Source organism: Erwinia tracheiphila (genome assembly GCF_021365465.1).
Classification (GTDB): Bacteria; Pseudomonadota; Gammaproteobacteria; order Enterobacterales; family Enterobacteriaceae; genus Erwinia; species Erwinia tracheiphila.
In genome coordinates this window covers 3,224,289-3,281,959 of record NZ_CP089932.1, presented here as the reverse complement: position 1 = coordinate 3,281,959, position 57,671 = coordinate 3,224,289, and the positions used below count along the sequence as shown (strand labels likewise).

Here is a 57,671-nt window from a genome sequence, read left to right as displayed (position 1 = left end):
AAACAGCTTTACCCGAGTGGGTTTTGCCGGCCTTAAGTTTGGCGATGGTGGATCTTTCGACTACGGACGTAATTACGGCGTGGTCTATGACATCGGCTCATGGACCGACGTTTTACCTGAATTTGGTGGTGATACGTATGGTGCCGATCAGTTTATGTTCCAACGTTCAAATGGTCTGGCGACTTACCGCAATAACAACTTCTTTGGCCTGGTTGATGGCTGGAACTTTGCTTTGCAGTATCAGGGCAAAAATAGCAGTGCCACTGAATCACCCAATGGCCGGGATGTTCTTGGTCAGAATGGAGACGGCTGGGGTCTTTCAACCACTTACGATCTTGGCGCGGGTTTTGGCATCGGTGCGGCGATGTTTAATTCCGACCGCACAACTGAGCAAAACGGTGGCACAGCGGCTACATCTACCATTCTTGGACGTGGCGATAAGGCAACAGCCTATACGGGAGGGCTGAAATACTATGCCAATAATATTTATCTGGCGGCCATGTATACCCGTTCTTATAACGCAACGCGTTTTGGTTCCAGCGATGCTGCCGCTTATGGTTACGCTGATAAGGCCGATAACTGGGAGCTGGTTGCGCAGTATCAGTTTGACTTTGGATTACATCCGTCTCTGGCTTTTGTCAGCTCACGCGGCAGCGAGATTCAGGGATTTGGTTCGCAGAACTTGAAAAAATATGTTGATGTAGGTGTCATTTACTACTTCAATAAAAACATGTCTACCTATGTTGATTATCAGATTAACCTGCTGAATGAAAACAGCTTCACTAACAGTGCGGGTATTAATACCGATGATGTTGTTGCCCTTGGGTTAGTGTATCAATTCTGATTATGTTAGGGAGCGCTTTCGACAGGCGCTCCAACTTTTCCTTTCATTCATTCTCGCTTCATTCTCTGTGCCTGCCTGATATTATTTTCCGTTCATCCGGCGCCAGGATGGACGAGAGAGCTGTTTGTTGTTTGCATGCTTGTAATGTTTATAACCGGAAAAAATAATCAGTGCGATGAAAATCACTAAAAGAATGGTGTAAATCATCATATTGTTCTCCTTTTTTAAGGATTTTTAAGTTATCGATTTTTGTCTGATAAGTTATTCTGGTTAGCATTTTCAGTAAGGTCAAGGGGGTTTAATTCTCATAAAACCATATTTTTCACTGTGTTAGCACCAAAAATAAATAAAGGCTTTATTTTTTTATGAAGATGAAATGGCTGTATTTAACTGTTTTTATAGTATTAATTATGATTTCGGGGTGCGACGATCATAACCAGAGTTCGAATGCTCAGGCTTTGATACTTGAGGGGCGTACTATGGGAACATTCTGGAGAGTTAGTCTTGCTGGTGTAGCGCCTGAACGCAAAGCGCCACTACAAAAATTAATCCAACAGCAGTTAGACAATGACGATAGTGAACTGTCGACATGGAAGCCGGACTCGGTGCTCTCCCGTTTTAATGGCTACCGAGGTAGTCAGCCGCAACCCATAAGCGATAATATGGTTGATATTATCACCCTGGCGCTCCGAATCGGACAAAAAACCCACGGGGCTATGGATATAACCGCGGGTCCATTGGTTAATTTGTGGGGCTTCGGACCAGACAAGCAACCAATAAAAACACCCACGCAGGATCAGATCGATTCAGCACGTTCCCAAATCGGGCTGCAACATTTACAGGTCATTCAGAGGGCAGAAGGCGCTTATTTACAAAAGAGTCTGCCTGGACTTTATGTGGATCTTTCAACGGTTGGTGAGGGCTTCGCGACTGACCATCTTGCACGTTTAATGGAAAAAGAGAGCATTAATCGCTATCTGGTTTCTGTCGGCGGTGCCGTGCTCAGTCGTGGTACAAATCCTCAGGGCGGGCCGTGGAAAGTGGCGATTCAAAAACCAACAGACAAGGAGAATGCCGTTCAGGCACTGGTCGATTTACAGGGGCACGGCATTAGCACCTCCGGTAGCTACCGTAATTACTATGAACTTGACGGCAAAATAATCTCCCATGTGATCGATCCCGTTACCGGTAGACCAATACAGCATAACCTGGTGTCAGCGACGGTTATAGCCACTACCGCACTTGAAGCAGACGGTTGGGACACTGGATTGATGGTGTTGGGAGAAGAGCAGGCTAAAGCGCTGGCGCTACGTGAAAAACTGGCCGTTTATCTGATAATTAAGCAGGAGAACGGATTTCGTGCCTGGATGTCACCACAATTTTCTGCATTTATAGTGCAACAATAAAGGAATTGGGGGGCGCATAATATGCTGGATTTATTTAATGATGAAGTTCCCTGGTCTGAACCACTCGTGAAGGAGCCGTGATCCTTCAGCGACGCGCCCTGGAGGAGGCCGGGGAACTAAAGTTGCTGCTTGACGCCGTAGCAGCGAAGAACCCTTTTCATCACCGGATTACACCTGACGGCCATCGAATGTCGGTAGCAATGACCAACTGCGGAGACTTTGGCTGGTCAACGGATTCGCGAGGCTATCAGTACAGCGAAGGTGATAACCTGACCGGACATCGCTGGCCTGCAATGCCTGAACAGTTCAGCAAGCTGGCAAAAGCCTGTGCTGCTGAGGCCGGTTTTAAGGATTTCACGCCCTATGCTTGTCTGATAAATCGCTACGAGGAAGGCGCGAAGCTTACCTTGCATCAGGACAAAGATGAGCAAGACCTGACACAACTGATCGTTTCCGTTTCTCTCGGTCTGCCAGCTGTATTTCAGTTTGGCGGCTTCTTACGCAGTGATGCGACCAGGCGAGTCCTGCTCGAACATGGTGATATTGTTGTGTGGAGTGGCTCTTCACGATTACGTTTTCATGGCATTTTGCCGTTAAAACATGGAGTTCATCCACTTACCGGACCTTTTCGTTATAATCTGACTTTTCGTCACGCCTTTCGCTGAAGCTGCCATCTCAGTACAGGGTACTTACTGATGTGGTTCAGCTGGTAATGAAACGGCTTGCTTCTCAGATGGTGGCTCAGATCTGCTTCAGGCCATTGGTGGTCAATATTGCTGGCCGTACCACAGTTATATTGCTTAACTTTCTGAAGGCTGTTCCCCTGCGTGTTTTGCCGGAATTGCTCTCCTTGCTGCTGGAATTGCTCTCCTTGCTGCTAATGATAATGTTTACTGCTCCGCCGATTAACATTAAGTCATAGTGGCAGCACAATAATTAATAAACTTTAGTGGGAATAATAAGCAAAACAAGCTGGAGGATGTCTGAGTGGTATTTCAGAAAGCGGTGAGGAGTAAGCATGTTCAAACAAAAGAATCATCTAAGCGAAGCAATAAGCCAGGTCAGCACCCGTCCGTCCTGGATGTTAAAGTAGCCGGTAAAATTCCGCCCGGTGGGAAATCTGGCAGACAGAGGTCGCGTAAGCTGCAAACTGATAAGATTTGTATCCCTGCTGCATGCCGTGATTTCTGCTGTTTTAAAATCCATAAATTGACGTGTGTGCGGAAAGAGCGCTTTGTAGAGGCTCTCTTTAATTGAAAAAGCCACTGTCAGTGCCACTCCGCCATACAGCCCACCTTGTTGCAGTATATGATTCTCATCAGCAGTAATAATCGTTTCCCGTAATGCATCTACTCTTTCTTGCTGAATAATGTGTTCACAATCGATGCCGTGTAATTTACCGCAGGATGAATTACCCACTAACAGACTTATGAATCCATCCGTATGTGAAAGTGCTCCCACCATTCCTTCCGGCCATACAGGTACCCGATCTTGATCATTTTGTAAGATAAAATTCTTAACGCCAAGCAGACCCAATGCATAACGAGTACATACGCGACTTGCGAGGTATTCAGCACAGCGCTTTTTTACGGCCTGCCTGAGATGAGCCGGGAAGGGAACAGAAAGATCACTGAAAAGTTTCTCTGAATAAGTGAGTAAATTATAACTTGCTAACATCATTAAAACATCAGGTTGTCCTGAGGGTGCAAGCATGGCAATATTGTCAATTAAGTTAAAAGAAGCATTACCTGCCAGTGGCGATGTGACAATGTCAATGGATAGCAAACTTTTTGAAGTTATTAGGTTATGCACAGTTCTGAGTCTGTTTAACTTGGCAGGTGAAAATTTAAGCAGGTTTATTCGGCAATAGCAAAAGCAAAATGCAGGTTTTGTTTACTATAATTGATTAAAGAATAAGGCTATTAACTATAGTTAGTGTAAAATCTCATTTATTGAGCGGTGGTACTAAATGGTGTTTATTACGAGGTGTTTTGAGAAAAATGATCTTAGTGTCAATTCCATAACTTCATTGATACGCTGGCTTAGACGTTTAACCGTTTCGAGTCTTCCGGTAGCGTGTGTTGGCTCTAACGCTCCGATGAACTGTTGAGCCGTGATGTTAGCAATGGGCATAGAGCCAATATGTGGGAACACATATTTACTCACAGAATGCCAGATATCGTTTAACGTATGAGTTGACAGCCCCGCTGATTCTTTGGTTTTAAACCAGTCTCCTGCAACCTTTTCAAAGGTGCTTTCAGTGGCACTTTTTTGCCTCAACTGTTCGATTTTTTTATGCTCCTGCGGATCAATATATTTGCTCAATAGAAGACGGGCATCTTCACGGAGTTGACGAGTTTCAGAGAGAGATACAGCAGGGTAAGCACCAAAGCTAATCATGGCGCGTTTACGAGTGAAAGGTTTGTAATAGCGGAATCGCCAGAGTTTTGAGCCACCGGGCTTAACCAGTTGCTCTAAGCCGTCCCCGTCATACAGGGTAGTGTCACGTTCGGGCGCTTTGGCATTTTTGACTTCGGTGTTGTTAAGGGGCTTTGTCTGACGTGCCATATCATTCTCCAATCACTGGTTAGGCATATGGCTCAGACGACACGATGGATTGTATACCTAAAAATGTTGGATTTCACTGTATCAGCGTGGACTTTACTAGACAACAGGAAAACAGCAGGTCTGCACAACCTACTGTTAATTATGTTTTTTATAGTCTTGTCTGGACTTCAACAGACAAAACGTTGGGGGTAATTTTGTCGGCACGAGAACACTGGAGCCAGTTTCTATAACTCAATGATTAGTATCAGGGGAAGGGTTCGCAGTCTTTAAGAAGACCCGGAGCGTTTCTAAGTGCAAAGGCTTCCTGCGCTTTACCTAACAGGCTGATATGAAAAAATATATCTACATAACAGTAGCCATCATGGTTGCTGTTCTTTTATGGTCAACCCACTACTTTCAACAGAAAGCGTCGCAACTTGGTGAGAGTCTTATAGCGGCCAACAAAGCAGCTAATGAAAGTAATGCCATGATTGTTGCTCTCCGTAACCGAAGCACTGAGCTTTCTGTTATCGACTGGCGACATACCAACGAACTGAGAAAGAAGAATGAAGAAATTGATGCTATGCGTGGCAGGCTGGCTGCTGGTCACAGGATGTACGCCAAAGGTAAGTGTCCAGCCACAGCAACCACCCATGCGTGATAATCCTCCGGCAGCGTGGGCAATGATGCCGTCATCGAACTCTCTGACTCTGTTGCAGGAAACGTTTCGACCCTGTACATGATTCTGTGTAAATGCCTTTTCTCAGTAGTGGCCGTCCGGGCGGTCACCGAACCCGATAATAAAACGGCTCATCGCCATACGCCAGTCCCTCAGTGGCATCCTCCATTTCTGTGATGCGGCCTGGATTGCCAGTCACACCTCCTTTTTCACTGCATCGTCAGTCGGGAACACCTTCCGTTTCTTGATGGCATCCCGGATCACGCTGTTCAGCGACTCGATGGCGCTGGTCGTGTCGAGCGTCTTGCGGATGTCTGCCGGGTAAGCGAAGAACGTCGACAGGCTGGCCCGGTTTGCCTGCCAGCTCCGGCTTATCTGCGGGTAGCGGCTGTCCCGGGTGCCGGCGAACGCTTCCCGCGCCTGCTTCTTCCGTGGTGGCCTGACAGATGGCTTTCAGGCCGCGGGTGACGGCTTTGTAGTCCTCCCAGGAGACGAACCGCAGACTGTTGCGCACCATATGCACGACGCACAGCTGGACGCGGGCCTGCGGATACACTGCGTTGATAGCGTCCGGGAAGCCCTTCAGACCATCAACACAGGCGATGAGGATATCGTTCAGGCCGCGATTTTTTAATTCGGTCAGCACATGGAGCCAGAACTTCGCGCCCTCGTTTTCGGCCAGCCACATACCCGGCAGTTCTTTCTGGCCTTCGATGTTGATACCCGGGGCAAGGAACACGGATTTATTGATGACGCGACTGTCCTGCCGGACCTTCAGGACGATACAGTCAGGGTAAACGATGGGACAAACGGCATCCAGTGGCCGGTTTTGCCATCCGGTGATCTGCTCCATGACGGCATCAGCTACCTTTGAGACCCGCGCTGGCGAGACATCGGCGTCATACAGCTCTTTGAATGCGGCCGCTATCTCGCCGGTGGTCATCCCTTTGGCGTACAACGATAAGATCGGGTTATCCATCCCGGTGCTCCGGGTCTGGTTTTTCTTCACCCGTTGCGGTTCGAAAGAGCCATCACGATCGCGCGGAGTACGCAGCTCCGGCTGGCCATCGCCGGTGATAACCGTCTTTTGGGTGTGGCCGTTGCCTGATTTTTTTCAGCAGGCGCTCAAACTGACTGATATCGTCAGGGGTTTTGAGATTTTTGGCCAGTTCGTTAGCCAGGGCCTGCGACTGTTTTTCGTCCATAAATTAACCTGCTTTTGATGCTGGATTGAACATATCAAAATCAGGCAATTACACAAATCTATGTACTGGCTCCAGTATCGATGTTACTGGTAAACCTAGCACGACCACTCCGGGAACGTGTCATGCATCACTCTTTTTCCGAAAACATATCAGTTACAGATTCCAAAAGCGGATTTTGCCCACACTTACTCAGAAATCTTTCTCTTTGAAAGGCATAAAAATTATGTGGGTTAATAACCTTGGTGCTTTTGTAGGCAGAGCTGTTCCGATTTTAGGTTGGGCTATACTGGCGCATGATGTAACAATGATCGGCTTCCGGACTATGAACACCTATAATTCGATGGTTCGACCTGAGGGTCGTGACGCAGATTTATTGATAATGATGAAGAGTAAGATACCAACCGATGATCTTATCATGCATTTCCTCTGACTTCGAAAAGCAAATTGTTCTGCGGGTCAGTCGTTTGATATGTGTGCGAAGATTAAGATTATGTCGTTCTGTCCGTTGGGTATATTTCTTGCTCACCACGTGGCTTGTTGCACTTAACAGAACTTTATAAACCGGCCACGCATCTGTCATATAAAAGGCAATGTTAAATTTGCTTAACAGGGCCAGCAATCGTCGCAGGGTCGGGGCATTTCTCGGGCCGAAGACGTGGGCCAGAGCACGTTTGCGGATACGGTCATAAGCATAGAACAACCACCGGGGATTGCTTCTACACCGCACGTAAGACCATTGTTCACTGGCTTCACAGCAGATAACAACCTCCGTTTCGGGGGCGATATTCTCAGCTACCTGCTTTGGCGAAATTTTTTTACGTGCCGCAGAACCGTATTGAGGCTGATACCGAGAACCCGTGCGGTATCGCGACATCCGTAACCATTCATGGCCATATTAACAATGGTCTGGTGTGTGTCTGGTTTGGCACCGGAGTAGCTAAAATTGAGCTGAAAGGTCTTTGAACAATGCTTGCAGATGTAACGTTGGGCACCGGATGCTGAATGTCCGTTACATCGTACAGCATGAGTTTCATTGCACTGAGGGCAGACGACATCAACTTTAGCCATATGTTACATCCAAAGCGCAAAGCATACGTGATCAGCAAGTCTGCGTCACGACCCGACCTGAGGATAAAATTTGGTGAGCTATGTAACTGATGCTGCTATCAGGGATTTTGTTAAAAGTGAATTACCGCTGGTGACAACGCTCCTTCTTAAGAAAATTAATATTGAAGATCGATCTACCTTACAGGAGGTACAGGAGGTATATGAAGCTGACGATATAGCAGATATGGCAGAAAAATACTTTTCACAGTTTGATGTGAAACGGTCAGGTTTTACTCTCATAAATTATTTTCCATGGAGAATGAAATCTCTATTTTCTAGGAAGCAGATTAATCAGGATAAAAAACCTTTAACCATTAAAATGTTTATAGGGTCAGCGAAAGCAGGACGCTGGCTTTATGACTGAGCAGCAGAATAAATAATTTTGTAAATTATTCGTACCCATGTTTACCCGTGCTTATCCCTGTCTCTGACGGGGGGGTTCTTTAATTTTTTCGTGTATATCTTCCGCAGTGGCACTCAGACGTGAGCCGCCACTGGCCGTCAGGTTTTGCCCTTCAGACAGGCTCCTTACTGACGGTCTCCCCATTCCCAGACTGGTTTCACGTCTCAACATTTAACGTTACGAGAAACCACGATATGAAAAAATTGCCTGAACTCCGCCAGGAGAAAAACGCCCTCAAAACTCAGATACGTTCCATCATGGATAAAGCCACTGAGGAAAAACACGATCTGAACGCCGACGAGGGTAAACAGTTTGACGAACTCCGCGCCAAAGCAGAATCCCTTGATACTGATATTTCCCGCCTTGAAGCGTTAGCCGATGAAGAACGCAATCAGCCGGGTAAGCCAGTGGACGGCAAGAAAGTCTCTAACGACGAGCGGCGTCACTATCGACGAGGCGATCGTCATTGAGTAACAGGTTAAGGATGCGATTACGAATTTCAGCAAGCTGTTGTACATGAGATTGAGCGACAGACATAAAAATTCCCCTGCGCCTGCAAAAGTCGGGGGCGCTGTAGTAAAAATTTAAATCGGCTATAAAGCGGAAAGTTGCATTTTCAGGCAACCCGGCAGAGAGGGCAGGATATCCAGTCTCACGCTCTGGTCGAGGTTACCGGCGTGGCGACATCCTGTTTTTTCTGCTGCTGCTGATCGATCGCGCCTGTAATAACATAAACAAGTCGCCCTATTAAAATGATAAAGCTGACCAGCAAAATAATGCGGGCCATCCGACCGGTTTTTTTATGTTTTCTGAATGGCATAATTTCCAGTATTGTTCCTGAAAGTAGCCCGTGGGTATCGATGCCACTCAGTCACCGCAGGTCTGACGTAACCGTGTCGACCGCCAGCCTGACGACACCGCGAAAGACCATATTCACTAAGGCAGATAATGGTTAAACGATTTGCATTAAAAGCGGACATGTTTGATGCTCATCAAATTAAAAAGCTCCTGTCCGGCTGTCGTATGCGTTACCAATGGGTGACAGATGCCCGAATCGTAGATGTTGTCACCGCATCGGGCAAGCTGACGTTATTAAAACGGGTCATTGAGTCAGTTGGTAATCTTATTGAGCGGCAGCGGGCTGGGCCAGCGCTACTGTTTAACCTGTTCTTTCTGCGCCAGCAGCGTGGCAAAACGCAGTGAGATGCGTTTGCCGTGCTCATTCGTGCGGTGAAGCTGGCCAATATGCTCGTTATATTTCAGGATATGCCAGTGGCGGTAGTATTCGCTCAGTTCGCCTGAACGGAAGGTAAATGGAAAATCCACCTGACAAGGATAGTCGGGTGTATCCATTGCCGCCACAATCAAGTTGTAGCCACCCCTTGTCGTACTGGCCTGCATATCGGCAATCAGCTGAGGAATGGTTGCCGGTTGCAGGAACATCATCACCACGGTGGAAAGCACCAGGTCATAGGCACCGTTAAAGCGAAAATGATTCAGGTCCGTTTCCGCAGTGGCTATCCCGTTCAGTCTTTCATCATGAATGATCTGATTAAGGCGCGCCAGACTGGTCTTATTAGAATCCCATGCGGTGACATCAAACCCTTTCAGGTTGAGATAAAGAGCGTTGCGGCCATTGCCGCAACCTAAATCCAGGGCACATCCGGGAGATAAACGTGCGACCGCCTCAACAACTTCAGAATGTGTGGCGGTAAGCTGATATTTTTCCGTGTAATAACGGTCGTTTTTTACGGTCATTCGCCCGGCTCTTCCTGAATCATCAGCTTCCAACCGGTTGCGTCTTTCCAGTAACTCTGCTCGCGCTCCAGATCGAGCTGTACCAGGTTATTCTGACTAAAGTAATCATGCGGGAAAGTAAGCGTCCAGTGACCATCGTCGGTTTCCAGCTTCAGTGAAGAAGGGGTAGTGGTGGCTTGGCGCTGATTATTGAGCAGGGCACCCAGACGCAGTAAAAATATCAGCGGTAGAAACTGTTTCTTCTTAAACAGGGTCAGGCGCGGCATTTCATCCACCTTCACTGCTTTGCGGTGGAAGCGAACCAGCGTGGCCAGTAGCGTCTGCTGATCCTGGTTAAAGCCCGGCAAATTGGTGTTCTGCAGGATATAGGAAGAATGGCGCTGTAGTCCGCTGTGATTAATAGTCAGTCCCACTTCATGCAGCATCGCCGCCCATTTTAACAGCGCCGAGAGCTGGGGATTCGCCTGCCTGGGGTTCTGATCGCGCCACTGCACATACAATTGTTTGGTTGTTTCCAGCACGCGTCCTGCCTGATCGCTGTCGATAGCATAATGGTTAGCCAGGCTTTGTGCCGTGCGGCTGCGAATGTCCTGGTGGCGAAAGCGGCCTTCCATTTCGTACAGCACACCTTCGCGCAGTGCGCCATTGGAAAGGCGTAGTTCACGGATTGCCAGCGCATCAAACACGCCGCAGAGAATGGCTAAACCGGGAACAAACACCGCCTTACGTTCATCGGACAACCCTGGCAGGCTGAGTGAGCCGAAAGATTTATAGCGAATGGTTTCATCGTATAGCTTATCCAGGCGCTCCGGGGTAATTAACTTTTCTTTCTCGCCCATTGCCTGTAGCACTTCGCAAGCGGCTTTGATGGTCCCGGACGCGCCCAGCGCGTACTGCCACCCCATCAGACGATACTGCCAGGCAAGGGTTTCTAGTTTTTGTCTGGTTGCCAGCCGCGCCCGACGAAAATTTTTTTTGCTGATGGTGCCGCCGGGAAAATAAAGGTTAGCAAAGCTAACGCAGCCCATCCGGCGGCTTTCCACCAGGCGAGGTTCGAAATCTTCACCGATGACCATCTCAGTCGAACCGCCACCAATATCAATGACCAGCTTACGGCCTTTTTCCGGCTGAGTATGCTCCACGCCCATGAAGATCAGGCGAGCTTCTTCATGACCCGAAATGACCTCGATAGGATAGGGAATGACCTCTGCTGCGCGTTGCAAAAAGTCCTCTGCATTCATTGCCTGACGCAGCGTATGCGTGCCAACAATGGTGACATTGGCCGGGCTGAATCCCTGCAGGCGCTCGGCAAAGAGGGTCAGGCAGGCGAGACCGCGTTGGATTGCGTCTTCGCTCAGAATATTATTGTTGTCCAGTCCGTCAGCCAGATGCACACGCTGTTTTAACCTGCCGAGTACCTGCATAGCACCATCGACCACGCGGGCAATCACCATGTGAAAACTGTTCGAACCTAAATCGATTGCGGCAAATTCCTGCGGCTTAGGCATTTTTTTATGGGATATTGGCATAGTGAGTTAGTCAGGTTGTTCCAGAGATTTGATGTAGTCATAAATAGCCAGCTGTGCCCGCACTTTACGGCGGTTACCGCGTGGCACGTAACGATTGCTCAATTCTTTATCTACAAAGCGTGCTTTCAGGGTATCACTGAACAGAATGACAATGATATCCAGCACGCGTTGTTTCAGAATGGGGTCAAGCACTGATACTGCCACTTCTATCCGGTAATCGATATTACGTGTCATCCAGTCAGCTGAGGAAAGAAACACTTTTTTATCGCCAGCATTATCAAAAATATAGATGCGGTCGTGTTCCAGATAGCGGTCAACAATACTGATCACGCGAATATTGTCGCTTATTCCTTCCAAATCCGGGATCAGCGAACACATGCCACGGATCAGCAGATTAACCTTCACGCCAGCGCTGGAAGCGGTATAAAGCCGGTCAACCAGCCCCTTATCGACCAGGTTATTTACCTTGAGCGTGATCCCCGCTGGCAGGCCATTCTGCGCATTGGCTATTTCACTATCGATAAGCTGGTAGAGCATCTGACGGGAGTTTTGCGGTGAAACCATCAAGTGTTCAAAATTCACCGGACGGTAAGGATTTTCAATAAAGTTAAATACGCGGCGTACTTCATTGGTAATGCGTGAATCGGCGGTCAGCAGAGAATAGTCAGTGTAAATTCGCGCGGTTTTTTCGTTAAAATTGCCGGTGCCGATATGGGCGTAGCGAACCACCTCATCATTTTCACGGCGTGAAATTAAAAACAGTTTTGCATGAATTTTCAGGCCCGGCGCGGAAAAAATAACGTGAACGCCGGCTTCTGTTAGCCGTTTCGCCCAGTGAATATTGGCTTCTTCATCAAAGCGGGCCTGCAACTCGACGACCACGGTGACTTTCTTGCCGTTATAGGCGGCATGGATCATCGCATCGATAATGCGCGAGTTTTTTGCTACCCGATAGATGTTGATCTTGATCGCCAGCACCGCAGGGTCGAACGATGCCTGCCGCAACAGCTCCAGCACATGTTCAAACGTGTGGTAAGGGTAGTAGAGCAGCACATCACGGTTGCGAATGGCGTCAAAACCGTTACGGAAGCGGTCAAACCAGATATGCCGGAGTTGTAGCAGCGGCTTATTAACCAGATTCGCCTTGCCGACGTTCGGGAAGCTGATGAAGTCTTTAAAATTATGGTAACGGCCACCGGGAACAATGGAGTCATAATTGGAGATATTCAGCTTTTGACTGAGCATTAAAACCATGGCATCCGGCATATCGCGCTGATAAACAAAACGTACCGGCTCTGCGGTCAGGCGCTGTTTCAGACTCGAGGACATCAACTCCAGCAGGCTGGATTCCATTTCTGTCACCAGATCGTACTCGGCATCGCGGGTCATCTTCATCGAATAGGCATTCAGCGCGTCGTAGTCGAAAAAGCCCCGGAAAATATCACCCAGGCAGTATCTTAATATATTATCCAATAAAATCATTGGCTTACGTCGCCTTGGTGTTTCCGGTGGCAGATTGACAAAACGTGGCACTTTATCGGAGGGAATTTCCAGCAATGCATAGTGAATCTCTTCACCACGAATGATCTCTACCGCAAGATAGGTGTAATCATCCTTAAGGAATTCGATCAGGTCGGTATCATGATTAATAAGAATGGGCGTGATGTGCTGACGTAAGTGATGTTTAAAGTGGTGGCGAAGCCAGTTTTGCTGGTTGGATGAAAGCTGACGCTCATTAATCAGGAAGATCTGATTACGTGCCATCTCCAGCAGCAAATCATTATAGAGACCGTCAAATTCCTGATCCGCTTTCAGCACTCTCGCCTGAATTTTTTTGAGCAGATGACGCGGCGTGCTGGGGGAACCCTGTTCTTCACCGATCAGAATGCGGCGTTTCAAATCGGCAAAGCGAACTTTATAAAATTCTTCGAGGTTGTTGGAATAGATACCCAGAAAACGCATTCGCTCAATCAGCGGGTTGCTTTTGTCTGCTGCTTCCTGTAACACGCGCTCATTGAACGATAACCAGCTCAACTCTTTTTCGATATACAGTTTTTCCTGACCCATCTTTACTCCGTCTAAGCAGAACCTGCCTGAAACCGGTCATTTTTCCGTAGCATTATGGCGAGAGTATGGTAGCAATGTCCACGGAGATTATTCGTTGATGAATTCATGGTCGGGTATCAACCCGTGCCTTTGGATTGGCTGAATTGTCATGGCTGAGTGCCGCTTGCGCGCAACGGAAAGCCGGGCGTGATGACGTTAAGCGGGGGGCGCTGCCCCACGGGTATAACTAAAAAACGTACAGAGGAAGGCCGGGATGAAAAATGGCCGATAAGCCTTAGCGCTGATAATCAGGCAACCGTTTCCTGAATGCCAGACAGCGTGACGTCTGGGGAGAGAAATTAGCCCGTTTTACAATCAGAAATCCGTCAGTCCAGCGCATGTCCTTCAGGGGGAAGTGGCTGACCATCCAACCATGCCCTGCCCGCCTGCATTGTCAGACGACCTGCCATAAACCAGTTTATCACCAGCGGATAAATGGCATGTTCCTGATGCTGGACGCGCGCCTTGATATCCGCCTCGGTATCTCCCTCAAACACCGGGACCTTCGCCTGCAGAATAACCGGCCCGCCGTCCAGTTGCTCGGTTACAAAATGCACCGACGTACCGTGTTCGTTATCACCGTTGGCTAACGCCTGGCGATGGGTGTGAAGGCCCGGATATTTCGGCAGCAGGGAAGGGTGGATATTCAGCATCCTGCCAGCATAGCGCGTAACAAACGCCGGGCCAAGAATGCGCATATAGCCGGCCAACACCACCAGATCGGGGGCATAAGCATCGATCTCGAGCATTAGCTGGCGGTCAAACGCTTCGCGGTCGGCAAAGTCTGAGGCAGACAGTGCGATGGCGGGTACGGCTGCTGACCGCGCCCGTTCAAGTCCATAGGCGGAAGATTGATTGCTGATAACGGCAGCAATGCTGCCGTGGATCCGTTGCTGCTGGCAGGCATCCAGGATGGCCTGAAGATTGCCGCCCTCACCGGATATCAGCACCACCAGGCGTTTCATGGATTGATAACCACGCGTTTGGCCGAGTCAGAGGCGTTAATGACACCGATTTTCCAGGCTTTTTCTCCGACTTCCCGCATTAGCTGTACCGCTTTATCAGCGTCAGCGGCACTCAGGGCGATCACCATCCCCACGCCGCAGTTAAACGTGCGGTACATTTCCAAACGGCTGACGTTGCCCGCTTCCTGCATCCAGCCAAACACCGCAGGCCACTGCCAGCTTGACTCTTCAAGTACGGCCTGGGTCTGTTCCGGCAGCACTCGCGGGATATTTTCCCAGAAGCCACCGCCGGTCAGGTGCGCAATAGCGTGCACATCGACCTGCTCAATCAGGCTGAGGATATTTTTCACGTAGATACGGGTGGGGGCCAGCAAATGGTCTGCGAGAGGTTTACCCTCAAGCATGACCGCTTCAGGATCGGTGTTGCTCACCTCAAGAATTTTGCGCACCAGCGAGTAGCCATTTGAGTGGGGACCGCTGGAACCCAAGGCAATCAGCACGTCACCGTCCTGTACTTTGCTGCCGTCAATAATGTCTGACTTTTCCACCACGCCAACACAGAAACCGGCCACGTCATAATCTTCGCCGTGGTACATGCCCGGCATTTCTGCCGTTTCGCCACCGACCAGCGCACAGCCAGACTGGCTGCATCCTTCTGCGATACCGGTGATTACGCTGGCAGCGGTGTCGACATCCAGCTTGCCGGTAGCGTAGTAATCCAGGAAGAACAACGGTTCGGCCCCCTGAACCACCAAATCGTTCACGCACATCGCGACCAGATCGATACCGATAGTACTGTGGCGCTTGAGATCCATCGCCAGACGCAGCTTGGTGCCGACGCCATCCGTACCGGAAACCAGAATGGGTTCACGGTATTTTTGTGGCAGCGCACAAAGGGCACCGAAACCGCCCAGTCCACCCATAACTTCCGGGCGACGGTTTTTTTTCACTACGCCTTTAATACGATCGACTAAAGCATTACCCGCATCAATATCAACGCCGGCATCTTTATAGCTGAGAGAGGTTTTGTCGGTCACTGCGAAATCCCCACGCGATTTGCGATTGTGGTGGTTTGGTAAATTAGAGCGCGGCAATTCTAACAGCGCAGGCAAACGTTTGCGAGTAGCTTCTTTGGCATCATTGCGCATTGTGGCTTTTTAACCGATTTTGGTTTCAGGCTTATGGGTTAGCCAAAAGTCGGATTATTTAATAGGGTTGCGCGGCTAAAAAGGCTATAATTCCGCGATTTTTTGCCGTTCAACACTTCGGGAGAACAACAATGAAGATCGTGGAAGTTAAACACCCGCTGGTCAAACATAAACTGGGTCTGATGCGCGAGCATGACGTGAGTACCAAGCGTTTTCGTGAGCTGGCTTCAGAAGTGGGAAGTTTACTGACCTATGAAGCGACCGCCGATTTGGAAACGGAAACCGTCACCATTGAAGGCTGGAATGGTCCGGTTGAAATACAACAGATCAAAGGCAAAAAGATCACCGTGGTGCCTATTTTGCGTGCCGGACTCGGAATGATGGAAGGGGTTCTGGAGAATGTCCCCAGCGCACGTATTAGCGTAGTCGGTGTTTATCGCGATGAAGAGACGCTGGAGCCGGTCCCCTATTTTCAGAAGCTGGTGTCCAATATTGAAGAACGCATGGCGCTGGTGGTTGATCCCATGCTGGCAACAGGCGGCTCAATGATTGCTACTATCGATCTGCTGAAAAAAGCGGGTTGCAGCAGTATCAAAGTGCTGGTGCTGGTGGCGGCGCCAGAGGGGATTGCCGCACTGGAGAAAGTCCACCCCGACGTTGAGTTGTATACCGCATCGGTAGATCGCGGATTGAATGATAAAGGCTACATTATCCCAGGGCTTGGTGACGCGGGCGATAAGATCTTCGGGACAAAGTAATGATAATTAACCCGGCACAACGCGTCCTCTGCAATACCAGCCTGAAAGCGGCCAAAATCGGTATTTTCGGGTATTTTCTGGATAATTACATCTGGGTGATTTTGATGATGGGCCAGCGACTGGCTGCCTGCACAGGCAGGTTAAACGCATTGTAAATGTTATTTAAGCCGACCTGAGAGTCGGCTTTTTTCGGCAAAAATACAAGGATAACTATTATGACACGTCGTGCAATTGGCGTCAGCGAACGGCCACCGCTGTTGCAAACTATTCCACTGAGCTTCCAGCATCTATTTGCTATGTTTGGTGCAACGGTGCTGGTTCCTGTCCTCTTTCATATTAATCCGGCTACTGTGCTGTTGTTTAACGGTATTGGCACGTTGCTTTATCTGTTTATTTGTAAGGGAAAAATCCCGGCTTATCTCGGTTCCAGCTTTGCTTTTATTTCTCCGGTCCTGCTGTTGTTACCGTTGGGCTACGAGGTGGCGCTGGGCGGATTTATTCTTTGCGGCGTATTGTTTTGCCTGGTCGCGCTGATTGTTAAAAAAGCGGGAACCGGCTGGCTTGATGTCATGTTTCCACCTGCTGCGATGGGCGCGATTGTCGCGGTTATCGGTCTTGAACTGGCGGGTGTGGCGGCCAATATGGCCGGATTGCTTCCTGCTGCCAGCACGGCCGTCGACGGCAAAACCATCCTGGTTTCCCTGGTCACGCTGGGGATCACGGTGCTTGGTTCCGTGCTGTTTCGCGGCTTCCTGGCTATTATTCCGGTGCTGATTGGGGTGCTGGTGGGATATATGCTGGCCTGGTCCCTGGGTATGGTCAACTGGTCTGGTGTTGAAGCCGCTCCGTGGTTTGCGTTGCCCACCTTTTATAAACCACGATTTGAATGGTACGCGATGCTGACTATTTTGCCTGCCGCTTTGGTGGTGATCGCGGAACATGTCGGCCATCTGGTGGTGACGGCAAACATAGTCAAAAAAGATCTTATCAAAGAACCCGGCTTACACCGTTCCATGTTTGCTAACGGTATTTCCACAGTATTCTCCGGCTTTTTTGGTTCAACACCCAATACCACCTATGGGGAAAACATCGGCGTGATGGCGATTACCCGCGTTTACAGCACCTGGGTTATTGGCGGGGCTGCTATCCTCGCAATATTGCTTTCCTGCATTGGTAAGCTTGCAGCAGCTATTCAGGCTGTTCCCGTACCGGTAATGGGCGGTGTCTCACTTTTATTGTACGGTGTCATTGGTGCTTCCGGGATTCGCGTGCTGATTGAATCAAAAGTGGACTACAACAGGGCACAAAACCTGATACTCACGTCGGTGATTCTGATTATTGGTGTGAGCGGCGCGACCATACATATTGGCGCTGCCGAACTGAAAGGCATGGCGCTGGCAACCATTGTAGGCATTGGCCTGAGCCTGATTTTTCACATCATCAGTTTACTGCGGCCGGAAGAAGTGGTGATTGACTCAGAGGAAACCCGTTAGCCCTGTGTTTAGCGTAAAGCGAAAACGGCTTTTCGGGATGCAAAAGGGGCGGTAACAGCGATGACAATACCGTCCCTTTTGCGTACCAACCCTCCTGATTTCATAATCGGTCCTGTTTATCTTTTTTTAAATTCAGCTGACTCACTTCGCTCAACATCCGGCATTTATGATTATCGTTGATGGTATACCTGTTTAAGGTGCGTTAACCCGATTTAATATCTGCCGATCCCGAACAATGCTTCGGTGATATTTCTCGCAAACGACTCGTTTTTCTCATTCTGGTTATCACAATAGTTAAAAGCAGAAAACTTCGATGCTCCAGATGCAATGTTTTTCCTGACGAATCTCATAGCGGAAAAATAAAGAGCGTTTAACTGAACTTTCCTTTTTTGCAGTTATTCCTTGCCTGGAACTTCTTGTTTCTGAATGCATGAAATGAATGACATAACCATTTCATTAGATGTGTCAGCGTGCTCATTGATGACATTTCTTCGTTTTTCTTGTTATTTCTTATCTGCTGCTATTACTGATTTTTAATATATTACTTCTGGTCAAAATAAGCTCACAAAAAATTACGTTTATAACGCCACCTCTCTTTTTAGATATTAATAAGTGAATAAAAAGCGTTTTTATCCATTTGCATTTTTTGAGGAATAATAAAGGCAATGCGCAAGATAAAAGTTGTTAAATACGTGTTAGTCATTATTTATGCTTATAATTATCGATTCGCATTTAGCGATTCATCTCTGTTCCTGATGCGGGTCGCAGGGTTATTTTTCGCTCTGGTTAAGCTCCTTCTAAAGTTGTGGTAGACTTACGCCGCATTTTGCCGACCAACTCTGAGGTGCTTCTGAACACACCGGCACAGCTGTCATTGCCTCTGTATTTGCCCGATGATGAAACCTTCGCCAGCTTCTGGCCCGGGGAAAATCCATCGCTCATTGCTGCGCTGCGCTGCGCCCTGCAGCAGGAGCATGGCAGCTATTTGTATTTTTGGTCGCGTGAGGGTGGTGGGCGTAGTCATCTGTTGCACGCTGCCTGTGCCGAGTTGTCCGCGCGAGGTGAAGCCGTGGGCTACGTGCCACTGGATAAGCGAACCTGGTTTGTGCCAGAAGTTCTGGATGGCATGGAGCAGCTGGCGCTTATTTGTATTGATAATATTGAATGTATTGCAGGTGATGAACTGTGGGAAATGGCGCTGTTCGATCTCTACAATCGTATTCTGGAAACGGGCAGAACCCGTCTGTTGATCACAGGCGATCGTCCCCCGCGCCAGCTCAATCTGAAACTACCTGATCTTGCTTCCCGTCTTGACTGGGGACAAATTTATCGTCTGCAACCGCTGTCTGACGACGATAAGCTGCAGGCATTACAATTGCGCGCAAGGCTAAGAGGCTTTGAACTGCCTGAAGATGTTGGCCGCTTCCTGTTAAAACGTCTGGATCGGGAAATGCGCACGTTGTTCATGACGCTGGACAGGCTGGATCATGCATCCATTAGCGCCCAGAGGAAGTTGACGATACCTTTTGTTAAAGAAGCGCTGGAATTATAAAAGCGCGCCTCCCTTTTTCCACTGTAGTCAAATAATGTCCAGAACCTGCTCAGGGGGACGCCCCAGTCTTGCCTTGCACCCTGCTATTACCAGGGGGCGCTCGATCAGCCTGGGATGCGCGGCCATTGCCTCACATAATTGTGTTTCGTTGAGCGTTTCATCCGCCAGACCAAGTTGCTGATAAAGCACCTCCTTTGTTCGCATCAACTGGCGTGCTGAACGAAATCCCAGGGCTTTCAGTAATTCTTGCAGGGTGGCAACCGCAGGAGGCGACTCCATATAGAGCACCACATGGGGATGAATGCCGCGGCTGTGCAGTAATGCCAGTGTCTCACGGCTTTTGGAACAGCGTGGGTTATGGTAGATCTGCACGTCTGACATAGTTATCCTTTCTCTATTTTTGATGAGCGCGAAAGCGCTGTTGTAACTGACGCAGCTGATCGATTCGCGCATCATAACGGGCCTGTTTGAGACTGCTCAACGGGACCGCCGCGCTCGCACTGCTTAGGCTACGAATGGCCTGGTCGAGTCGTCCATACAGCGCGAGACTTTCTGCACGCGCTGCCTGCTCTTCATCGATCAGGCCTTGAGCTGCAGAAGCCTGAGCAAGAAGATCCCAACCGTTAGGATCATCTTTGTGCGTCCATGTATAGCGGTAAAGGATCTTGCTGGCGCTGGCTGGCTCGCCAGCTTCAACCCAGGCATTTGCCAGGTTAAGTTGCACGACCGGATTGTCGCTTACCCCTTTCGCCGCAAGCAGCATTGTAATCGCCTGCTGTGGCTGCTTCAGGCCTATATCAATATCGGTCATGATATCCAGATACCAGATATTGGTGGGCTGTTTTGCCAGCAATGGGGCGACTATTTTTCTGGCATTATCGTAACTTTTTGCCTGTAAAAACTGTACTGCTTTGCCATAGTGCGCTGCAGCCTGCTCGCGGACGTTTCCTTTACTCAGGCTATCGAGTAAATCATCGGTTAGCTGGTTCTGACCGGTGGCGTACATGCCCAGCACACGGACTTTTGCCATGTAAAAATCCTGTGACGACTGCACCACCACTGGCTTCATTTGGTTGGCGCGGTTACGGGCGTCAGACAGGCGACTTTCAGGCAGAGGATGGGTCAGCAGCATTTCCGGGGGCTTAGAAGCAAAACGTGACTGATCGGCAAGCTTCTGTAAAAAATCGGGCATTGCCTGAGGATCGAACCCGGCGCGTTGCAATACCTGGATACCAATGCGGTCTGCCTCCTGCTCGTTTTGCTGGGTGAAGCTAATCACTCTCTGCTGTGTCCCGGCCAGCGTGCCGCTGAGTGCCGCCATTCCGGCCTGTGGATTAGCCATCGCCAACAGAATCGAGCCGAGTGCGCCCGCCCAGGTTAGTGGTGCGTTGCGTTGCTGGGCTTCCATGGCTCGCGCCAGATGGCGTTGGGTAACGTGAGAAATTTCGTGAGCCACCACCGAAGCCAGCTGGCTTTCGTTATCGGTGTAGCGAAACAGGGCTGAGTGCAGTACGACATTGCCGCCGAAGAAAGCAAAGGCATTAATCTCATCATTACTGACCATGAAGAAATGAAAATGCGTTTTCACCGACCAGGCATGTGCGACCAGCCGTTCCCCCAGCTGATTGATATAAGTATTCAGCAGAGGATCGTTAATCAGAGGCGCACTGGCACGCAGCTGGCGAACATAAAAATCGCCCAGCTGCATTTCCTGAGCGATTGAGAGCGTATTGCCAGCGGTAGTGCCAATATCAGGGAGGTTATCACTGACGTCAGCAGTTGCAGGTACTGTGTTGATGAGCATTGTGGCGAGCACTGAGGCCACTGCACAGGTTTTGACCCGGTTACCGATGCTGAATCCCATTCCGATCATATCCTCTTCTGCTGGCCTTCATGCTGAAATAAACGCCCAATCGCCGCATATATTAACAGAGCGCTCGCGTAAGGAAACCGCAAACGGCGGCATTAAATGTTACAGAACACCCGATGTGTCAAGATTTCACTAAAAATTTAAATCTCCATTTCAGCGCAGCGAATGAGTCACACTGATGAAAAACAATGATGGGGGCATCATTCACAATTAAAGAAAGGACAGGTCCCGTCGCGCACAAAATTCATACATTCAAGATATGTGAGAAGTTCACAGAAGGTAAGATAAGGTATTTACGGGACCGGAATCATGGACGATAACATTCCCTTACCCCGATCAAAGTAGTCAGAATAACCATTTTACCGGGCGGTAATGATGAATTTAATCAGGTCCATCGATAAATCATTTATCACACACCGCATGCAGCAGAAATGTTTATACGTAAAATTTACGCGGCAGCCTGGGGAGTTAAAAAACCAGAATGTCTTCTTCGGAAAATAATGATTTTTAAGTGGTATATAAAATCGATTACGTGAGGTTTGTCACGACAGAAGTTAATTTTTCGCCAATTGCATGCGTTAACTGACCAGTTTTGCTTTTTTCTTCAGATGAAGGGAAGTTATTTTGCGATTATTATTTGGCATGAAACAAACTAATCACCACCTTGGTCAATTCCTAAAATAGCCCCTTACTGAAAAAAACAATGCGTATTATGATATAAATTCTTCGGTCGTGACGCATATTTATTGATAATGATGAAGAGTAAGATACCAACCGATGATCTTATCGTGCATTTCCTCTGACTTCGAAAAGCAAATTGTTCTGCGGGTCAGTCGTTTGATATGTGTGCGAAGATTAAGATTATGTCGTTCTGTCCGTTGGGTATATTTCTTGCTCACCACGTGGCCTGTTGCACTTAACAGAACTTTATAAACCGGCCACGCATCTGTCATATAAAAGGCAATGTTAAATTTGCTTAACAGGGCCAGCAATCGTCGCAGGGTCGGGGCATTTCTCGGACCGAAGACATGGGCCAGAGCACGTTTGCGGATACGGTCATAAGCATAGAACAACCATCGGGGATTGCTTTTACACCGCACGTAAGACCATTGTTCACCGGCTTCACAGCAGATAACAACCTCCGTTTCGGGGTCGATATTCTCAGCTACCTGCTTTGGCGAAATTTTTTTACGTGCCGCAGAACCGTATTGAGGCTGTTACCAAGGACCCGTGCGGTATCGCGACATCCGTAACCATTCATGGCCATATTAACAATGGTCTGGTGTGTGTCTGGTTTGGCACCGGAGTAGCTAAAGTTGAGCTGAAAGGTCTTTGAACAATGCTTGCAGATGTAACGTTGGGCACCGGATGCTGAATGTCCGTTACATCGTACAGCATGAGTTTCATTGCACTGAGGGCAGACGACATCAACTTTAGCCATATGTTACATCCAAAGCGCAAAGCATACGTGATCAGCAAGTCTGCGTCACGACCAAACACCTGAACCTCATTGAGGTAAGCTGAAAATTTTTTACACAAGAGGTTAATTGAGAATAACTAACAATCCACTGGCTAATCATACCAGAAGCCGTTCTTAAAAACCGGGGCCGGTGTTATACCGACCCCGGTTCACGCTGGTGAGTGAGTCAGAGGGATTTCAGGTAATCCATCACGATGTCGTGATGATTGCTGGTTTTAAAGTCGTTAAATACTTTTTCGATTTTGCCATCGCCGTCAACCAGAAAGCTGATACGGTGAATCCCGTCATAGGTTTTTCCCATAAAGGTTTTTTCACCCCAGATACCAAACTGCTCGCAAACCTGATGATTTTCGTCAGAAAGCAGGGTGAAGTTAAGCAGCTCTTTTTCCGCAAATTTTGAGAGCTTCTCAGGTTTATCTGTGCTGATACCAAGGACTTCGACGCCCGCTTTTTTCAGTTCGTCCATGCTGTCACGCAGACCGCATGCCTGAACAGTACAACCGGGCGTCATTGCTTTCGGGTAGAAATAGACCAGAACGCGCTGCCCCTGGAAGTCGGTCAAATTTATTTGTTCGCCATCCTGGTCGGGCAAACTAAATTTCGGTGCTTGATCACCAGCTTTCAGTGGATTCATCACTACTCTCCATTTTGTCATCATGCGGTGGATACTGAACGACGCTAATACTGCCCTGTGCTTTTAATTCTGTACAGAGGTGGTTAAACGCCTGTTCAATAATTGAGGCATCCTGACTGGCAGGACTGTGCGCTGTGATTTGAATATAGAGCAACGGAGACTCATTTTCCTGAGCCGGTTGCGTACGTGAAACCAGCTCTGCGATATTCATTTGGTGGGTGTCAAACAGGTCGGTAAAGCGCTCAATAATATGAACGGAGTCGGTGACTTCCACCTGAACCCAGACGGTAGCGGGCATTGGCGGGCGTTTATGAAAAGTGGTGCGCTTCATGACAATCAGCAGATCCAGTTCGGCACCTTTCAGAGGCAGCGTCGACTCTATCAGGGCAATGGCGTTCCAGCTACCGGAAAGCAGCATAATAAAAGTAAACTCATCACCCAATATGGCAAGACGGCTGTCCTCAATATTGCACCCGCAATTACTGACGTGGCGGGTGATGGTATTCACTATTCCTGGGCGATCAACGCCAAGCGCGGTAATAACAAGATGATGTTGCTCTGACTGCGGCAAAATAAAGCGTCCTGTCTGTCGTAATGATTAGCAATTGTGATATCACTAAGGTAAACATAAAAAATATCCTCTGCCAAGGGGCTGCACGGCTTGTCTGCTTGCTTTTCAATAGCGCTCAACCTTACCATGAAGGACTTGTTTGTGGAGGGGATGGCTAATGTTCACGGGAAGTATTGTTGCATTGATTACGCCGATGGATGACAAAGGAAATGTCTGCCGCGCGAGTTTAAAAAAATTAATTGATTATCATGTTACCAGTGGAACATCCGCAATCGTCTCGGTAGGGACCACCGGAGAATCTGCAACGTTGAGCCACGATGAGCACGGTGACGTGGTTATGATGACGCTGGAGCTGGCCGATGGGCGCATTCCGGTCATTGCAGGAACGGGGGCTAACTCAACGTCAGAAGGTATTTGCCTGACCAGACGATTCGAAAAAAGTGGTGTGGTGGGTTGCCTGACAGTCACCCCTTACTACAATCGTCCAACCCAGGAAGGGATTTATCAGCACTTCAGGACGATTGCCGAAAGTACCGATCTGCCTCAAATACTTTATAATGTCCCATCCCGCACCGGCTGCGATATGCTGCCGGAAACCGTAGGGCGTCTGGCTAAAGTCAAAAATATTGTCGGAATTAAAGAAGCCACCGGGAACTTATCCCGGGTTAGCCAGATCCAAGAGCTGGTTGATGATGACTTTATTCTGGTCAGTGGCGATGACGCTACCGCGCTGGATTTCATGCAACTGGGTGGCAGGGGTGTCATCTCCGTGACGGCAAATATCGCTGCAAGCGAAATGGTGCAGTTATGCCAGCTGGCGCAACAGGGGAATTTTGCTGAAGCACGCGGCCTTAACCGTCGGCTGATGGCATTGCATCAAAAGCTGTTTGTTGAACCCAATCCTGTCCCGGTAAAATGGGCAGCGAAAAAATTAGGGTTAATCGCAACCGACACGCTGCGCCTGCCGATGACGCCTATGACTGATGCCGGTGGTCCGGTTGTTGAGCAGGCTCTGAAACACGCGGGCCTGCTGTAAATTTAGGGAGTGTTAATGGCTTATTCAGTACAAAAGTCCACCGTAGCTAAAGTGATTGGCTTGTCGCTGGTAATGATGCTGGCTGCCTGTTCAGGCGACCAGCGTTATAAGTGGCAGGTGAGCGGAGATGAATCCTATTTGCAGGCCGATGACGTCAGCGAATTGCGCTCACCGGCTGGGATGATTTTGCCTTTGCAAAACGGGGATTTTGATATACCGCCTGCCAGTACGAAAGGTCCGGTTGGCAAGCAGCTTGATATTCGCCCCCCCACTCAGGCTTTGGCTCTGATGAGCGGTACCCGCACGCAGTTTGCAGGTAACACTGGCGTGTTGTTGTTGGAAAATGATCACAGTGGCGCTTTGTGGCCGCAGGTGGTGGATGTGATTCAGGCGCGCAATTATACAATTGCCAGCCGTACCGATGCCAGCCAGACGTTGACCACTGACTGGGTTCAGTGGAATCGTGCAGATGAAGACCACCAGTACCGTGGCCGCTATCAAATCGGCGTACAGCAACAGGGCTATCAGCAGGCGCTGAATGTCAAACTACTGGAATTACAGCAAGAGGGTAAAGGGGTCACATCGCCAGTGCAGCTGCAACGCTACACTGCCCAGATGCTTAACGAGCTGAGTGACGGTCTGGATAAAATGGAAACCAGCCGGGAAAATGCCGCAGCTCACCGAAGTGCAACGCAAATTGATGTTCAAAGCGGAGCGGACGATACCGGATTGCCTAATTTGATCGTCCGTGCGCCTTTCAACACCGTTTGGGAACGCCTGCCCTCGGCGCTGGAACGCGTTAATATGAAAGTGAGCGATAAAAATCGCTCTCAGGGAAGCCTGAGCGTCACTTATAAAGTCCCGGACACGGAAACCTGGGACAAATTGGGAGCGAAAGATCCGCAGCTGCCTGATGGTGATTATAAAATTCAGGTGGGCGATTTGGATAATCGCAGCAGTCTGCAGTTCCTCGATCCAAAAGGACATACCCTTACTCAGTCGCAAAACGATGCGCTGGTGGCCGTATTCCAGGCTGCATTCAGCAAGTAACCTGTCAGGCCGGGCATCTTCCGGCCTTTTTATTACCAAATTAAAACCATACCTTGTGGATGTTTATCAGCAGATTTGGCTCTGCCTCTTTGTCTTTGGATTTAAATCTGGCAGTACAGGCTCAGGCTTCTTTTTAGATTTTTAGTCCGTTTCCGCGTGGTGCAAGTAAAACTGTCGATTGTGAAAGCGGATTTTTGCTGCTCATTGAAAACCATGTCCAGCGGGCGCTTTCATCAATACGTTGCCGGATTGTCTTTGGTTTTAACATAATCCGTGACTCTTTTGCCTGGCTGCTGGTGCACCTTTCCAGGTCGTCATCAAAGCCGTCTTCTGGGTGGGTAAGATTTTTACTTACCGTTGCGTAAACGATTGCTTCGATTTTTTAGCGGCAGAACGTACAATACCTACCGGCAATTTTTTCAGTTCACATGTGGAGTTAATTAAAATGCAAAAGCAAGCTGAGTTGTATCGCGGCAAAGCGAAAACCGTTTACAGCACCGAAAATCCGGATTTGTTAGTACTCGAATTTCGCAACGATACATCAGCACTTGACGGTGAGCGCATTGAACAATTCGATCGTAAAGGGATGATTAATAATAGATTTAATTATTTTATTATGAGCAAATTGCAGGAAGCCGGTATCCCAACTCAGATGGAAGCGCTGTTGTCTGATAATGAAGCGCTGGTAAAAAAACTGGAGATGGTCCCGGTTGAATGCGTAGTTCGTAATCGGGCCGCGGGATCGTTGGTCAAACGACTTGGGGTGGAAGAGGGGACGATCCTGAATCCCCCCCTCTTCGATTTGTTTCTCAAAGATGATGCGAAGCATGACCCCATGATTAATGAATCCTACTGTGAGACATTTGGCTGGGTGAGCAAAGACAATCTGGCGCGTATGCGTGAACTGACCTTCCAGGCAAACGATGTGTTGAGCAAATTGTTCCTTGACGCCGGCATGATTCTCGTGGACTTCAAGTTGGAGTTTGGCCTGTTTAAGGGGGACGTGGTGCTGGGTGATGAATTCTCTCCAGATGGCGCACGACTTTGGGATAGCGAAACGCTAAACAAAATGGATAAGGACCGCTATCGCCAGAACCTTGGCGGCCTGATTGAAGCCTATGAAGAAGTGGCTCACCGCCTTGGTGTTAAACTTGACTGAAACATGCTGTTGTTAGTCGCGTAGCCTGTGCCAATCATTTCTTCTCGCGAGGACGAGGCGGCCAGATTCACCCGGGTTATTCTGGCAACGCCCGAGGATAGCTGGTCGAAAATTTTTCAAAAAATGGGCAAAACCTATATGCCTCCAAAACTGGTCATGTATCGCGGCTCAACCCTTACCGGCTGTGGCAATGGCCAGGCGATGATGGGACCGTTTTATTGTCCCGCCGACAGCACGGTTTATATCGATCTTTCATTCTACGACGAAATGAAAAATAAGCTGGGTGCAGGGGGCGCTTTTGCTCAGGGTTATGCCATAGCACATGAAGTGGGTCATCATGTGCAACATTTGTTGGGAATTGAGCCAAAGGTTCGCCAGTTACAGCGTGGTCTCCGTCAGGCGCAGGTCAATCAACTGTCGGTGAAGCTGGAGTTACAGGCCGATTGTTTTGCCGGTGTGTGGGGCTACTACATGCAGCAGGGGAATGTGCTGAAAATGGGGGATTTACAGCAGGCGCTGAAGGCCGCTGAAGCCATTGGTGATGATCGCTTGCAGAAACGAAATCACGGCAAAGTAGTGCTGGACAGTTTCACCCACGGTACCTCGCAACAGCGGTACAGCTGGTTCAAACGCGGGTTTGACAGCGGCAATCCCAGCCAGTGCGATACCTTTGGCCCGCGCTGATGAGTGATTACGCCCACCTTATTTCTCACACTGAGATGCTTCGTCAGCGGGGAATGCGGCAGCTGCTGATAATCAGCGGTGATTTTGCGTGGTGCCTTGATCAGGCCATACGCTGGAAAACCCTGTTGCCCGGTGACTGGATGTGGCTCGGCGATACGCCACAAAGCCCGTTACATTGCTCATTGAAAGCCGTGCGTACGCTGCTTGGGCAAGAGTTCACGCATGCTGTATTTGATGCGAGAGAGGGATTTAACGCCGACGCCCTGGCGATACTGGCGGGCACATTGCGGGCGGGAAGCTGGTTGCTGATTTTGATTCCTGACTGGCGGCAGTGGCCTTTGCACGCCGATGCCGATTCTTTGCGCTGGAGTGAGACGAATACGGCGATTGCCACGCCGCACTTTGTTTCACGCTGGCAACAGATGATCAATCAGGATCAATACGTTGCGTTGCTACGCCAGCATCATCCTTTGCATCTTCCGCAACTGAAGTCTGCACAGAAATGGCAGCCAGATACGTTTTCACAGCAGCAGGCGCTGTTAGAAAAATTATTGTCCAGCCCGCCTGGCATCTTTGTGCTGATTGCACCGCGTGGACGAGGAAAGTCAGCGCTGGCTGGTTCTCTTGCTGCCAGATGGCCTCGACGTAGCCTGATCACCGCACCGACCAGGGTATCCACCAATGTGCTGATGAAATTCGCTGCTGGAAACGCAGAGTTTATCGCGCCAGACCGGCTGCTGGCGTTATCGCCGGCGCAGTGGCCACAGAATACAGACTGGCTGCTGATTGATGAGGCCGCTGCTATCCCTACGCCTTTACTGCATAAGTTGGTAGTTCTGGCTCCCCGCGTTTTACTGACGACGACGTCTCAGGGCTATGAAGGCACCGGGCAGGGCTTTTTGTTGAAGTTCTGCTCCAGTCTTCCGCAGGCGACCCTTCTTAAACTGGACTCCCCGCTGCGTTGGGCCGCTGACGATCCTGTGGAACAATTTCTTAACCGTGCGCTGCTATTTTGCGAAGAAGAGAGGGCGCAGGGGACGTCAGAAGTCCGTTATTGTTTTCCCCGTCAGTCTGACTGGATAAATCGGCCTCAGCTGCCAGAAAAAATGTATCAGCTACTGGTCAGTGCACATTACCGTACGTCGCCGCTGGACCTGCGTCGCATGATGGATGCGCCGGGGATGCATTTTTGCGCAGCATTACAGGGGGAGCATGTTCAGGGCGCGATGTGGCTGGTGGATGAGGGAGGGCTGGAGAGGACTCTTACTGAGGCTATCTGGGCAGGGCTGCGCCGACCTGCTGGAAATCTGGTGGCTCAGTCTCTTGCTGCTCATGGTGGTTTCCCCGAAGCAGCGCAGATGCGTTCGCAGCGGATCTGCCGGATAGCGATTGCGCCCTTATTGCGCCGTCGCGGTATTGGTCGCGAAATGGTGGTGCAAAGCCTCGGCAGAGCAACAGAGAGGGATTTTCTCTCCGTCAGCTTTGGCTATACGGCATCGCTGTGGCAATTCTGGCAGGCCTGCGGTTTTACCCTGGTACGTTTTGGTACCCGGCCGGAAGCCAGCAGCGGATGTTATACCGCGATGGCCATAATGCCGTTGACGGCGCAGGGGCATCTGCTTGGCAGACGTGCTTCACAGCGTCTGGCAAGGGACTGGCCGTGGTTGCAACGCTATTTGAGCAATGTCGATCTTTCGCTGGCGAACTGTGCTCAATCCGTCGATGAGAATGAGGAATGGCGTGAGCTGGCGGGATTCGCCTGGGCCCAGCGACCGTTTGAGGCAAGTATTGCCGCGCTCGGGCGGCTGGCGAGTAAACAGCCGGATTTACCGCTATTGCAGGCGGCTTTACTGCAGGGTACACCTTCCGCCGTACTGTGCCAGCTGTTCAGTTTATCAGGACGGAAAGCGTTACTCACCGCCTTGCGCAAGGAGACGCAGCGAGCCTTGCAGGCGATTGATTCCGGTCGCAGTGCCCACTGGCAGGCATTTATTGGTTCGTTGCGTTCACGGTAAAGGAGATGCGCCCTCGGAAGATGGCTATTTTAGCGCGGTCTCTTACCTGCTGTAGCAACGGGGGCGTGGCGTCATATTATTCAACGGCCAGGTTGCCAGCAAAGAATGCGAATACGGGTGACAGAGAAAGGTGACTCTTCAGTCTGCCAGACAGGTGCAGAAAATACGGTCTGACGAAAACGGGCAACAGGATTTCCAGTCTTTTTTAATGGTAGTATAATCTGTTGATTTTATGCGTTTTATAACGACCTCAACGCGCTAAAGTATGATAGCAGGAAGGGTCAGCGAGATAAGATGAAGGGGCTGTTGCAGCCCCTTCATAAATTTACTTTTTCTTGGGCCAGTCGTCGTCATCGTCCCACTTGTCGTTAAAGTCACGATGCGGTGGAAGATCCGGCTTATTGCCCATGTATTTTTTATGATCGATGCGTTTCAGATCTTTATAGACGTTCATCAGCACGCCGACCATCAAAACGATCGCCATTAACCACCAATGCTCTTTTAACCATTCCATATTGTCCCCTAGGCTATCAGCTGTTCCATAATCCTCTGGTACATACGGCTCAACAGTTGCAAATCGGCCGCATTGACGCATTCATTGATTTTATGAATGGTTGCGTTAACCGGCCCCAGTTCCACAACCTGTGCGCCCATGCGGGCAATAAAGCGCCCGTCAGACGTGCCACCAGTGGTCTGTAACTGTGGCTTGATTTCATTATAGTGCTCAACCGCGTTAACTACCGCATCCACCAGTTTGCCGCTGTGGGTAAGAAATGGCTGACCGGAGACCTGCCAGTCGAGGGTGTAACGTAACTGGTAATGGTCCAGCAGCATCTGTACACGCTCTTTGATCATTTCTTCGGTGAGTTCGGTGCTGAAGCGGAAATTAAACTGCACAACGCATTCGCCAGGGATAACGTTATTACTGCCGGTTCCCGCCTGGATACTGACGATCTGCATACTGGTGGGTGGGAAAAAGGCATTTCCACCATCCCATTCGGTTGTCGCTAACTCGTTCAGGGCAGGCAGGACACGATGAACCGGATTATCTGCCAGGTGCGGATAGGCAACGTGACCCTGAACGCCATGAACGGTCAGGTTCGCGGTCATTGAACCACGTCGACCATTTTTAACCACGTCACCGACGATTTCTGTACTGGAGGGTTCCCCCACCAGGCAGTAATCAAGCCGTTCATTTCGTGCCATCAGGGCTTCAACGACCTTTACCGTACCGTTGGTTGCGCTGGCCTCTTCATCCGAGGTGATCAGAAAAGCAAGGCGCCCTTGATGATCGGGATGGCTGGCCACGAAACGTTCAGCAGCCACGATCATGGCAGCCAGCGATCCTTTCATATCGGCAGCGCCACGACCGTACAGCAACCCATCGCGGATAGTGGGCTCAAACGGTGGGTTAATCCAGCGGCTAACGTTCCCTGCTGGCACGACATCGGTATGTCCGGCGAACGCCAGCGTTTCTCCGGTGCCCCGCCAGGCACAGAAATTAAGCGTATCACCTATATTCATTGGCTCAACGGTGAAACCCAGCGCTTGCAGGCGGTCAATCATAATGGCCTGGCAACCGGCATCATCCGGGCTGAGGGAAGGGCAACGAATAAGCTGCTGCGTCAGTTCAATGACCGGACAAAACATGATTAGGATTTCTCCGCAATAAAAGACTGGTAGGTTGATTCTTTAAAGCCGATCAGCATAGAACCGTCACTACCGCGGAGTAAAGGACGTTTGATGAGCGCAGGGTACTCCAGCATTAATTCCGCAGCGGTTGCTGCATTATTAACCTTATTCCGTACGTCCTCATCCAGTTTACGCCAGGTGGTGCCACGGGTATTCAGCAAAGCTTCCCAGCCGAGTTGGTTAATAAAACTTTTGAGGAGGTCAGCCTCCAGACCGTCGGCGCGGTAGTCATGGAACCGATAATCTGTCTGATGATTTTGCAGATATTTCTGTGCTTTTTTTATGGTGTCGCAAACTTTTGGCGAAAGACCGTACAAGATAAAGGGCGTGTTTTCGCAGGAGGTCATGATGATGTTCCGTGTTCATTTTGCCAGAGCGGTAGCATACAGGGGGATAAGCGTCATGAAAACCAGACAGAAATTACCCGGTACCTGCCGTGTTGCAAATGGTATTAATCAAGAAATAAGTGAGTCTGAGAAATTAAGAAATTTCTCATTCGCAATGATGCAGTTGATTTTTGTCCTGTACTTAATCGGTTGGATCACAGATAAAAACGGTCTCTGGATATCTTTTGGTGCTGGTGAGCGCATTTATAACATTAGTGGTGCAGGAAGAAGCGGTAATGTGGTTATTTTCTATTATTGTTTGTGTATTGCCAGAGCCGGGACGTACTTTTTATCAGAAAAGCACGTTGTATTTAACCGCAGGTATGAAATATAAGTAAGAGCCTGCCCCAAAAGGCGTTATCGTATAATGCATCCCGGTCATATCTGAGGGCAAAGTATGGCAGGCGGTAAAGGGCAGATTAGCGATGAACTCAGGGGCAAAATCGCTCCGCTTATCCCGGAACACAAAACCCGCCACCCTCCGGGTACACGCCGAAAACGTGTTGATAATCGGGCCGCAATGAACGCCATTTTCTTCGTCCCCAGCACAGCCTGTCAGTGGAATGCACTCAATGCCACCGGGATAGGTTCATCAGCTTCTGCGCCCCGGCGCTTCCGGGAACGGAGAGACGCAGGTGTCTTCGGGCGTTTCTGGCAGAACGGATTACTGGCCTGTGAGCACCCGGGCGGCACGGACTGCTCATGGCTGTCGGTGGATGGAGGTATGACAACATCACCGCTGTCCGGAACAAAAAAACAGGACGCAACCCCACGGACAGAGGGAAACAGGGCGTAAAGCGCACTGATGACAGATGCCGGAGGGCTTCCTCTGTCACGGGTCGTCGCAGCAGCAGACAGGCACGACATCAAACTGGTGGCGGACACACCCGGTGCTCTTCAGACGGGACGCCCGGGGCAAAAAAACCGTACCCTGCCCGGACAAAGGCGCCGAAACGCCCGGGCTGAAAACAGACCGGTTGGGCCGTCGTGACAAGCCTCATATCCCACCCCGTAAAGAGGAATGAGATGCCAGTAAAACCACGAACTTCATGGCCCGTCGCCGGGAGGAGGCACAGCCGGATGAACCGGTTTCGCCGGACCCTGACCCAACGGGAAAAGACGTCTGAGAATGACGGGGCCCTGTTGCATTTTTCCTGTGGTCTGATTGTCTGGAATAAAGTTCTGTTGAGACAGGCGCTAAGTCTGTTTCAGGAAGCAGGATGAGTAATAAAATATACCTGAGATTTCTGCACAGAGTTATATCGTCGTGGTGCTCCTGTCAGAAATTGAGTGCTGACGGACGCTCCCATTCATGATATACCAGTCTGAGTGAGTTCTGCTTTCTGACGTTATGATGCCGCCAGCCCCTACATGACCTGATAGCTGAGTATAAAAAAGCTTTCGTGCTGGTGGCTGATATTATAAAACTCACAATTTAATATAGTTAACATTCCTGGTCGTGACGCATATTTATTGATAATGATGAAGAGTAAGATACCAACCGATGATCTTATCGTGCATTTCCTCTGACTTCGAAAAGCAAATTGTTCTGCGGGTCAGTCGTTTGATATGTGTGCGAAGATTAAGATTATGTCGTTCTGTCCGTTGGGTATATTTCTTGCTCACCACGTGGCCTGTTGCACTTAACCGAACTTTATAAACCGGCCAGGCATCTGTCATATAAAAGGCAATGTTAAATTTGCTTAACAGGGCCAGCAATCGTCGCAGGGTCGGGGCATTTCTCGGGCCGAAGACGTGGGCCAGAGCACGTTTGCGGATACGGTCATAAGCATAGAACAACCACCGGGGATTGCTTTTACACCGCACGTAAGACCATTGTTCACCGGCTTCACAGCAGATAACAACCTCCGTTTCGGGGTCGATATTCTCAGCTACCTGCTTTGGGGAAATTTTTTTACGTGCCGCAGAACCGTATTGAGGCTGATACCGAGAACCCGTGCGGTATCGCGACATCCGTAACCATTCATGGCCATATTAACAATGGTCTGGTGTGTGTCTGGTTTGGCACCGGAGTAGCTAAAATTGAGCAGAAAGGTCTTTGAACAATGCTTGCAGATGTAACGTTGGGCACCGGATGCTGAATGTCCGTTACATCGTACAGCATGAGTTTCATTGCACTGAGGGCAGACGACATCAACTTTAGCCATATGTTACATCCAAAGCGCAAAGCATACGTGATCAGCAAGTCTGCGTCACGACCCACATTCGAGTCTTTTACAAATCCATAAGTGCCGAGTTTAAAAGTGTCGGCATCATTCATATGGGGTTTTATAGCATCATGAAAATAACTCAAAGTTTCAGGGTGTTTCTTCGTTGAAGTGGCGTCAGAATCAACGGCGTGTTTGAATTTTTTATCGAGCTGTTTTTGAGTTACACCCTTTAGTTCAGATATCAAATGCCCATTTTTGTTTGCTGTGGCTCCCCTGGTGGTGGTTTTTCCAGGTTCTTCCAGTTCCGAAAATGGCATTCTCCCCATCATCGCGCCAGCAGCAGCAGACACTGCTGTAATGATTATCGCCTTGTTGTCCATTACCTGATTGTAACCCGCTGGCGCATCGCCGCCGGGCTGCTGTGCTGTTTGCCAGAATTCCTCTACATTGCCGTTATAGATGCCGCCAGTAGTCAGTAACCGACCGACATTTTTGCAGTTAAGCGTTCCTCTTACACTTTCATGGGGCACTGGCTGACTACCATTCCCTCTGAGCTGCCTTGAAGAAGTTGGGGCAGGCTTACCCTCCTATCGTCGGTAATCACGCTTATTCTCGGCGAGATTAGCCGATGCGCAGAAACATGAACTGATACGCACTCTGCGCCTGGCTCATGGAAAATCGCTGCGTGAAACTGCACGCCTGGCAGGTGTATCCAAAATGACGGTAATTCGCGTCTGCAACTAAAGAAGAAGGATAAAAAAGGGGCCGAACCACCCCGGAACGGCCCCCTGAAGGAATGGCAATTCCGCTCATCGCCAATGTTAGCGTTTTTCAGGCTGTGATAACATATCCTGGTCATTTTTCAGAGCCAGGGCTGCTGAAGAAGAAAAGCAGCACACCCACACCTCACGATGCCACATTCCGGCAGTTTCTGACTCAGCCGGATATTGCCCGGAATTTTATGGAACTCCACCTGCCCGCAGAACTGTGCGCCATCTGCGATCTCAGCACGCTGAAGCTGGAATCCGGCTCGTTCGTTGAGGATGATCTCCGCCAGTATTTCAGCGACGTCCTCTACAGCCTGAAGACCACAGTCGGCGACGGATATATTCATGTCCTGGTCGAGCACCAGTTAACGCCGGACAAACATATGGCTTTCCGCCTGATACGCTATGCGGTGGCCGCCATGCAGCGCCACCTTGAGGAGGCCATAAAAAACTGCCACTGGTAATACCGGTGCTGTTCTACACAGGTAAACGCAGCCCGTATAGAACAGCACCCGCTGGCTGGATGAGTTTGACGATCCGGTGCTGGCCGGTAAACTCTACAGCAGCGCTTTCCCGCTGGTAGACGTTACGGTCATTCCGGATGATGAAATTGCTGGCCACCGTAGCATGGCCGCCCTGACCTTACTGCAGAAACATATTCATCAGCGGGACCTGGCAGAACTGGTTGATCGGCTGGCACCCATTTTGCTGACGGGATATCTGTCTTCATCGCAGGTGATTTCTCTGGTACACTATATAGTACAGGCAGGCGAAACAGCCGACGCCTTTGTACGCGAACTGGCACAGCGTGTGCCGCAATACTGTCATGAAAATGACCGGTCTGACTGAAGACGACCTGGCTCAGATCCGCCACTAATCCTTTCCTGACACTCCCTGTCTGGCCATCAGCGAATACTGGTGGGGCAGGGAGGCTTCACTCTGTGGCTCGGCCTGCCAGACTTCATCGCGCCTTCCACATTCCCAGTTAGCTGAACCATCAATGGGTTCACCTGATGGTCATTATCATCAAAAGCGACATGAACGTAGCACACCTGTGGCGTGAGCGGTGCAGCTTCGGGAGTTTGTATGATCGGCGCGGCGTTTTATGCCCGGTCTCATGTATATACCCCGCCTCGCTAAACTCCTCTTCACCGGCGATGACGGCTGGAACCGCCACCTCGAAAAACACGGCGACAGCATCAGCCAGTGGACCCGCCTCTTTGTTGAGTGCCTGCTCGCCTGCGGGACCTGCGTCATAGACTTACGCCGCTACTGCAGCGCCCGCCGGACTGCACACATTCCCGCTTCTTCTGCCTGAGCTGTCAGTCAGAGGCCTGCGGCACGAAGTCCGCGGAGCAGTGGATCGCGGAGCAACAGCACGTCCTGCCCGACTGCGCATGGCAGCCGGTCACCTTTACCATGCCCCACCTGCTGTGGCCCTTTTTCAGCAACAACCGGCCCCTGCTCAACGACCTGTTCCGCTGTACCACCCGTGCCATGCTGAAGTGGGTGCACTGGCAGGGTATCGAGGTCGGAATCTTCTGCGCCCTGCATACTGACGGCCGGCAGCTTAATCAGCACCTCCATATCCACGTTTCCGTCACCCGCGGTGGACTTGACGTTAAGCACGACGTCTGTTCAAAAAGAAGGTCGTTGAGGAAATCTGGCGGGGTGCAGTTATTCGCCTGTTGCGCGGCAGCTATGAGAAGATAAATGCGAGCTCATTGTCACTCAATGTGAGCCCGTGAGGATTTTCAATGTCAGTCAATCTGAGTCCAAAATCGCGCTGATTGGGGTTCCGCGCACATTTTCCCGAAAAGTGCCACCTAACGTCTAAAAGATGATTATTGTCAATATATTAACTTTTAAAAAGAGGATCTGCCGTGTGAGCTTATCGTCTTCCAGAATGTTATAAACCGTGGAGCGGGCGATGATTAGCTCCCTGGCTATCGCGATATCGGGTATCAAACAGTAATGCCGAGGCGCTGAACAGCAAGATCAGGCTGCTGAGGATAAAAAGCGAGAGGTTGCCGAAACCGGGAGCGTTTTAAGCTGGGCGTCATGTTCCACTATGGAAAGCTGAATATGGCGTTCTGAATGGTCTTCCACCATGATCGGGGAAGACCCATAAATAACCGGTAACTGTCAGATCAGGTCTGAGCTGGTTCACTCAAAAAAACTGCTATAGTTTTCTACAAATTCATTGCGGGAAGTGCTCATCGCTTCAATATCCGGAACTATGCCGTGTTTCATTGGAGGTAAATCCATACCCCTTGCCTGCGCTATCGCGCGGACACAAAACTCTGCTTTAGCAGCACTTCCGCGCTCATCCAGCATCGCGTTGGCAAGCCACCAGTGTGTTTCTCCCAATATATTCAGAACATCTGAGTCTGACCGTTCCGCTTTTATAGCCTCTTTATAAAGTTCTTCAACATGATCTAATATAGCTGGATGATAAATGGGGTTAGTATGAGAGATAAAGTTCAAGTTCTTAGTTTCAGAACTTCCCTCATAAAAAGTATTATTTTTGCCTATTGAAACTCTGGATAGTTCTATTTCTCTGTTATTTAATGCTTCTCTTAGTGTAAAATCGCTGAAAGATATATCTCCATAATCACTGACTTCCCCATCATTACGATCTTTATATCTTTCCAGTAGATATTCGTATCTTCCTTTTAACGGTGTTTTGTTAACATCGCCTTCATACCGCTGCTTTCCAAAAAGGTCATAATCATGGGCCTCTGTTATGCTCTGTCGCCACTGTCTGGCTCGGTTCCATAGTTGAGAAAAAGAGTTGATGCTTCCTTCTGCTATTTCTGCTCCAGCATTTCTGGTTCCATGCCAGAATGCCCGGCCGTACTCTTGTTGCTGGGGAAAAGTTTCATTATTGTATTTTGGATCGGGCCATCGCGCTACCCCGATAAGAGATTGCTGATAATAATTCAGTAGACTCTGCTGTGATGGAGACGGTCCGGGTAACTCCCCATAGCGGGGAACTCTGGGACTGGTCTGGCCTGTATGAGAAGTTTCATATTCTTCTGCTACAGATTGTTGATATCTTTGGGAAGAATCAACCGATGATGTTTGTTTTGAAGAAACGCATCCCATAATTCATATATAAACACATCCCGTTCGCAAGGCTGCCATAGTGTTGACGGTAGATTACAGCTATTGCTGTAATACTCTGACTCACGCTTTATTCTCTTGGCGACTTGAAGATTAGCCAATCATTCTGGTTGGTTTTAGTCACAGTTTTACTCGTCGTTGTTATCACTATGGTTCCACGCAATCTTTCAGCATTCACCTTATATAAAAATAGTTAATGTTTATCAGCGCGTATCATTTACACATGCCTGATGTTGGGGTTTCTGTCGTAAGTCAGGTTATGCGTCATAAGGGCCAATTCTTTACGCAGTAAGGCATCGCTGGCCACCCTGAAACACTCCCCTGTTGCTCTATATACTACATTATTGGGTATTAGGCGACAATTACTGCTCTGTCGCATTAACAACGACAGATTGGCTGAAAACTGGTCTGGTGATTTTTTATGCAGCCAGAAGATAAAACTGTTCTGCCGGGGATAAACTGCCCCCATGCGGATGCTGTAACTGTAACGACTCGTATTTATCGCCGCTGGCTCGCAATAAAAATTTCTGGATCATACTAAGTGAAAATGAAATTTGCCCTTGCACCCATGTTGGCCGTCCAGTTCGGGTCTACCCGTATAGAACAGCACCGGAATCACCCGTGGCAGTTTTTATGCCCTGCCTCCAGGTGGCGCTGCATGGCGGCCACCGCATAGCGTATCAGGCGGAAAGCCATATGTTTGTCCGGCGTTGACTGGTGCTCGACCAGGACATGAATATATCCGTCGCTGGCTGTAGTTTTCAGGCTGTAGAGGACGTCGCTGAAATACTGGCTGAGATCATCTTCAACGAACGAGCCGGATTCCAGCTTCAGTGTGCTGAGGTCGCAGATGGTCCGCAACTCTGAGGCAGATGCAGTTCCATAAAATCACGGGCAATGTCCGGTTGCGTCAGGAACTGCCTGAACGTGGCATCGTTGTCGGCGGGGCGATAACGAGACCACAAAATATCACGCGAGCTTTCGGAACAAAGCAACCTGACGGCTGTAAATTGAAATCCCTCCATCAGCCGCCCCCTGAGTTGCCATAACCTGATTTGAATATGTATGATCTGACAACCATTGTTCTCAGAGTCTTTCCCCATGATGACCCGTAAAAGGAATTTGACGCTCAATGGAACAATTTCACATGTTAAGGACTTTTTGTCCGATAAATCAAAATATTATCGACAGTGAGAAAACCGACCATAACGGTGTATTTTTAATCGATAAATGGCATTTATCGGACACTATTGCTCATTCATCGATTTTCCGGACGACCTTTCTCGCCTAACGTGAGTTTTCGTTCGACTGAGCATCAGAACCCTGATACCGCCACCCAGGCCACGCTCAATGCCGACAAAGTCGCTGAGGAAAGCCGTCACAGTCAGGCAAAGCAAATATCTTAATAATCTGGTTGAGCAGGATCACTGCAACATCAAACGGCGAACCCTCCCATGCTGGGATTCAAATCATTCCGGCGGGCCCAGACGATACTGGCAGGCATCAATTGATTCACATCATACGCAAATGACAATATCAGCATCCACAAAGTAAGGGATTATCACCTGCGGAATAATTTTATCTGTTGGTTTCCTGAAAAACCGACTATCTACAGGGACGCCAGCCCGGAATGTGATTTATTAAAAAAAAGCCCATTCCGACATAAAATACCGGAATTTTATAGTAATCATCGGGTGTATTTTTTATATATAATCCACTAGCCAGCACTGGAGGCTTGATTTTGCACACAAAATAATAAATAAAAACTTTAAACCATCATTTTCATTCAACCAGGAACCTTACACTATGCCAGCCAGTATTTATAACAATTCACCTGCGACATTGATTTCTCACCACACACCCGAATGCACTGAACTAAAAAACGTGAATTCCGCAGACCTTATGGAGCGTAGGACATCACAGATAGCTTTCGTTCACAATAGTAACAATGAGTTATTAAAAAACAATGAAGCCATGACCCATGATGCCGATGGGTGTCTGTATGAAATGTTGCAGCCACCCGGAACATCAAACGACACTCATCGTGGTCTTGAACGAAAAGAGACGGTATTAATCTTCGATAGCGACCCTATAGAGGAAATCAAAAACCTGATTCGTTTACCCACGTCCCCCTGTCAACAACGTGCGGAAAGCTCATCCGCACTATGCCGACAGGCAGCACAGTCCCGGAGCAATGATTCACCACATATCATTATTGAGATACCAGAATCAGAATTAAATAGGGTTGCTCATCGCGAAGCGCCAGAGTCCTGGCAGACATTTTTTCAACGTCATGTCAAAAATACAGGAACAATACTTACGCGTAATGCCGTCTCTGTCGGTATACCCACAGCTGCACGTGAATATGTCAGGAGATCTGCACTTCCTGCCTTGTTCAAAACGCTTCCTCAGGCTGCGCAAGTAAGTTTAGCGGGTGTGAGCGTTGCAATGCCTGTTGTTTTACAGCTGGCGGCAATAGTACGAGATATTAAAGAAGGAACACAAACGCCAGAGAGCCTGCGCTCACGACTCGCCAATATCGCCCTGGTTGTCGGAACAGGAACGGCATTAGCGACGACCGGTGGGCTTTCCTCCGCGGCAAATGCGTTGATCGCAGCGGTATTTGTCTATGTACCCGTACGAGACCTCTCTCAGTATTTTTTACAGTTACAGGACAACAATGAAGGCTCCCTGAATATAAAGGCAACCGCGTTTTCCGCCACTGCCTATGCGGGAAATCAGATTGCGGTTGATCAAGGAATGAACATGCTCTCTGATGCTCTTGAGCCTGTGATGGGAAAATTAGCAGCGAATATTGTCGGCCGGGCACTGGTTAATATTGGTGGTGAAACGTTGGATGAATTAACGAGTCGTGGTGCTAATGCCTATGTATCCAATAATGCTGAACTTAAAATTGATATTGATTTTCGACCGAGAGACGAAATAACACGGAAAACCGCCTTAGATCAGGTATGCAATACATTAGCAAGTCGCGCATCCTTATTTAGCGCTGCATTTTCAGGAGCCTATGCCGTGCCCGTTCAGGGCATACTTAACAGTATGGTCGTCGGGGGGATTTTAGGGGCGGGTTACATACCTTTCGTATATAGCCATGCGCAAAAAAGGTGATACCTCTAATTAGTTCAATCGGCACTGTTGCAAGTTTCACGATGAGGAAGCTTTTTGTATTACTGAAAGGTCTTAATTTCCAAATACTCTGTTTACCAGACGCATCTCGCCCGGGAGATGCCCACAATAAAATGACCCGGCCTGACCTTTCCGTAGCGCACGCATCACTTCAATCTCCGTAAAGGTGGTAGACTCATAACCCCATGTTTAATCTGTCGTAATGGAACATTACCGCTATTTTGAAGCGCTCTTTGTTGCGGTATCCTCCCGACTTGATCCTCAGCAGCCTTATTTTACCGTTCAGTGATTCTGCGCTGCCGTTTGATACCCGATGTTTCATGGCGTTCAGGATCCCATAAAGCTGTTTACGTAACGTCCGGGCGGCGCTGGTCAGCAGCGGTATGCCAACATCTTTTGCCAGCGCCATCCGCTTCTGCTACGTTCGTCGTATCTGCGGTTCCAGAGTTCCCGGGCCAGTTCCTTCATTGCCCAGCAATGGCTGGTATCAGGCAGTAACGTCTGCGCCGATTCCAGCCTTTCCGCGATACTTCCATGCCGCTTATGGCGACCATACAGCCACAGGTAGCGCGAGCGATGCGCACTTTTTCGCGCCTGTAACGGGATGATTTTCATCCCTGACTGTCGTGTCTTATCAACGACGGCACAAAGCATTTTCGCTACATGGAAGTGATCGAACGTGATTTTCTCCACCGTATTGAGCAGCTGGATCCGCGCCGCGCTGATACAGGCCGGATTCATGTCCATCAACGGATTCGACCTGACGGTCGCCCGGGCTCCGGAGATAGCCTGCAAGGCTTTCAACACCCCGGTCATCCCTGAGCGCCAGAGACTGCCCCTGTGTATCAGAGATAACGGTGACGTACTGATGCCCCTTTTTGAAGGCGACCTCGTCAACACAGAGATGGCGGGCTGATTGCGGTGTTTTTCGGCGGCCCAGTCCACGCTTAACCGCCTGTTGCATAATGTTATCGACGGCGTTCCAGCCCAGCTTCAGCTGTTTCCTGACCGCATCTACTGAGCTTCAACCATGAGATGACGAACGATTCGAACAGCAGCGTATATCGGCTACCGGGGCCTGCTCACCGGACTGGCAGGGTTTGACAGCCATGCTCCGGACACATAATGCTGGGAGCACTGGCTTCAACCAGTGTCGTAAACTGGCAGGTATCAAGGTGTCGCCATTTACGGTGTCGATGGCCGTGGACAGTGCAAAATTTACCGCCTGCCGGACAGGCTAATTGAGAATTTTCAGCAATCCCAACAGTAACGGTTACGGAGCCTGCATTCTTATCAAGAGAAAGGGATTGAACCTGCCATGGAGCGGTCAGGTTAAGGAGAGGGATTTCTCGTCCATGGCGGTAACCTCTGACGATAAAACCTACTGTTATCATGCAGTCAGCCAGCCGCCAACAACAAGGGAAGCCCCTTTTTATTACAGTAGATTATTGAGGGTTTCCCGTTGAAGAAGCGTCAGTTTTTCATGGTGACTGTAGTTATGGTCGTTATCAGTGGGGCAGAGTGGACCTGAACCCGTTAACTTTTCCTGTCACGCCGCCCGCTGTGGATGCCGCTTCCTGGGTGTTAATGGGCGCGACCACCGGGCAGGTTTTGATTCAGGGCAACGCTGACGAGCGGCGTAATCCGGCCAGCCTCACCAAACTGATGACGGGGTATATTGTGGACCGCGCCATTGACAGCAAACGCATCACCCGCCATGACGTTGCCAGCGATCGCAGGAAAGATACAACGCTTTTTGCGGTGCGCCCGCACATTTTATCGGCATGGCAGGCTGACAAAAAAGCACATTACCCTGTTTTAATTCTTTCACCAGGTGCCAGGTATAATCTGTAAGATCGTAACCAATCTTTATCGGCACAGCGATGCTGATAGTCGGGTTAACCGGTGTTATACAGTAGGCAGAAGTTGGTATGAACGTCCTGATCGCGCTGCTTTGCAGCCTGCTGTTTGGCACCGGATTAATAGTTAGCGGCATGTATCAGTCAGGGGCTTCGCACGCTGATCGGCGAATTAAGATATGACGGGCTGATAGAAACGCCCATTCTCGGCTACGTCTGGCTGAATCTGGATAATGGCCGGGCAGCTGGAAAGGTTGTCCGATTTAATTCGGTTGGCACTACGTAAACAAATGATTTGCATAACTTACTGCACACCCTGTCGCGTCGGGGTAAGATAGCAACAGTCCGCTTCAATATTGCATCGGCTGCGGTTAACCGCTGTGCCGATCGCGATGATAACAACGCCTGTTTTAACAGGCCTGAATGAAAGGTGTTTCCATGGAAAATGCAAAGCAATCATTTCAGGACGTACTGGAGTTCGTCCGCATGTTTCGCCGTAAGAACAAGTTGCAACGCGAGATCCACGACAATGAAAAGAAAATTCGTGATAACCAGAAACGTGTTCTGTTGCTGGATAACCTGAGTGAATACATCAAGCCAGGCATGAGTGTTGAGGCCATCCAGGAAATTATCGCCAGCATGCGTAGCGACTATGAAGACCGCGTTGATGATTACATCATCAAAAACGCTGATCTTTCAAAAGAACGCCGTGACCTGTCGAAAAAACTGAAAGCGATAGGCGAGCCAAAAGCGCATTAATATCTGGCGTAAAGAAGAGCGGGGCGATCGTCGATCGCCCTTTTTTATGGACAGTTAAAAATCACTGTTTGCTGACAGGATTATCAGCCTGTTTGTCACTTCACCTCGTCGTGGACGCATGTCAAATTACCGGCTGGCAGAGGCGGTTTTCTGTCAAGGTATTTATTGTCGAAAAGATGCAATTGGCGCCGTTTTTTTGGGTGTTTTACGCCGTACGCGACACCTGCCGTAGCCCACAATCCTTTTTGGCTCTGTCTGATCGGACGAATTATTTCCACTAACAGCCTGTTCTTAACGGCAGGGGGGATCCTTTCCGCGGGCGACCTTCTCGTGTAATGATTTGTGCTTATTCATTATTAAACGGTGCGGTGCGGCAGGAAAATCACGAAAAAGGTTTTGCATATTCCACGGTCTTTAACCATCATTTGCCAGAGCCTTCTTAACGCTTCCTCTTTTCTGGCAGGAATTATCTTGCAAAACTTCAGCGCGATTCTGCTTCAGACCATCAGGTTTTCATCCTGGTATCAAAAACGACGCTCATCGCGGGTGTTGTTCTGGCGTGAAATTACTCCCCTGGCGGTGCCCATTTTTTTCGAAAACCTCTGCGTGCTGCTCATGGGGGTGCTGAGTACCTTTCTGGTTAGCTGGCTGGGCAAAGAGGCAATGGCGGGCGTAGGGCTGGCAGACAGCTTCAATATGGTGGTGATCTCCTTCTTTGCTGCGATTGATTTGGGTACCACCGTGGTGGTGGCTTTCAGCCTTGGCAAGCTCAACCGTGAACGTGCGGAAGCGGCAACCAGACAGTCTCTGGTGTTGATGACGGTGTTTGCCATTTTGCTGGCGACGGGCATTGAGTTTTTTGGCGAGCAGATTATCGATCTGATTGCGGAAAATGCAGAGCCGCAAGTCAAAGAGCTGGCGCTGGTTTACCTTGGTATTACCGCCTGGAGCTATCCGGCAGCAGCCATTGCGCTGATAGGCTGTGGTGCACTGCGCGGCGCGGGCAATACCAAAATTCCCATGCTGATTAACGGCGGCATGAATATTCTCAATATCGTGTTCAGCACCGTGCTGATCTATGGTTGCTTCGGCTGGAAAGGAATGGGCTTTGCCGGGGCAGGACTAGGACTGACGCTTTCCCGTTATGTTGGCGCGGTGGCGGTTATTTATGTGTTGGTGATCGGTTTTAATCCGCAGTTGAAAATCACCTTGCGTAGTTATTTCTCCCGACTGGATACCGGCATTCTCAAGGAAGTTTTAGGTATTGGCGTACCTGCCAGCATCGAATCTGTCTTGTTTAATGGTGGAAAATTACTCACTCAGGTATTTGTTGCCGGAATGGGCACCGATGTGATTGCAGGTAATTTCATCGCTTTTTCCATTGCGTCCATGATAAACCTGCCGGGAAATGCGTTGGGTTCCACGGCAACCATTATTGTCGGCACGCGCCTGGGGAAAGGTCAGCTTGGGCAGCCGGAACGGCAGCTGAAGACGATTTTCTGGTTATCCAACCTCTGCTTGTGCTTTCTGGCGGCGCTATCAGCCCCCCTGGCTGGTGTGCTGGCCTCTTTTTACACTCAGGAAGACGATGTTATTCACGTGGTGAAAATATTGATCTGGCTTAACGCTGCGTTTATGCCGATCTGGGCCGCATCCTGGGTGCTGCCTGCCGGACTAAAAGGCGCACGCGATGCGTGTTTTACCATGTGGGTATCAATGTTGGGCATGTGGGGATGTCGTATCATAGCCGGATATACACTTGGTGTGATGCTGGGCTTTGGTGTGGTGGGCGTCTGGCTGGGGATGGTGCTTGACTGGATCGTACGCGCCATCTTCTTTTACCGCCGGATGACCAGTGGACGCTGGCTATGGAAATATACCAAAGTGGCATCGTCAACCACCGATTAGGGGCAGCCCTGCTTCACTGGCTAAGAAAGGTAGCCATAATGCGTGGGCCATCATGGCAACAGGCGACAAGGAGTGTGCGATGTTTTCAACGATACCTTCCGGCGCGGAGAGCTTCTTGTTCACCTCATGCTGGAAAAGTCTGGTCGCCGAAGGGCGCTTTCTTTCCGTGACGACGCCCGCCCGTGACGGTGAGTGGTTTGACGGTGCGTTTCAACAGGCGGCCCGCGAAGCGTTTGCTACCGCAAGGGCGTCGGGTATCACGCATCCGCTGCTGGTGGGAGCGATACCCTTTGATACCACGCAGCCTTCGGCACTGTTTATTCCGCGCCACACCCACTTTCTTGAGCGGCGTCTATTAGTGACAGCCAGTGGGCATCTAACCCTGGAAACGACGGGGCAAAAGGCTGTCCCGGAAAAAGCGATTTTTACCTCAATGGTGGTTAATGCGCTGAAAGCTATTGAGACTGGCAGCCTGAATAAAGTGGTGTTGTCCCGGCTAATAGATATCACTACCGCACGGACACTCCAGCCCGCAGCGCTGGTTAACCGCCTGATTGCCCTTAATCCCGGGTGCCACCATTTTTATCTGCCATTATCAGACGGCACGACCCTGATAGGTGCCAGCCCGGAGCTGTTACTGCGTAAGTCCGGCCGCCATTTTGCATCACAGCCGCTGGCGGGTTCGGCACGACGTAACCTGAACAGCCCACAGCGGGATGTGGAAATCGGTCAGAAGCTGATGCAGTCACCAAAAGATCGCCATGAACATCAGTTGGTCATCCAGGCAATGTGGCAGCGTCTCCAACCGCGTAGCATCACGATCCATCTGCCCTCGCAGCCAGTACCCGTGACGACGGCCCAGCTGTGGCACCTGGCGACGAAAATTGAAGGCGAAGTGGCTTCTGAACAGGAAAACTCGCTTTCACTGGCCTGTCTGTTGCACCCAACACCTGCGCTCAGTGGTCATCCGCAGGTGGCTGCCCGCCGACTGATTGCGCAGCTTGAGCCGTTTGATCGCCAGCTTTTTGGCGGGCTGGTGGGCTGGTGCGATGAAGAGGGAAATGGTGAATGGGCGGTGTGTATTCGATGTGCGACCCTGGCAGGTCAGCGTATCCGTCTTTTTGCCGGAGCCGGTATTGTTTCTGCTTCATCACCACAAGCGGAATGGAACGAAACCGAGGTGAAATTCAGTACCATGCTGAAAGTCTTTGGTCTGCAATAGAAAATGGTTCTTTGCCCTGTACGAAGCTAGCAGAACCGGACTTGAACAATTGCAGAGGGCCACAACCAAAGCGATCCTGTTCTGTCATGTGAGCTTACTTATGAAAGTTGAACGCACTCTGTATATCTTCCTCTAGTTTGGCTTGGCATTTCAATGCATCTATTTAAAAGGAGATTAGTCCGCCATGACGATGAAAAAACGCTTTCCCGAGGGTTTTTTATGGGGCGGTGCCACTGCAGCGAATCAGGTAGAAGGGGCCTATGATGAGGAGGGCAAAGGATTGTCGATTGTTGACACCATTCCCGGTGGAAAAGCTCGCCTGAGTATTGTTTCTTCCCCTAACTTTGACTTCTCACTGGATCCTGAACGCTACACCTATCCCAACCATAAAGGCATCGATCACTATCATCGCTATCGCGAAGATATTGCGTTGTTCGCGGAGATGGGCTTTAAATGCTACCGTTTTTCTGTCGCCTGGACGCGCATTTATCCCAACGGGGTTGAGCTGCAACCTAACGAAGCAGGCCTGCTGCATTACGACAGGGTGATTGAAACCTGCCTCTCCCACGGCATTGAACCGGTCATCACGCTTTCCCATTATGAAATGCCACTCCACCTGGCGAAATCCCTTGGCGGATGGAAGAATCGTGAGGCGATCGATCACTTTATACGGTTTGCCAGTATGGTACTGCATCGTTATGGACAAAAAGTAAAATACTGGATGACCTTCAACGAGATTAACAGCGCCGCACATTTCCCCATGATGAGTCAGAGTCTGACGGTGAAAACCGGCGCGCTGGACCCTCAGGCGAAATACCAGGCGTGGCATAATCAATTTGTTGCGAGCAGCCTGGCAGTAAAGGCCGCCCACGAGATCAGCCCGGACATCCGAATGGGCTGTATGATCCTCTACGCGACAACCTACGCTTTTGACTGCAATCCGGTCAATCAACTGGCGGCGCTGAGGGATAATCAGGCCTTTAACTATTACTGTACAGACGTTCAGGCAGGGGGCAAGTACCCGTGGTACGCGCAGAAGCTGTGGCAATCTCTGGGGGTAAAGCTGGATATTCAGCCAGGGGATTTGGCGCTGATCGCGGCGCACCCTGTGGATTACATTGGCTTTAGCTATTACATGTCCACCACCGTTAATAAAACCGATAATGGGTCAGCAGCAGCACAAGGCAATTTATTGGGAGGAGCGCGGAATCCGTTCCTGCAGGCCAGTGACTGGGGCTGGGAAATCGACCCGGTTGGGTTGCGTATCGCACTTAACCAGCTATATGACCGCTATCAGAAGCCTTTATTTATTGTGGAAAATGGTCTGGGTGCTGTCGACAAGCCAGACGACAACTTTACTATCAATGATGATTACCGCATTAACTACCTGCGCGAGCATATCCTTGCGATGGCCGATGCTGTCGACGATGGCGTGGAACTGATGGGCTACACGCCGTGGGGCTGTATCGATCTGGTTAGCATGTCTACCGGGGAGATGAGCAAACGCTACGGTTTCATTTACGTAGACCTTGATGACACACTTTCGGGTACGGGCAATCGCTACAAAAAGAAATCATTCAACTGGTACAAACAGGTTATTGCCTCAAACGGTGAAGACTTAAACTAAGCAGGTCAGTATGGTTGCTGTGCAAACAGGCGGCAACCAGCATTTCGCCGGAACTTCATTTTGAATAACTGCCTGAACAGACATTATCTTTATTTGTCCGTGGTGCCCGACGTCCGGAATTCAGCGGTAAATTTCTTCAATAGCGTCTTAAACCATACTTGAGCGGTGGACTCGTATGGCGACAGGCAGCGATGAAGCCCGGGCGGGGCCTGAGCCACTTCTAAGCAGATTGTGGCTTTATGCTTCCCATGCCTGATTAGCTAAATGAAGACAGGATTGATTATGGAATTAAGCAGACTGTAAGCATAAACGGCATGTACTGTGGAAAATTTCCATCAATAAATAAGAGAGGCGAACAGACTACCCGAGCCGGACATTTAACTTTTCCCCGGACAGTCTTACCTGACGCAGTGAATTAAATAAATTGGAGCATTATTAAAATGACTATGTCCATCTGCATCGCTTTTTATTCTGAACTAATTCATCACTATAGCAACAGGTGAACAAGCTGGTCAGCATTGCCTGAATGCTGAAAATATATCTGGTTCTGCATTTTATATAATTCCCATCCCTCCATAAAAACATTTTACCTCGCATTATCTCAAAAAAATAAAAATTTAATGAAGTCTGATTTTCAAAGCATAAACAATATATTTCCTTGAACAGAATAAGTTACAAGGACAGTAGTGTTGCATTGTTTATAAAAAATAACTGCGGTAAATCTCTGTACTGAAGATGACATGTAAAGGTGATGCTTGAGTGGCATTGGTCGAATTTTTTGTCAGAAAATTATTTGAAAACGGAATAAAAACAGTTTTTAGGATGCCTTAATCATTATCTCCCTTTGAGAGTGTTGGCGACAGGCACCAGAAAAGGGGTTATAAATGGAACTGATTCCATATAAAAACATATAATTTTTTATAATGCCTTGATACTGCTAAAATTGTAAATACGAAAAGCAATAATTTTTATCTTTATGTATCAATGAATTAAGTTTATTTTTTTGTGAAATTACATTTCATTACAAACATGGAGGGGAAAATGATTTGAATGTGTTCGTGAACTTAAAGATATCTTTTGAGCGAATCATTTCTGTAATTACCGATAAAATTAGATTTAAACAATCTAAGGGAGGTAGCTTGGAAATAAATATCGTAGACTATTTGGTCGTGACGCAGATTTATTGATAATGATGAAGAGTAAGATACCAACCGATGATCTTATCGTGCATTTCCTCTGACTTCGAAAAGCAAATTGTTCTGCGGGTCAGTCGTTTGATATGTGTACGAAGATTAAGATTATGTCGTTCTGTCCGTTGGGTATATTTCTTGCTCACCACGTGGCCTGTTGCACTTAACAGAACTTTATAAACCGGCCAGGCATCTGTCATATAAAAGGCAATGTTAAATTTGCTTAACAGGGCCAGCAATCGTCGCAGGGTCGGGGCATTTCTCGGGCCGAAGACGTGGGCCAGAGCACGTTTGCGGATACGGTCATAAGCATAGAACAACCACCGGGGATTGCTTTTACACCGCACGTAAGGCCATTGTTCACCGGCTTCACAGCAGATAACAACCTCCGTTTCGGGGTCGATATTCTCAGCTACCTGCTTTGGCGAAATTTTTTTACGTGCCGCAGAACCGTATTGAGGCTGATACCGAGAACCCGTGCGGTATCGCGACATCCGTAACCATTCATGGCCATATTAACAATGGTCTGGTGTGTGTCTGGTTTGGCACCGGAGTAGCTAAAGTTGAGCAGAAAGGTCTTTGAACAATGCTTGCAGATGTAACGTTGGGCACCGGATGCTGAATGTCCGTTACATCGTACAGCATGAGTTTCATTGCACTGAGGGCAGACGACATCAACTTTAGCCATATGTTACATCCAAATCGCAAAGCATACGTGATCAGCAAGTCTGCGTCACGACCAAAGGTCTGTTGCCTGAAAATGCCAGTGGTGTAAGTTGCACAGACAATGACGCGATGATTATTGATACCTGCGTGGGCAGACTGAAACAAAAGCACCCTGATGAGTACGCGCTGCTGGTGGACCACTACATCCGGGATATTTCAAAGCGGGCTATAGGCAGAAAGTTGAAGCTGTCAGAGGGCATGATCCGCATAAAGTTTCAGATGGCGGAAGGTTTTGTAGAGGAGTGTCTGTCGATGCTTGATGTTGAGCTGGAGCTGGAGCTGGAGCTGGAGATGGAGATGGAGATGGAGATGGAGATGGAGATGGAGATGGAGATGGAGATGGAGATGGAGATGGAATAAATTTTTTAAAATGGCCCTGCATGGGCCATTTTTTCACGGTAAAAGTAGGCCAAAAACAGCAAATAAGACGTAACATGCTGTAGCAGTGAACCACAGGAAAGAATAAACCTTCATCCAGTTATGTATTCTGATGTTTTTATTATCAAAGAAAGCATACCCGGGATCATGGCGGTGCATGAAGTTTATTTTTTTTCCATGGCTCAATTTTATGAAGAACCGTAGAACCGAAAACACCCCAAAGAATCCAGTCATGTAAAAGAAGACGCAGGGCCCTAGAAAGCTGTATTTTTCTCTGTAAGAGGAAACTAATTCTTGATAATCCTGTCTTTTGAATGCATAAATTGTACTAGCTCAGACCTGATCTGACAGTTACCGGTTATTTATACAGGTGTCTGTCAGATTACATCTGGTTCAGATTTTTTTCTGCCCAGACTCGTTTACCATCAAGTAACGTGGCCATTGGCGTACGCCCGCAGCACATTTTTCCCTGATGAGTTCGCTCATTATTGTAATGCCACAACCCGTTGTCCAGATCCGTTTGCAGGCTCTCCAGGTCTTCGTATAACTTCTTACGGAACGTAACCTGATAAAAATCCTGCAAAATAGTTTTATGGAAGCGCTCGCAGATGCCGTTCGTCTGCGGAGACATCGCCTTCGTTTTTGTATGGTCGATATCGTTGATGGCCAGATACAGCTGGTAATCATGCTGCTCCACCTTACCACAGTACTCCGTTCCCCTGTCGGTCAGGATCCTCAGCATCGGCAGTCCCTGAGCCTCGTAGAACGGCAGTACGCGATCATTGAGCAGGTCTGCGGCGGTGATCGGCGTTTTACTCGTATACAGCTTGCAGTGTGCCACTTTCGAGTACGTATCCACGAACGTCTGCTGGTAGATACGACCCACACCTTTCAGATTGCCCACGTAGAAGGTGTCCTGCGACCCGAGATAACCCGGGTGAGCAGTTTCGATTTCTCCGCTGGCCTCGTCATCGTGGGCCTTCTTCTCCAGCGCTGCGATTTGAGCGTCGGTAAGCACGATGCCTTCTCTGGCGACCTTTTCCTCAAGTGCCTTCAGGCGTTTACGGAAGTTCTCCAGGTCGTGCCGTTGCCAGATGGAGCGCACGCCGCTACCGGAGATAAACACGCCTTTTTTACGCAGCTCATTACTGGTCCGGTGTTGCCCGTGGGCCGGGAACTCAACGGCATATTCAACAACAGCGCGTTCAGTGGCTTCGTCGGCGCGGTTCTTCAGGTTGGGGACGCGGCGGTTCTGGTTAATCAGCGCATCGATGCCGCCTTCAGCAGCCAGTTCCTGATAACGGTAAAACGTGTCGCGTGACACGCCCATGATCTTGCAGGCTTTTGATACGTTACCGAGTTCTTCGGCGAGATTGAGCAGGCCGGCTTTGTGTTTGATGATGGGATTGTTAGTATGAATCATGAGAGTTACCTCGCGTTTTGTTTAAGGATTAGACACCCATATCAAAACCGGTAACTCTCAACCTTTCAAGGTCCAGTGTCAGATCAAGTCGCGACTAATACACATAAATTATCAGAGATATTATTAACATGCTGCTGCCCAACATTAGAAAAAACAATGCCGTGGTGGCTATTGATTTATTACTTATCATAATATTCTATTACTGTGTTGACTAATGACTCTAAACCAGTGCTCCCCACATAGCCCCCGGCTAAAGAGCCAACGGCTGCACAAGCGACACCTCCAATACCAACCGAAGCAATCCCTATAGCAGCACAAGCACCGATGATCGCAGAGCTCCCATACGCCCCGCCCAGCATACCTCCGCCTGTTCCGGCTACAAACCTTGCGTATTGCTGAAATGCTGTTTTAGTGCATTCACCTTCACGGCCTTTGGTACAAGCTTCAACCACATCATTAGTCGTTCCAGCTAAACCAAATCCAATACCAATATATCCCCCGGCCTTAAGGAAACGCGCCGCTCTTGCCGCATTACCGACATAATATGAATACCCCGGAATACCGCTCATCCCGGCCGTTGACCATTCATGCACAATAGATTTGCTGGAGAGGTTTAACGCCCGCTTCATGCTTTCATACTGGCGGAACTTAACCGCATGGCGAGTCGGCGATTTTAACAGCGGTTTGTTAACCAGCTCCTTCAGCTGATTCAGCAGCTTACTGCGCTCAACAAAAAACTGCTTGCTGATAAGCGTACCCTGCGTGCGGAACTGGTTCTGATAGCTTGCCTCAATTTTTTTAAGCGTCTGCTCAATGCTGTTGAAGTATTTTTCACCGGCATCCCCGGCGGTGCTGAAGACTTTATCCCCGATACCGGTCAGCGCGGCAATGGTTCCGTAATGTCTTTGCATAAACCAGGCGGCGTCGGCATCCACTCCGATAAGGGCCGCACTGGTGGCATTTTTGGCCTGTCGCAGCGTGGTAAGCATGTGTGCGGTAAGTGATGCGGGGGTATCGGGGCGGCAACAATCAGAATCTGTCCCGGCTTCACGTAAGGCGTATCCGAATTGAGTTTCATAAACAGGTTGGCAGCTGGGGAACGAACATCCCTGAACAGTTCCCGCGCCTGAGTATCCAGCGACCCCTGTCTTTCAACGATACAGTATCCGGGGGCAATATTACGTGCCATGAGTCCTTTCTCCGTCCGGTATTATTTATAGTTAAGTGATGATTGCAATGGGGTGTAGTACCACAGGTTTAATAAAAACTGCGATAAATATAAATAATTCTGGTGCGTTACGCAAAAAGTGTTGTAACACTGTTAAGAGTGGTTACTACGACACACCGCTTAACATCGAAACCTCGTCTCTGACGGGGTTTTTTGCTTTTCAGGGACAAAAAACAGCCACCCGGTTTGAGGTGGCTTTTTAGTTTCTGCACTTCTGAAAATGGGCGACTGCTGATAGTTTGCACACTGCCAGCAGCCATTCATCCCATGTATGAGGTCATGAAGTAAACCCAGGCCCATTCCGTCATCTGGCGCGAATAACTGAGAGGATTACTGTGGAAGTGACCAGCAAGAATATTACCTTCGGCTCTGTATGTTCCGGTATTGAAGCGGCAAGTGTCGCCTGGACTCCCCTGGGCTTCAAAGGGGCATGGTTCAGTGAAATTGAGCCGTTCCCATGCCGCGTCCTGGCCACGCACTGGCCTTTAACACCCAATTATGGCGACATGAACACACTGGCAGCCAGACTGAATAATGAAGAGATTCAGACACCTGATATTCTCATCGGCGGTACGCCCTGCCAGGCTTTTAGCCTGTCCGGCAAACGAAAGGGATTAGCCGATCCGCGCGGACAGCTTACTCTGTCTTTTGTATGCATAGCCGATGCACTGGATTCAGCAAGAAAAAGAGCAGGGGAGAAAGAATCAGTCATCGTCTGGGAAAATGTCACAGGAGTATTAAACAGTGCAGACAACGCATTCGGTTGTTTTCTCGGTGCGATGGCCGGAGAAAACCGTCCGTTACACACATACCCTGCAGTTCTTTCTGGCCTTCGATGTTGATACCCGGGGTAAGGAACACGGATTTATTGATGACGCGACTGTCCTGCCGGACCTTCAGGACGATACAGTCAGGATAAACGATGGGACAAACGGCATCCAGTGGCCGGTTTTGCCATCCGGTGATCTGCTCCATGACGGCATCAGCTACCTTTGAGACCCGCGCTGGCGAGACATCGGCGTCATACAGCTCTTTGAATGCGGTCGCTATCTCGCGGGCAGTCATCCCTTTGGCGTACAACGATAAGATCGGGTTATCCACCCCGGTGCTCCGGGTCTGGTTTTTCTTCACCCGTTGCGGTTCGAAAGAGCCATCATGATCGCGCGGAGTACGCAGCTCCGGCGGCCATCGCCGGTGATAACCGTCTTTTGGGTGTGGCCGTTGCGGGCGTTGGTCGCCGGTCTGGGCTGATTTTTATCGTCGCCGGGGTGACGGGTCATTTCGGCGTTGAGCGCCGCCCCGACACTGATTTTTTTCAGCAGGCGCTCAAACTGACTGAGATCGTCAGGGGTTTTGAGATTTTTGGCCAGTTCGTTAGCCAGGGCCTGCGACTGTTTTTCGTCCATAAATTAACCTGCTTTTGATGCTGGATTGAACATATCAAAATCAGACAATTACACAAATCTATGTACAGGCTCTGCGTTAACGAACACGGGAATTACCCTGATACGTATCGAGAACGCTGATATTAACGATGATGCGGTGCTTGCGCGCTGGCTGGTTGAAACCACGAATAAAATTTAATCATCGTTATGTCCCGAAGCATCGTGCCAGGTCAGTGAAAATGATATCGCTGCATTCAGCCATTGCCCTCGCCCCGTATGCCGTTCTTCGCCACCCTCGTGTGCGCTAAACACCGCCTTTTACGCAGGTTGTACTGATTCACTGGATTAACGCCGCATTGTGTACCAAAATATCCGCCTTGAAATGAAGCGCGGTCCGCTGGTGGGCCGCAGTAATCCCTGCCGGAGAAAAGACCGCCATGGCTACGTTAAGTCAGGAAGCCAAACTTGTTCACAACGCGCTGCTTGCCCGTGGGCTGGAAACCCCGCTGCGCTCGCCCTCGCGTGAGATGGATGACGAAAGCCGAAAAAATCTCATTGCCGGTCATATGAACGAGATTATGCAGCTGCTCAATCTCGATCTGGACGACGACAGCCTCGCGGAAACGCCACACCGTGTTGCTAAAATGTACGTTAATGAGATCTTCTCCGGGCTGAATTACGCTAACTTCCCTAAAATCACCATGATTGAAAACAAAATGAAGGTGGATGAGATGGTAACGGTGCGTGATATCACCCTGACCAGTACCTGTGAACATCATTTTGTGATGATCGACGGTAAAGCTACCGTGGCCTACATCCCGAAGGATAAAGTGATTGGTCTGTCGAAAATAAATCGCATCGTGCAGTTTTTCTCGTCACGCCCGCAGGTGCAGGAGCGCCTGACCCAGCAGGTGCTGGTAGCGCTCCAGACGCTGCTGGGCACCAATAACGTTGCGGTGTCCATTGATGCAGTACACTACTGCGTGAAATCACGCGGCATTCGTGATGCCACCAGCGCCACCACCACTACCTCACTGGGCGGCCTGTTTAAGTCCAGCCAGAACACCCGGCAGGAGTTCCTGCGTGCCGTCCGCCACGGCTGATTGCCCTGATGCCACGTATTCAGGCCCTGGATCTTATCCGGGGCGTTTCCATCCTTGGGATACTGCTGCTTAATATCGTTGCCTTTGGGCAGCCGCGCGCGGCCTATCTGAACCCCGCCTGGCACGGTCAGCCTGCCTGGGCTGATGCCTTAAGCTGGGCGGTCATGGACTTTTTTGCCCTGCTCAAATTTCTCTCACTTTTTGCGCTGCTGTTTGGCGCAGGCATACAGATGTTGCTCCCCGCCGGAAAGCGCTGGCTTCAGGCACGTCTGAGCTGGCTGGTGCTGCTTGGTTTTATGCACGGCGTGTTTCTCTGGGATGGCGATATTCTGCTGGATTATGGCCTGATCGGCCTGCTGGCATGGCGGATGATCCGCGATGCTGGCTCCAGCCGGCGGTTGCTCAATACGGGGGTGCTGCTGTATCTCGTGGGCTGTGGTGCGCTGTTGGCGATGAGCATGGCGTCGGGGGAGCAGGTGAATGATTCATGGCTCCCCGGTTTTGCTGAAGTGCAGTACGAAACTTTCTGGAAAGTCCACGGCGGCTGGGAAGCCGTTCGTAACCGCCTGGATATGCTTATGTCCGGGCTGCTGTCGCTGGCGGCGCAATATGGCTGGCAGCTTGCCGGTCTGATGCTGATTGGCGCGGCGCTGATGCGCAGCGGCTGGCTGAATGGTGAACGAAGCCAGGCCCATTATCGTCGTTGCGCATTGATGCTTATTGGCACGGCGTGGCTTATCCAGATCCCGGCGATTTACCTGCAATGGCACAGCGGCTGGGACTTCCGCTGGTCCGGCTTTTTGCTTCAGCTTCCGAGTGAGCTGGCCGCGCCGCTTCAGGCGCTGGGCTATGCCGCGCTCTGTTTCGGCTGGTGGCCAACGCTCTGCCAGCTGAAAATCACCACTGCCGTTACCTGTGTGGGCCGGATGGCGCTAAGTAACTATCTGCTACAAACGCTGATCTGTACCACGCTGTTTAATCGACTGGGATGGTTTAATCAGCTGGACCGCGTTCACCTGCTGATGCTGGTGCCGCTGGTGTGGCTGTGCAATATACTGTTCTCCGTTTACTGGCTACGTTATTTCCGGCAGGGGCCGATGGAATGGCTCTGGCGTAAACTAACGCGGTTAGCAGGTGGCAAGCCCTTGCACAAACGCGCCTGAAAGAGAGATAGATCACAATTGTTGCGGAATTGTATGTAACCGCTTTCATCGTTGTGACGCAATTCACGTAGTATTCCCCCGCTTCCTGTCAGAATGGCTGCCTGAAACGTCGGGTCAGGAACGGCTATGCAAATCTTCTTATTGGTTCAACAAGCATGATCACCATCCGTGATGTGGCCCGTGCGGCTGATGTGTCGGTGGCAACGGTTTCGCGCGTATTAAACCACAGCAACGCGGTCACCGCAGAAACCCGCAACAGGGTGCTGAACGTTGTCGATTCACTGGGCTATCGGCCTAACGCTAATGCTCAGGCTCTGGCCTCACAGGTCAGCGACACTATCGGTGTGGTGGTGATGGACGTCTCGGATCCTTTTTTTGGTGCGCTGGTAAAATCAGTCGATACCGTCGCCCA

General features: G+C 49.6%; 47 protein-coding genes and 18 pseudogenes (2 of these 65 cut by a window edge). 36 read left to right on the top strand and 29 right to left on the bottom strand.

Annotation, left to right across the window (positions count from 1 at the left end; genetic code table 11):
- On the top strand, positions 1-844 hold the 3' portion of the coding sequence (gene ompC, locus LU633_RS17160; RefSeq protein ID WP_016189964.1) for a porin OmpC. 263 nt of this gene lie to the left of the window's left edge; only the last 844 of its 1,107 coding nucleotides appear in the window; its start codon lies off the left edge, out of view; it ends in the stop codon at positions 842-844.
- Between the two features lie 81 nt (positions 845-925).
- On the opposite strand, the gene LU633_RS25810 is transcribed toward ompC, so the two are convergent.
- Positions 926-1,054: a hypothetical protein gene (locus LU633_RS25810; RefSeq protein ID WP_016189963.1), complete on the bottom strand. Its 129-nt coding sequence runs from the start codon at positions 1,052-1,054 to the stop codon at positions 926-928.
- Between the two features lie 155 nt (positions 1,055-1,209).
- Between LU633_RS25810 and apbE the strand changes: the two genes are divergently transcribed.
- Together apbE and alkB are read left to right on the top strand one after the other, a co-directional pair.
- Positions 1,210-2,250 (top strand): FAD:protein FMN transferase ApbE, encoded by a 1,041-nt coding sequence (apbE, locus tag LU633_RS17155; RefSeq protein ID WP_016189962.1) that lies wholly within the window; start codon positions 1,210-1,212, stop codon positions 2,248-2,250.
- Positions 2,251-2,271: 21 nt separating this feature from the next.
- Positions 2,272-2,915, top strand: a pseudogene (gene alkB / locus LU633_RS17150) (DNA oxidative demethylase AlkB).
- A gap of 370 nt (positions 2,916-3,285) precedes the next feature.
- On the opposite strand, the gene LU633_RS17145 reads toward alkB, so the two are convergent.
- A complete protein-coding gene (locus LU633_RS17145; RefSeq protein WP_051124328.1) occupies positions 3,286-4,035 on the bottom strand; it encodes a 4'-phosphopantetheinyl transferase family protein in 750 nt (249 codons plus the stop codon).
- 180 nt (positions 4,036-4,215) lie between these two features.
- A complete protein-coding gene (locus LU633_RS17140) occupies positions 4,216-4,818 on the bottom strand; it encodes an integrase arm-type DNA-binding domain-containing protein (RefSeq protein ID WP_016189958.1) in 603 nt (200 codons plus the stop codon).
- A 328-nt stretch (positions 4,819-5,146) separates the two neighbouring features.
- Here LU633_RS17140 and LU633_RS17135 point away from each other — a divergent pair, with 328 nt between their 5' ends.
- Positions 5,147-5,458, top strand: coding sequence for a lysis system i-spanin subunit Rz (locus LU633_RS17135; protein WP_016189957.1), 312 nt, complete (start codon positions 5,147-5,149; stop codon positions 5,456-5,458).
- A 102-nt stretch (positions 5,459-5,560) separates the two neighbouring features.
- Here the strand turns inward: LU633_RS17135 and LU633_RS17130 are convergent.
- Positions 5,561-6,681 (bottom strand): annotated as a pseudogene (locus LU633_RS17130) (IS256 family transposase).
- A gap of 70 nt (positions 6,682-6,751) precedes the next feature.
- Here LU633_RS17130 and LU633_RS26285 point away from each other — a divergent pair.
- A pseudogene (locus LU633_RS26285) lies at positions 6,752-7,042 on the top strand (STM2901 family protein); the annotation flags it as partial.
- Between the two features lie 9 nt (positions 7,043-7,051).
- Here the strand turns inward: LU633_RS26285 and LU633_RS17125 are convergent.
- Positions 7,052-7,749 (bottom strand): IS1 family transposase gene (locus LU633_RS17125; protein ID WP_233481934.1). Its coding sequence is split into 2 segments (ribosomal slippage): positions 7,052-7,500 and positions 7,500-7,749, totalling 699 coding nucleotides; the frame shifts between segments, so codons are not numbered across the junction.
- A 73-nt stretch (positions 7,750-7,822) separates the two neighbouring features.
- Between LU633_RS17125 and LU633_RS17120 the strand changes: the two genes are divergently transcribed.
- Together LU633_RS17120 and LU633_RS17115 are read left to right on the top strand one after the other, a co-directional pair.
- Positions 7,823-8,152 carry a DUF1493 family protein gene (locus LU633_RS17120; protein ID WP_016189951.1) on the top strand — a complete coding sequence of 110 codons (330 nt, stop codon included), beginning with the start codon at positions 7,823-7,825 and terminating at the stop codon, positions 8,150-8,152.
- Between the two features lie 233 nt (positions 8,153-8,385).
- Positions 8,386-8,640, top strand: a pseudogene (locus LU633_RS17115) (phage major capsid protein); the annotation flags it as partial.
- A 203-nt stretch (positions 8,641-8,843) separates the two neighbouring features.
- On the opposite strand, the gene LU633_RS17110 reads toward LU633_RS17115, so the two are convergent.
- The gene (locus tag LU633_RS17110; protein WP_016189949.1) at positions 8,844-9,011 is read right to left on the bottom strand and encodes a YfgG family protein; all 168 of its coding nucleotides are present in this window, start codon (positions 9,009-9,011) and stop codon (positions 8,844-8,846) included.
- Positions 9,012-9,139: 128 nt separating this feature from the next.
- Between LU633_RS17110 and LU633_RS17105 the strand changes: the two genes are divergently transcribed.
- The gene (locus LU633_RS17105) at positions 9,140-9,394 is read left to right on the top strand and encodes a hypothetical protein (RefSeq protein WP_016189948.1); all 255 of its coding nucleotides are present in this window, start codon (positions 9,140-9,142) and stop codon (positions 9,392-9,394) included.
- Here the strand turns inward: LU633_RS17105 and tehB are convergent.
- The 5 genes from tehB to purM all read right to left on the bottom strand — a co-directional run bounded on the left by tehB (position 9,344) and on the right by purM (position 15,586).
- Positions 9,344-9,949: a tellurite resistance methyltransferase TehB gene (tehB, locus tag LU633_RS17100; protein WP_016189947.1), complete on the bottom strand. Its 606-nt coding sequence runs from the start codon at positions 9,947-9,949 to the stop codon at positions 9,344-9,346. The genes LU633_RS17105 and tehB overlap by 51 nt on opposite strands.
- Positions 9,946-11,478: an exopolyphosphatase gene (ppx, locus tag LU633_RS17095; RefSeq protein WP_016189946.1), complete on the bottom strand. Its 1,533-nt coding sequence runs from the start codon at positions 11,476-11,478 to the stop codon at positions 9,946-9,948. Before ppx ends, tehB begins: the two co-directional genes overlap by 4 nt.
- 6 nt (positions 11,479-11,484) lie before the next feature.
- Complete coding sequence (gene ppk1, locus LU633_RS17090; protein ID WP_016189945.1) at positions 11,485-13,545, bottom strand: polyphosphate kinase 1; 2,061 nt, start codon at positions 13,543-13,545, stop codon at positions 11,485-11,487.
- Between the two features lie 365 nt (positions 13,546-13,910).
- Complete coding sequence (purN, locus tag LU633_RS17085; RefSeq protein WP_016189944.1) at positions 13,911-14,549, bottom strand: phosphoribosylglycinamide formyltransferase; 639 nt, start codon at positions 14,547-14,549, stop codon at positions 13,911-13,913.
- Positions 14,546-15,586 carry a phosphoribosylformylglycinamidine cyclo-ligase gene (gene purM / locus LU633_RS17080; RefSeq protein ID WP_016189943.1) on the bottom strand — a complete coding sequence of 347 codons (1,041 nt, stop codon included), beginning with the start codon at positions 15,584-15,586 and terminating at the stop codon, positions 14,546-14,548. The genes purN and purM overlap by 4 nt, the downstream gene beginning before the upstream one ends.
- Before the next feature lie 242 nt (positions 15,587-15,828).
- Here purM and upp point away from each other — a divergent pair, with 242 nt between their 5' ends.
- From upp to hda, 3 genes are all read left to right on the top strand, one after another.
- A complete protein-coding gene (gene upp / locus LU633_RS17075; RefSeq protein WP_016189942.1) occupies positions 15,829-16,455 on the top strand; it encodes a uracil phosphoribosyltransferase in 627 nt (208 codons plus the stop codon).
- A 215-nt stretch (positions 16,456-16,670) separates the two neighbouring features.
- Complete coding sequence (uraA, locus tag LU633_RS17070; protein WP_016189941.1) at positions 16,671-17,948, top strand: uracil permease; 1,278 nt, start codon at positions 16,671-16,673, stop codon at positions 17,946-17,948.
- 844 nt (positions 17,949-18,792) lie between these two features.
- Positions 18,793-19,500 carry a DnaA inactivator Hda gene (gene hda, locus LU633_RS17065; protein ID WP_040465400.1) on the top strand — a complete coding sequence of 236 codons (708 nt, stop codon included), beginning with the start codon at positions 18,793-18,795 and terminating at the stop codon, positions 19,498-19,500.
- A 27-nt stretch (positions 19,501-19,527) separates the two neighbouring features.
- Here the strand turns inward: hda and arsC are convergent, their stop codons facing one another.
- From arsC to LU633_RS17040, 5 genes are all read right to left on the bottom strand, one after another.
- Positions 19,528-19,881 carry an arsenate reductase (glutaredoxin) gene (gene arsC / locus LU633_RS17060; protein WP_016189939.1) on the bottom strand — a complete coding sequence of 118 codons (354 nt, stop codon included), beginning with the start codon at positions 19,879-19,881 and terminating at the stop codon, positions 19,528-19,530.
- A gap of 13 nt (positions 19,882-19,894) precedes the next feature.
- Complete coding sequence (gene bepA / locus LU633_RS17055) at positions 19,895-21,304, bottom strand: beta-barrel assembly-enhancing protease (RefSeq protein ID WP_407647043.1); 1,410 nt, start codon at positions 21,302-21,304, stop codon at positions 19,895-19,897.
- 809 nt (positions 21,305-22,113) lie between these two features.
- Positions 22,114-22,811 (bottom strand): IS1 family transposase gene (locus LU633_RS17050; RefSeq protein WP_233481933.1). Its coding sequence is split into 2 segments (ribosomal slippage): positions 22,114-22,562 and positions 22,562-22,811, totalling 699 coding nucleotides; the frame shifts between segments, so codons are not numbered across the junction.
- A gap of 205 nt (positions 22,812-23,016) precedes the next feature.
- Positions 23,017-23,484: a thioredoxin-dependent thiol peroxidase gene (gene bcp, locus LU633_RS17045; protein ID WP_016189937.1), complete on the bottom strand. Its 468-nt coding sequence runs from the start codon at positions 23,482-23,484 to the stop codon at positions 23,017-23,019.
- The gene (locus LU633_RS17040) at positions 23,462-24,055 is read right to left on the bottom strand and encodes a glycine cleavage system transcriptional repressor (RefSeq protein ID WP_016189936.1); all 594 of its coding nucleotides are present in this window, start codon (positions 24,053-24,055) and stop codon (positions 23,462-23,464) included. The genes bcp and LU633_RS17040 overlap by 23 nt, the downstream gene beginning before the upstream one ends.
- 157 nt (positions 24,056-24,212) lie before the next feature.
- Here LU633_RS17040 and dapA point away from each other — a divergent pair, with 157 nt between their 5' ends.
- The 5 genes and pseudogenes from dapA to LU633_RS17015 all read left to right on the top strand — a co-directional run bounded on the left by dapA (position 24,213) and on the right by LU633_RS17015 (position 29,999).
- Positions 24,213-25,091 carry a 4-hydroxy-tetrahydrodipicolinate synthase gene (gene dapA, locus LU633_RS17035; protein WP_016189935.1) on the top strand — a complete coding sequence of 293 codons (879 nt, stop codon included), beginning with the start codon at positions 24,213-24,215 and terminating at the stop codon, positions 25,089-25,091.
- Positions 25,092-25,106: 15 nt separating this feature from the next.
- Complete coding sequence (gene bamC / locus LU633_RS17030; protein ID WP_016189934.1) at positions 25,107-26,141, top strand: outer membrane protein assembly factor BamC; 1,035 nt, start codon at positions 25,107-25,109, stop codon at positions 26,139-26,141.
- A gap of 445 nt (positions 26,142-26,586) precedes the next feature.
- A complete protein-coding gene (gene purC, locus LU633_RS17025) occupies positions 26,587-27,300 on the top strand; it encodes a phosphoribosylaminoimidazolesuccinocarboxamide synthase (RefSeq protein ID WP_016189933.1) in 714 nt (237 codons plus the stop codon).
- A 48-nt stretch (positions 27,301-27,348) separates the two neighbouring features.
- Positions 27,349-27,984 (top strand): annotated as a pseudogene (gene ypfJ, locus LU633_RS17020) (KPN_02809 family neutral zinc metallopeptidase); the annotation flags it as partial.
- Positions 27,985-28,037: 53 nt separating this feature from the next.
- Positions 28,038-29,999, top strand: coding sequence for a tRNA(Met) cytidine acetyltransferase TmcA (locus tag LU633_RS17015; RefSeq protein WP_016189931.1), 1,962 nt, complete (start codon positions 28,038-28,040; stop codon positions 29,997-29,999).
- 325 nt (positions 30,000-30,324) lie between these two features.
- Here the strand turns inward: LU633_RS17015 and LU633_RS17010 are convergent, their stop codons facing one another.
- The 3 genes from LU633_RS17010 to LU633_RS17000 are packed head-to-tail and all read right to left on the bottom strand — an operon-like array spanning position 30,325 to position 32,038.
- The gene (locus tag LU633_RS17010; protein ID WP_016189930.1) at positions 30,325-30,513 is read right to left on the bottom strand and encodes a YpfN family protein; all 189 of its coding nucleotides are present in this window, start codon (positions 30,511-30,513) and stop codon (positions 30,325-30,327) included.
- An 8-nt stretch (positions 30,514-30,521) separates the two neighbouring features.
- Positions 30,522-31,649 (bottom strand): succinyl-diaminopimelate desuccinylase, encoded by a 1,128-nt coding sequence (gene dapE, locus LU633_RS17005; protein WP_016189929.1) that lies wholly within the window; start codon positions 31,647-31,649, stop codon positions 30,522-30,524.
- 2 nt (positions 31,650-31,651) lie between these two features.
- Complete coding sequence (locus LU633_RS17000; protein WP_016189928.1) at positions 31,652-32,038, bottom strand: ArsC family reductase; 387 nt, start codon at positions 32,036-32,038, stop codon at positions 31,652-31,654.
- On the opposite strand from LU633_RS17000, the gene LU633_RS16995 reads away from it, so the two are divergent.
- Positions 32,037-32,411, top strand: a complete 375-nt coding sequence (locus LU633_RS16995) for a hypothetical protein (RefSeq protein ID WP_016189927.1) — start codon at positions 32,037-32,039, stop codon at positions 32,409-32,411. The two genes, LU633_RS17000 and LU633_RS16995, sit on opposite strands and share 2 nt — an antisense overlap.
- 63 nt (positions 32,412-32,474) lie before the next feature.
- Positions 32,475-33,301, top strand: a pseudogene (locus LU633_RS16990) (IS5 family transposase).
- Between the two features lie 246 nt (positions 33,302-33,547).
- Here LU633_RS16990 and LU633_RS16985 read toward each other — a convergent pair.
- Positions 33,548-34,245 (bottom strand): IS1 family transposase gene (locus tag LU633_RS16985; protein ID WP_233481926.1). Its coding sequence is split into 2 segments (ribosomal slippage): positions 33,548-33,996 and positions 33,996-34,245, totalling 699 coding nucleotides; the frame shifts between segments, so codons are not numbered across the junction.
- A gap of 248 nt (positions 34,246-34,493) precedes the next feature.
- On the opposite strand from LU633_RS16985, the gene LU633_RS26280 reads away from it, so the two are divergent.
- The 4 genes and pseudogenes from LU633_RS26280 to LU633_RS26270 all read left to right on the top strand — a co-directional run bounded on the left by LU633_RS26280 (position 34,494) and on the right by LU633_RS26270 (position 35,864).
- Positions 34,494-34,727, top strand: coding sequence for a hypothetical protein (locus tag LU633_RS26280; protein ID WP_157275209.1), 234 nt, complete (start codon positions 34,494-34,496; stop codon positions 34,725-34,727).
- A gap of 130 nt (positions 34,728-34,857) precedes the next feature.
- Positions 34,858-34,992, top strand: a pseudogene (locus tag LU633_RS16970) (recombinase family protein); the annotation flags it as partial.
- Positions 34,993-35,209: 217 nt separating this feature from the next.
- Positions 35,210-35,479, top strand: a complete 270-nt coding sequence (locus LU633_RS26275) for an Rpn family recombination-promoting nuclease/putative transposase (RefSeq protein ID WP_407646935.1) — start codon at positions 35,210-35,212, stop codon at positions 35,477-35,479.
- A gap of 5 nt (positions 35,480-35,484) precedes the next feature.
- Positions 35,485-35,864 (top strand): annotated as a pseudogene (locus LU633_RS26270) (Rpn family recombination-promoting nuclease/putative transposase).
- 24 nt (positions 35,865-35,888) lie between these two features.
- Here LU633_RS26270 and LU633_RS26520 read toward each other — a convergent pair.
- Positions 35,889-36,052, bottom strand: a pseudogene (locus LU633_RS26520) (DUF2913 family protein); the annotation flags it as partial.
- An 80-nt stretch (positions 36,053-36,132) separates the two neighbouring features.
- On the opposite strand from LU633_RS26520, the pseudogene LU633_RS26515 reads away from it, so the two are divergent.
- Positions 36,133-36,742: pseudogene (locus LU633_RS26515) on the top strand (transposase); the annotation flags it as partial.
- Between the two features lie 225 nt (positions 36,743-36,967).
- Positions 36,968-37,112: pseudogene (locus LU633_RS16950) on the top strand (transposase); the annotation flags it as partial.
- A 69-nt stretch (positions 37,113-37,181) separates the two neighbouring features.
- On the opposite strand, the gene xopAH reads toward LU633_RS16950, so the two are convergent.
- Together xopAH and LU633_RS16940 are read right to left on the bottom strand one after the other, a co-directional pair.
- Positions 37,182-38,123: a XopAH/AvrB family type III secretion system effector gene (gene xopAH / locus LU633_RS16945; RefSeq protein ID WP_016189919.1), complete on the bottom strand. Its 942-nt coding sequence runs from the start codon at positions 38,121-38,123 to the stop codon at positions 37,182-37,184.
- 607 nt (positions 38,124-38,730) lie between these two features.
- A pseudogene (locus LU633_RS16940) lies at positions 38,731-39,106 on the bottom strand (Rpn family recombination-promoting nuclease/putative transposase); the annotation flags it as partial.
- A gap of 360 nt (positions 39,107-39,466) precedes the next feature.
- Between LU633_RS16940 and LU633_RS16935 the strand changes: the two are divergent.
- Together LU633_RS16935 and LU633_RS16930 are read left to right on the top strand one after the other, a co-directional pair.
- Positions 39,467-39,717 (top strand): annotated as a pseudogene (locus LU633_RS16935) (DDE-type integrase/transposase/recombinase); the annotation flags it as partial.
- Between the two features lie 230 nt (positions 39,718-39,947).
- Complete coding sequence (locus LU633_RS16930) at positions 39,948-41,270, top strand: hypothetical protein (RefSeq protein WP_016189917.1); 1,323 nt, start codon at positions 39,948-39,950, stop codon at positions 41,268-41,270.
- Positions 41,271-41,342: 72 nt separating this feature from the next.
- Here the strand turns inward: LU633_RS16930 and LU633_RS16925 are convergent.
- Together LU633_RS16925 and LU633_RS16920 are read right to left on the bottom strand one after the other, a co-directional pair.
- Positions 41,343-41,477: pseudogene (locus LU633_RS16925) on the bottom strand (IS6 family transposase); the annotation flags it as partial.
- Positions 41,464-42,682 (bottom strand): annotated as a pseudogene (locus LU633_RS16920) (ISL3 family transposase). The pseudogenes LU633_RS16920 and LU633_RS16925, both read right to left, overlap by 14 nt.
- A 104-nt stretch (positions 42,683-42,786) precedes the next feature.
- Here LU633_RS16920 and LU633_RS16915 point away from each other — a divergent pair.
- The 5 genes and pseudogenes from LU633_RS16915 to LU633_RS16895 form a co-directional block, all read left to right on the top strand.
- Positions 42,787-43,019, top strand: a pseudogene (locus LU633_RS16915) (serine-type D-Ala-D-Ala carboxypeptidase); the annotation flags it as partial.
- Between the two features lie 566 nt (positions 43,020-43,585).
- Entirely contained in the window at positions 43,586-43,906 is a 321-nt protein-coding gene (locus tag LU633_RS16910; protein WP_016189911.1) for a DUF496 family protein, read from the top strand.
- A 471-nt stretch (positions 43,907-44,377) separates the two neighbouring features.
- A complete protein-coding gene (locus LU633_RS16905) occupies positions 44,378-45,814 on the top strand; it encodes an EmmdR/YeeO family multidrug/toxin efflux MATE transporter (RefSeq protein WP_016189910.1) in 1,437 nt (478 codons plus the stop codon).
- Between the two features lie 79 nt (positions 45,815-45,893).
- Positions 45,894-47,036, top strand: coding sequence for an isochorismate synthase (locus tag LU633_RS16900; RefSeq protein WP_016189909.1), 1,143 nt, complete (start codon positions 45,894-45,896; stop codon positions 47,034-47,036).
- 190 nt (positions 47,037-47,226) lie between these two features.
- Complete coding sequence (locus tag LU633_RS16895) at positions 47,227-48,663, top strand: glycoside hydrolase family 1 protein (RefSeq protein ID WP_082103834.1); 1,437 nt, start codon at positions 47,227-47,229, stop codon at positions 48,661-48,663.
- Positions 48,664-49,843: 1,180 nt separating this feature from the next.
- Here LU633_RS16895 and LU633_RS16890 read toward each other — a convergent pair.
- Positions 49,844-50,541 (bottom strand): IS1 family transposase gene (locus tag LU633_RS16890; RefSeq protein ID WP_233481931.1). Its coding sequence is split into 2 segments (ribosomal slippage): positions 49,844-50,292 and positions 50,292-50,541, totalling 699 coding nucleotides; the frame shifts between segments, so codons are not numbered across the junction.
- Between the two features lie 62 nt (positions 50,542-50,603).
- Here LU633_RS16890 and LU633_RS16885 point away from each other — a divergent pair.
- A complete protein-coding gene (locus tag LU633_RS16885) occupies positions 50,604-50,939 on the top strand; it encodes an antiterminator Q family protein (RefSeq protein WP_233485068.1) in 336 nt (111 codons plus the stop codon).
- A 400-nt stretch (positions 50,940-51,339) separates the two neighbouring features.
- Here LU633_RS16885 and LU633_RS16880 read toward each other — a convergent pair whose 3' ends face one another.
- Together LU633_RS16880 and LU633_RS16875 are read right to left on the bottom strand one after the other, a co-directional pair.
- Complete coding sequence (locus tag LU633_RS16880; protein WP_046371791.1) at positions 51,340-52,380, bottom strand: IS481 family transposase; 1,041 nt, start codon at positions 52,378-52,380, stop codon at positions 51,340-51,342.
- Positions 52,381-52,559: 179 nt separating this feature from the next.
- Positions 52,560-53,569 (bottom strand): annotated as a pseudogene (locus tag LU633_RS16875) (hypothetical protein).
- Between the two features lie 374 nt (positions 53,570-53,943).
- On the opposite strand from LU633_RS16875, the gene LU633_RS16870 reads away from it, so the two are divergent.
- Positions 53,944-54,450, top strand: a complete 507-nt coding sequence (locus LU633_RS16870) for a DNA cytosine methyltransferase (protein ID WP_016189905.1) — start codon at positions 53,944-53,946, stop codon at positions 54,448-54,450.
- On the opposite strand, the pseudogene LU633_RS16865 reads toward LU633_RS16870, so the two are convergent.
- A pseudogene (locus LU633_RS16865) lies at positions 54,404-55,014 on the bottom strand (transposase); the annotation flags it as partial. The gene LU633_RS16870 and the pseudogene LU633_RS16865 overlap by 47 nt on opposite strands.
- A gap of 416 nt (positions 55,015-55,430) precedes the next feature.
- Here LU633_RS16865 and folE point away from each other — a divergent pair.
- The 3 genes from folE to galS all read left to right on the top strand — a co-directional run.
- A complete protein-coding gene (folE, locus tag LU633_RS16860; protein ID WP_016189902.1) occupies positions 55,431-56,096 on the top strand; it encodes a GTP cyclohydrolase I FolE in 666 nt (221 codons plus the stop codon).
- 8 nt (positions 56,097-56,104) lie between these two features.
- The gene (gene yeiB, locus LU633_RS16855) at positions 56,105-57,259 is read left to right on the top strand and encodes a DUF418 domain-containing protein YeiB (protein ID WP_016189901.1); all 1,155 of its coding nucleotides are present in this window, start codon (positions 56,105-56,107) and stop codon (positions 57,257-57,259) included.
- 155 nt (positions 57,260-57,414) lie between these two features.
- Positions 57,415-57,671: the start of an HTH-type transcriptional regulator GalS gene (gene galS, locus LU633_RS16850; RefSeq protein ID WP_016189900.1), read on the top strand. It continues 742 nt past the right edge of the window; only the first 257 of its 999 coding nucleotides appear in the window; the start codon lies at positions 57,415-57,417; the stop codon falls past the right edge of the window.

Excerpts from the sequence above, each read along its gene's own strand:
- LU633_RS25810 (WP_016189963.1), bottom strand. The coding sequence starts at position 1,054 with ATGATGATTTACACCATTCTTTTAGTGATTTTCATCGCACTGATTATT.
- dapE (WP_016189929.1), bottom strand. The coding sequence starts at position 31,649 with ATGTTTTGTCCGGTCATTGAACTGACGCAGCAGCTTATTCGTTGCCCT.
- purN (WP_016189944.1), bottom strand. The coding sequence starts at position 14,549 with ATGAAACGCCTGGTGGTGCTGATATCCGGTGAGGGCGGCAATCTTCAG.
- LU633_RS16995 (WP_016189927.1), top strand. The coding sequence starts at position 32,037 with ATGATGATGTTCCGTGTTCATTTTGCCAGAGCGGTAGCATACAGGGGG.
- bepA (WP_407647043.1), bottom strand. The coding sequence starts at position 21,304 with ATGCTCATCAACACAGTACCTGCAACTGCTGACGTCAGTGATAACCTC.
- LU633_RS26280 (WP_157275209.1), top strand. The coding sequence starts at position 34,494 with ATGCCCATTTTTGTTTGCTGTGGCTCCCCTGGTGGTGGTTTTTCCAGG.
- LU633_RS17010 (WP_016189930.1), bottom strand. The coding sequence starts at position 30,513 with ATGGAATGGTTAAAAGAGCATTGGTGGTTAATGGCGATCGTTTTGATG.
- yeiB (WP_016189901.1), top strand. The coding sequence starts at position 56,105 with ATGCCACGTATTCAGGCCCTGGATCTTATCCGGGGCGTTTCCATCCTT.
- LU633_RS26275 (WP_407646935.1), top strand. The coding sequence starts at position 35,210 with ATGGAACTCCACCTGCCCGCAGAACTGTGCGCCATCTGCGATCTCAGC.
- ppx (WP_016189946.1), bottom strand. The coding sequence starts at position 11,478 with ATGCCAATATCCCATAAAAAAATGCCTAAGCCGCAGGAATTTGCCGCA.
- LU633_RS17140 (WP_016189958.1), bottom strand. The coding sequence starts at position 4,818 with ATGGCACGTCAGACAAAGCCCCTTAACAACACCGAAGTCAAAAATGCC.
- LU633_RS17135 (WP_016189957.1), top strand. The coding sequence starts at position 5,147 with ATGAAAAAATATATCTACATAACAGTAGCCATCATGGTTGCTGTTCTT.
- LU633_RS16900 (WP_016189909.1), top strand. The coding sequence starts at position 45,894 with ATGTTTTCAACGATACCTTCCGGCGCGGAGAGCTTCTTGTTCACCTCA.
- LU633_RS17105 (WP_016189948.1), top strand. The coding sequence starts at position 9,140 with ATGGTTAAACGATTTGCATTAAAAGCGGACATGTTTGATGCTCATCAA.
- uraA (WP_016189941.1), top strand. The coding sequence starts at position 16,671 with ATGACACGTCGTGCAATTGGCGTCAGCGAACGGCCACCGCTGTTGCAA.
- xopAH (WP_016189919.1), bottom strand. The coding sequence starts at position 38,123 with ATGGGATGCGTTTCTTCAAAACAAACATCATCGGTTGATTCTTCCCAA.
- upp (WP_016189942.1), top strand. The coding sequence starts at position 15,829 with ATGAAGATCGTGGAAGTTAAACACCCGCTGGTCAAACATAAACTGGGT.
- bamC (WP_016189934.1), top strand. The coding sequence starts at position 25,107 with ATGGCTTATTCAGTACAAAAGTCCACCGTAGCTAAAGTGATTGGCTTG.
- apbE (WP_016189962.1), top strand. The coding sequence starts at position 1,210 with ATGAAGATGAAATGGCTGTATTTAACTGTTTTTATAGTATTAATTATG.
- tehB (WP_016189947.1), bottom strand. The coding sequence starts at position 9,949 with ATGACCGTAAAAAACGACCGTTATTACACGGAAAAATATCAGCTTACC.
- folE (WP_016189902.1), top strand. The coding sequence starts at position 55,431 with ATGGCTACGTTAAGTCAGGAAGCCAAACTTGTTCACAACGCGCTGCTT.
- LU633_RS17015 (WP_016189931.1), top strand. The coding sequence starts at position 28,038 with ATGCGGCAGCTGCTGATAATCAGCGGTGATTTTGCGTGGTGCCTTGAT.
- bcp (WP_016189937.1), bottom strand. The coding sequence starts at position 23,484 with ATGAATCCACTGAAAGCTGGTGATCAAGCACCGAAATTTAGTTTGCCC.
- LU633_RS16895 (WP_082103834.1), top strand. The coding sequence starts at position 47,227 with ATGAAAAAACGCTTTCCCGAGGGTTTTTTATGGGGCGGTGCCACTGCA.
- ppk1 (WP_016189945.1), bottom strand. The coding sequence starts at position 13,545 with ATGGGTCAGGAAAAACTGTATATCGAAAAAGAGTTGAGCTGGTTATCG.
- LU633_RS17110 (WP_016189949.1), bottom strand. The coding sequence starts at position 9,011 with ATGCCATTCAGAAAACATAAAAAAACCGGTCGGATGGCCCGCATTATT.
- LU633_RS16930 (WP_016189917.1), top strand. The coding sequence starts at position 39,948 with ATGCCAGCCAGTATTTATAACAATTCACCTGCGACATTGATTTCTCAC.
- LU633_RS16910 (WP_016189911.1), top strand. The coding sequence starts at position 43,586 with ATGGAAAATGCAAAGCAATCATTTCAGGACGTACTGGAGTTCGTCCGC.
- LU633_RS17000 (WP_016189928.1), bottom strand. The coding sequence starts at position 32,038 with ATGACCTCCTGCGAAAACACGCCCTTTATCTTGTACGGTCTTTCGCCA.
- LU633_RS16880 (WP_046371791.1), bottom strand. The coding sequence starts at position 52,380 with ATGATTCATACTAACAATCCCATCATCAAACACAAAGCCGGCCTGCTC.
- arsC (WP_016189939.1), bottom strand. The coding sequence starts at position 19,881 with ATGTCAGACGTGCAGATCTACCATAACCCACGCTGTTCCAAAAGCCGT.
- dapA (WP_016189935.1), top strand. The coding sequence starts at position 24,213 with ATGTTCACGGGAAGTATTGTTGCATTGATTACGCCGATGGATGACAAA.
- purC (WP_016189933.1), top strand. The coding sequence starts at position 26,587 with ATGCAAAAGCAAGCTGAGTTGTATCGCGGCAAAGCGAAAACCGTTTAC.